This window comes from Chlamydia felis Fe/C-56, assembly GCF_000009945.1.
Taxonomy (GTDB): domain Bacteria; phylum Chlamydiota; class Chlamydiia; order Chlamydiales; family Chlamydiaceae; genus Chlamydia; species Chlamydia felis.
In genome coordinates, this window is the sequence record NC_007899.1 from 288,358 (window position 1) to 345,750 (window position 57,393).

A 57,393-nucleotide genomic window follows, 5' to 3' on the forward strand; every position below is an offset into this window, starting at 1 on the left:
AAGAACACGCCTCCGTATAGCTAAATTTCTTCACTAGCCTTGTTGCCTCGGCTATCAAAATAGCTGCGTTTATATGTTGACCGTGGAAGTGTTCAAATAGCGCTAAACGCAAAACATTTTTTTCCATCAAAGTCAATTTTTCAAAGGAGGTATTTTTCACTGTTTGAGCAATTAATAAATCCAACTCGGGAGACTTTGCAAGAATTTCTTTCGAAAAATTTAAAGCAGAAAATGCGTGTTTTTGAGTCACCGCAGTCTCAGCCATTAAAAGAGGAACAAGACTCTCTTCAGACATGGGATCCATATCCAAAGCGTAAAGCATTTGTAGTACGATCTCCCGCATTTTCTGTTTGGGGAGGGCGCTAGGAAGCTTAACGTAAGACCCTAAGGCACTTTTAGGGGTCAGCGTAGACATTGTAACACCAAAAAACAACTATATTAATTATAAAAATATACTTTCAGTTCACTAAATTAAGAACTTAGTATAGTAAAGATACGAAGTGAGAAAACATTAAGGTTATATTTTATAAAGTTTTAAATGCAACAAAAAATCCTAATCTTCCCAGAGTCTCTGTCTGAAGCGTTTTTTTGTTAAAAAGCTTTGTAAAAATAAAATTTGAAAAGATTTGGATTTTCTAAATGACGAGGTAAAAAGTTGGCTACTAAACCAACAGACAATGGGATTTCAATTGCTTTTCTTTTGAGGATGCTCTAAGATCTTAGCTTTCTTGTCTAGGTGAGGGGAAGATTATTTCCATAGATTTTGCCCGAGGCAAGATACTAGCCTCTGATCATTTAAAGAATCGTGTTAACGAGCAATCGGGATAGAGTGTGGCATTAAATTTAAAAATTAACAGGCAGATACGAGCTCCTAAAGTCCGTCTTATAGGTTCTTCTGGCGAACAATTGGGCATACTGAATACAAAAGATGCTCTAGATTTAGCCAGAGAATCCGATTTAGATCTTGTGGAAGTTGCTTCTAACAGCGAGCCACCTGTATGTAAAATTATGGATTATGGCAAATACCGCTATAATTTAACGAAAAAAGAAAAAGATTCTAAGAAAGCCCAGCATCAGGTTCGTATTAAAGAAGTTAAGTTAAAGCCCAACATTGATGAGAATGACTTCTCCACAAAGCTAAAGCAGGCGCGATCTTTTATTGAGAAAGGTAATAAAGTAAAAATTACGTGTATGTTCCGAGGTCGTGAACTTGCTTACCCAGAACATGGGCACAAAGTTGTGCAAAAAATGAGTCAAGGTCTCGAAGACGTGGGATTCGTAGAATCCGAGCCAAAATTAAATGGCCGTTCCTTAATTTGCGTAGTGGCTCCGGGGACGGTAAAAACCAAGAAAAAGCAGGACAAGTTCAATGCCCAAGATGAAAAGCAATAAGTCCGTTGCGGCGCGTTTTAAGTTGACAGGTTCTGGTCAATTAAAAAGAACTCGCCCAGGGAAGAGGCATAAATTATCAAAAAAATCTTCGCAGGAAAAACGTAACCTATCTAAGCAGCCTTTGGTAGATAAGGGACAGGTGGGGATGTATAAGCGAATGATGCTTGTTTAAGGATAAAGGGATTTTTTATTATGGTGAGAGCAACAGGTTCAGTAGCTTCCAGACGCCGTCGTAAGCGTATATTGAAACAAGCTAAAGGTTTTTGGGGAGATAGAAAAGGCCACATTCGTCAAAGCCGATCTTCCGTAATGAGAGCCATGGCTTTCAATTATATGCACAGAAAAGATCGTAAAGGTGATTTTCGTAGTCTTTGGATAGCACGTCTTAACGTAGCTTCTAGAATAAATGGTTTATCTTATAGTCGTTTAATTAACGGGCTGAAGTGTGCTGGTATCGAGTTAAATAGAAAAATGTTATCAGAAATGGCTATCCACAACCCACAAGGTTTTGCAGAAGTAGCCAATCAGGCTAAAAAAGCTCTAGAGGCAACTGTTTAGGGAATAAATCGCATGACGATTCAAGAGGAACTTGAAGCTACAAAGCAACAATTTTGTATCGAACTAAATCAAGTTAACTCTTCAAAGGATCTTTTTGACCTAAAGGTTCGTTATTTAGGAAAGAAGGGTCTTTTTCGTTGTTTTGCTGATAAGTTAAGGGAGTGTCCTTTAGACCAAAAGGCTCTAATGGGTGCTTCCATAAATGAATGCAAAACATATATCGAGGAGCAAATCCGAGAAAAAAATGATTCTATTCTTCTAGCAGAAGAGTCCGCAGAATTTCTCAAAGAAAAAATCGATATTACATTACCAGGAGAATCTCATTGTCCTGGAGGAAAGCATATCGTTAAAAAAGTTTTAGACGATGTTGTGGATATCTTTATTTGTTTGGGATTTTGTGTTCGCGAAGCCCCGAATATTGAAAGTGAAGAGAATAATTTTTCTCTTCTGAACTTTGAAGAAGATCATCCTGCTAGACAAATGCATGATACTTTTTATCTAGACGGTAAAACAGTATTACGCACCCATACGTCTAATGTTCAAGTTAGAGAACTTAGCAAAGGGCAACCTCCCATAAAGGTTGTTGCCCCCGGCCTCTGTTTCCGCAATGAAGATATTTCAGCGCGCTCGCATGTGATTTTTCATCAGGTAGAGGCTTTCTATCTTGATCGCGATGTAACACTTTCTGACTTGACAGAGATGTTAACAGAGTTTTACCATACGTTCTTTAAAAGGAAAATAGAACTGCGTTTACGACATAGTTACTTTCCTTTCGTTGAGCCGGGAATAGAAGTAGACGTTTCTTGTGAATGTCGAGGATCTGGATGTTCCTTGTGTAAACATACTGGTTGGTTGGAAGTTGCTGGAGCTGGTATGATACACCCTCAAGTTTTGCGCAACAGCGGTATTGATCCTGAAATCTATACAGGCTATGCTGTTGGCATGGGTATTGAAAGGTTAGCCATGTTGAAACATGGAATCTCTGATATCCGTCTTTTCTGTGAAAACGATCTAAGGTTTTTACAGCAATTTTCTTAAGGAAGAATGGCAGAGCGGTTTAATGCACCTGTCTTGAAAACAGGAGACCTGAAAGGGTCCGGGGGTTCGAATCCCTCTTCTTCCGTTTCTTTATGACTATCAATTTCTTAGCTTCTTCTAGCTTTTTTATCTCCGTTTTTTATCCTATTCTTTTTTTTGTTTGTTTTAATTTCTTTGTATCAACGTTTTATTAATTATAGTTCTAATTCTATTTCAAAATTAATTGATGGTTAAATGATTTTTGTAATAAAGTAATATAACGATCGCAAAATAATAATCTAATTTTTTGATTCCTTTATGGGGAAATATGAGAAAAGCTTGTTATAATTTTGAAAAGGCTCTGGAGCATTTAGAGAAATTAAAAAAGATTTCTTATGGCTCTCCGGCATCTTTTATAAATAGCGCCAAAATTAATGAATTGTTTTCAAACGATCATTACGTTGGTGAAATGAAACAAGCTCTTAAGAATATAGAAGATTATCTTAAGAAGGCTGGTTCCTTACCTAAGAGCGAAGCTAATAAGGCTTTGCAAGAATCAAATTTTCTAATCGCTGGAGTGCAGAATGTATTTTCTTTTCTAGAAAGTAGGGAGAGAGAATTATACCAGAGCTTAGCTAACGATTATTCTGAAATAAGTAAGGTTTACAATAAGACGCAGGCAAATCTTAGTCGAAAGATTATTAAGGAGGAAGAAGAAGAGGAGCTAGTAGAACGAGAATTAGAAGAAATGTGCGAAGAAGAGCGTTTCTTAAATAACCTCGTAGAAGTCAAACGTGACCGTTCTTATGAGCTTTTCTATATGTCTGATGAGGAAAATAAGCGTTTTTATACAGACACGCTTATTCAGATTATTTGCAAACAAGGAAAGGTTCATGAGACAGCTCATGAAGGCGATCCCTTAACAAAAACAATTGTGTGGAATAGCGAAGAACTTCATAACATAGCATCTTCGTTAGTATTTGCTAACGACATGCCGATACGTCTATTTTATCAGAAAGCTTTGAGCGATTTGGAAACAGAGTCCACAAAAAAGATCCACAATGCTGTTATGGGGTTATTTTTTTCTAGATATGATGCAACGGTCGTCTCTAATAACCCTAAGAAAGATAATCTTCGTTATTTTAATGATTTTCTTTATTTCCTTAGGGATGCTTGGAAAACCTTGAGCGATCATACTCATGATCAGACGCATTACCGGCATTCCTTCACACTCATATCTGCTTTAAGTTCGGGAATTTTTGAAAGCAAACTCGCATTTACAGAGGCAGCTCGGTATCTGTATTTTCATATACATACGAAATTACATCCTGAAGGAGAGAAAAAACCTTTGTCTTCAGGACACTATGTTTCTGAGATTTATGAGGAGCTATATCGGTTTCTTTCTAAATATCCCAACGGGCCACTGTTTAAAGCTATAGATAGAATGCTAGATCCTCATTCTTCAGTATTTGACCCTATTATTCTAGGAATGTTTCCTGGATTAGAAGGTACTTTGAAGCTAGGAGATAAATCAATAAATGTAATAAGATCCCCGAGCCCTATAACGCAAAGTTCTATACTGTATGCTAATTGTAATGAGGAATTTATAGGCTTTCTTAATGCTAAAGCAAATCTCGGAGATACGACTCTAGTTTTAAACATACAAAATCGTTTATCGAGGAAAGATCGAGCAAGAAGTCGTGTTTTAGAAGAGATCCTGGACGGTATTGATAGGGCACATGTATTTTCATTCCCAGAGCCAGAAGATTTGCTGAACGGCATAGAAAAGATGCATGGTGAGCAGGAAACCTTTTTGGGATTCTTTTCTGTATTCAAAGAAGAATTTAATAAATCAGGATCTTCATCTCTATTTTCAGTTCCCGATGTGTCGATAGGGAAAATTCATGCATTTATAGATGATAGTCTTTCAGTTTTGAAAGAAACATTTTTTTCTAAGAAAAAGATCCTATTTAAAAACGATAAACTATTGCTTCTACACATTATTTCTTATTTAATCGTATTTAAGCTTATAGAAATTATAGACCCAAATAATCTCATAGTTATGTCCAAAGATGGCTTGGACTATGCATCGGTATTCATTTCAGGGTTTTCGTTCTTTGCTGACGATGAGTTTTGGGATGAGCATAGATTAAAGTTGCTTATGGTGAAAGTTTTGGCTCCAACCTTAGTGGCTAGAGACAGGTTAGTATTTGCAAATTACATTGAATTGATGAGTAAGTTTCTAAATTGTCTGAGAAAAAATAGACAAAATCTATCTAACCTTAAACCTATCTTTAATTACGATTTAGAAAAGTGGAATTTCTCGGGTTATCTAAATGAAATTACTGAAGCTTAGCATAAGCATAGTTTGTAAATATTGCTAAGGCAATTAACGGAAATAGCATTACAGGCAGAGTTGGCAAAACACTGCTATTAGATAGAACTATTCCGGCTTTTAAAAAGACAAAAAAGGTATTTATCGTGCCCAGAGGAACAAGATAAGCAAGAGTGACTGTTGGAACGCGACTAAATCTTAAACAAAGATAGGCGGAGAGAATCATAGCTGATATGCAAGCTAGGGGGGAAATCAGCATATAATAAAACGTGGATAATAAAGATAAGATACGCTGAGGGACGGTTGTTGATAATCCTAAGCCCGTAGCGTTCCAAGGAATGGCGCGGAAAGATTCTGAAAGACGATTCTTCCCTCCTGCTGTGAAAATCTTAGAAAAAGGATTGTCATAGAATCCGAACTCAATTTCAGGAAATTCTTTCATGTCTGAGAATTCGCTGAGTTCCATATTTCCAGACTCTGTGCCTGAAAAACGTATGACATCAAGACCTATAGGAAGAGATGGTGTTGTAAATGCAAGCTTTTCCATTGTGTAGATCGTCTTGGGATTTTTAATCCAAAACACCTTATTAAGAGTTAGAGTTTTCTGCTCGATGGAAGAATAGAGAAGAACTGTTTGATCCTTGAGATACAAAACAGGAACTTTATCCTGAGCTTTATCTAAGGTGCCTCTATCTATATGTTCTTTCGTTGTGGATATTTTTTCACATATAGGATGTAGCCATTGAAAATTAGCGTATAAGAGTAATGTGATAATGAAACTTGAAACAATTAAAGGGGCTGTTAGAGACTTTAACGAAAGCCCAGAAGCCTGAAGGAGAAGAACTTCGCGCTTATTTTGCATTGAAAATAGCGTCAGGGTTGTTGCTACAGCAACAAGCTGCGGAATCAGAAATTCTGCTTTAAGAGCTATCTGCGATAGATAATACAGGATCGAAAGTTTTAAAGATGCCCCAGAAGCTAGTGGGGTAGCATTTCCTTTAATAGCATGGAGGGAATGGTGAATGGAAGCATAAAAAATAAAGGCGAGTACGATTAAAAATACTAAAGACAACCAAAACTTGGTTAATACGTAACGTTTCCAAATATACATTTATGCATAACCTCTGTTTTCTCGATATGCGCGGATAGCAAAAACAATCCAAGAAATGACTTGCGGCACAATAAATAGCATGAGCGCAGGGAAAAGAGAGTTCGTGTTTTTGCCAACTATTAATAAAATCAAATCCATAACAGGGAAAACACAATAGAGAATTATAGGTTTGCGAAATCTCGGTTTGTATGTCCCTAATACCATACCGGAATAAGTCAGAGTGATACAGAGTAAACCTATACCGATTCTTCTTAAGGTTTCAGGTAAGTGCGCATGACTAAAAGATTGTTTAACAAGCTGCTTCCAGGGTAGATAATCTGTTCGTGTTTTCATATAAGATTTTCCCGCGAATAACGTTGAAGTTATTTTAGGAATCAGCATTTCATTTAAGGATTCTATGTAATACTCTTGGGAGTTTGAAGAGTGTTGATCTGTTAGGGTCGAAGGAAGTTTTGAAATCATCACCACGTTCTTTGCCTGTACGGTATCATTGGCAACATCTGGGATGATAGTTTTAATAATCCCTACGTTGGCAATTTCCTGATCCCTTTTTAAAGCAATGATCACGTTATCAAATTTACTTTTCGCACAGTGGTCAACAGTAATGAAAATACGGTTATTTTCTTTTTTTTGTAGCGTCTGAAGTAAAAGTGTTGGGGAAGTCATAGCCATATTGGCAATTTCTTTACAGGTCTGAAATCGACAAATGGAAGCCAATTCAGAACACGTATAAAAATTTATACAACAAATGGCACAGGAAACCATGAGAGCAGGGAAGATAATAATTCCATGGGAAGCTCCAGAGGCTTTAAGAAAAGTAATTTGATTATTATCAGAAAGACCACGAAAAAGTGTAAATGCAGAAATAAAGCAAGAAATTGGAAGAATAAAAGGTAATAAGTAGGGAATCTGGTAGGCTGTTAATCGTAAAACTGTTGGGTAGGGAACATCTTTTGCGATGTAACTAACGATTTCTTGCAGAGAACTAATAATAGAAATACAGATAAGGCTAAGCGTACAAAACGTAATTGTTTTTAAATAACGGAAAATTAAGACTTTCCATAGAATAGGCATAGCATACCTGATGACAGGAGTTCTTCAAGGTTAAGGATAAAGAGAAAATATTTTTTCAAGTCAATAAGCCTTAACGCATTTGTAATGAATTTATACGGACATGTATTTAGATTATGTTATCTTGTCTACTCAGAAATGATAAGCGATTAGAAGTTTTTTTTTCTTCCTTAGATATGAAAAAAAGCTACCTACTTGCTTTATCTGGAGGGAGTGATTCATTATTCCTTTTATATCTTCTTAAATCTCGAGGAGTCTCTTTTATCGCTGTTCACGTAGATTATGGATGGAGGGAGTCATCATATCGTGAAGCTGAGGAACTTGAACTTAGGTGTCAAGCAGAAGGCGTGCCTATTATTGTAGATCATGTTCCCCCTGAATATAGGACTTCAAGAGATCAAGAAAATGCTGCACGGCGTTACCGCTATGCGTTATTTCATAAAGTGTGTCAGAAAAAAAATCTTTCGGGGATATTTTTAGCTCATCATGCTAATGACCAGGCAGAGACTGTTTTAAAGCGTGTGTTAGAAGGAGCTCATTTAAGTAATTTGAAGGGAATGAGGGGTGAAGTATATTACGAAGGTATCCCTATTTTACGACCCCTATTGCATATTCCTAAGATAGTTTTATCCCGTACTTTAGATGCTGCAAATATTCACTATGTTCATGATATAACAAATACCGATGAACGGTATTTACGTGCTAGAATGCGCAATAAGATATTTCCTTGGTTGGAAGAGATTTTTGGTAAGAATATCACGCAACCTTTACTGACTTTAGCTCAAGATTCTGAGGAGTTGTCTTGTTATATGAAACAACAAGCACAACCATTTCTTGAAAAAATACGGAAAGAAAATACAACCTTGTCGCTTGAAATTCCTAAAACATTAATAGAACAAGTTTTTCTTACCAAATGGGTGTGTAAGGAGTTCTTTTATAGTGCTGGGATTGTTGCTTCAAGGCATTTCTTGCAAACAGTTTATGATCATCTAAACCGTGGTTTGCCGGCACAAATGCGACTTCGAAATAAAAGAGTCATCGTAAAAGCTGGAGTAGTAATGATAGAATAGAAAGTATATAATGACGATTCTCATCGTTTGTTTGAAGATGATGAGTAGAAGTTCTTTGTATATGCAGAGAGTCATATTTTTTTTATTTTATAACAGGGTTTTATAAACAAAATAATAAAAAATATGATATATTAAATAATTACTTGTCTGATTGATTAGCTTAGTTGTGTAGTTTATGTCTAAAGATAAAAAAATGAAGCCCGAATCGAAAAAAAGTTTCCCTACGGTGTTTTTTTTCCTTCTGTTTGGTGTGATTTTCGGTGTAATTGCTGTTCAAAATTTTCTAGTCGCCAAGAAAGCCCGGGTCAGTTTTAGCCATCAGCTAGAGCATTTAGTAAATTTAAAATTGATTTATCCCGAAGATAGCCGAAAGATTGCTCTGAATGATAATTTAGTATCATTTAGTGGTCGTTTTCGAGAGTCGCCCACAACTGAAAGTCAGTTGCGCTATCATTACTTAGAGTTGATAGATCAAAGACATCAATTAGAGTTTGATCTTCAAGAAATAAATAAGAGTTTAGATGTTCTTTCAAAAGAGGTAGAGAGCTCTGTTTTATGGTTTTCTGCTATTTCTGGATCTCCTATCCCTGAAACGGGTTATCTAATTTCTCCTAGTATAGACTTAGGAAAATCTTCTTTAGGGGCCCTTGTCATTTATGGTTCAAATAATTTCCAAATTATTAATTTGCGTTCTTTAGAGCAGCGCTATCAAACGCTTCCTCGGCTTAGTGAGAATTTACGTACCTTTGGTTCTGATTTATATGAACTTATAGGAAAATATCTATCTCCAGCTTTAGGCATAGGTTCTGAGAGCTTAAAACGAGAACTAAAAGATCTTTATCAGCAAGTTGAGCTTTCTTTGACACAGTCCACGGATGCAGAGCAGTTAGACATTCTTTATCAGAAGGTTTTAGGTGCTCTACAGAAGATTTCTTCATCTTTGGCTTTGTCTGATAACGGAGAACGTTTTGGACAATTACGTTCAGTACGTTTGTATCGCGAAGAACGTAGCAAATATGAAAAACTTGTCGAAGATAGTCAAATAAATCAGGCACAGTTAGATAAGCTTCGGGGAGAACTTAGCCAGGTCGTTTGGTTTTTCAATAACCAAGAGTTATCTTCTCGAGCGTTGGAAAAACAAGATCCTGAAGTATTTGCACATTGGTTTTCTGTAGCTAAGCAAGAGTGGGAAAACTTCTCTCATAACCGTACTTTAACTTTCAAGGCTCCGGATCAGCCGCGTAATTTAGTTCTTGAGAAAACTTTTAAGAGTGAGGAACCAGCACCCCATTACATAGGCTATTTATTTACATTTTTGCCTATTATACTCGTTCTTGTTTTTGTCTATTTTGTGTTTTCCAGACAAGTACGCGGTATGAACGGTTCTGCAATGTCTTTCGGAAAGTCTCCAGCTCGTTTGTTAATGAAAGGGCAGAATAAGGTGACTTTTTCTGATGTTGCTGGTATCGAGGAGGCTAAAGAAGAATTAGTAGAGATCGTAGACTTTCTAAAGAATCCTACGAAGTTTACAAGTTTAGGCGGGAGGATTCCTAAAGGAGTATTGCTAATCGGGCCTCCAGGAACAGGAAAAACCTTAATAGCCAAAGCTGTTTCTGGGGAGGCTGACCGGCCATTTTTCTCCATAGCAGGTTCGGATTTCGTAGAGATGTTTGTTGGGGTTGGAGCTAGTCGTATTCGCGATATGTTTGAACAAGCTAAGAGAAATGCTCCTTGTATTATTTTCATTGATGAAATTGATGCTGTAGGTCGTCATCGAGGTGCTGGTATTGGCGGTGGTCATGATGAACGAGAGCAAACCTTAAACCAATTACTTGTAGAGATGGATGGTTTCGGCACCAACGAAGGTGTTATCCTTATGGCTGCGACTAACCGCCCTGATGTATTAGATAAGGCCTTATTACGTCCTGGACGCTTTGATCGTCGTGTGATCATGAATTTACCTGATATTAAGGGTAGATTTGAAATTCTTTCTGTACATGCTAAAAGAATCAAATTAGATCCTACAGTAGATCTTATGGCTGTGGCTAGAAGCACTCCTGGAGCCTCAGGAGCCGATTTAGAGAATCTATTGAATGAAGCCGCTCTTCTTGCTGCCCGCAGGGATCGTACAGCGGTGACTGCTGTAGATGTTGCTGAAGCTCGTGATAAAGTCCTTTATGGTAAAGAGCGGCGTAGTTTAGAAATGGATGCTGAAGAAAGAAAAACGACAGCATATCATGAATCAGGACATGCCGTTGTGGGGCTTTGTGTTCAACATGCGGATCCCGTAGATAAGGTTACTATTATTCCTAGAGGTTTATCTTTAGGAGCCACTCATTTTCTTCCTGAGAAGAATAAGCTTAGTTACTGGAAAAAAGAACTTTTTGATCAGTTAGCTGTTCTTATGGGTGGCCGTGCTGCTGAGGATATCTTTTTAGGAGACATTTCTAGTGGAGCTCAGCAAGATATTTCTCAGGCAACGAAATTAGTACGTAGTATGGTCTGCGAATGGGGAATGAGTGAGCAGTTGGGTACTGTAACTTATGATGAGCGTTCAGATTCCACTACAGGTTATGGATCTTATCATGAGAAAAACTACTCCGAAGAAACCGCAAAAACTATAGACTGTGAGCTAAGATCTTTATTAGATGCTGCTTATCAGCGTGCATTAACGATTATCAGAGAACATCGCGATGAAGTTGAACTCATGACTCAAATGTTAATTGAGTTTGAAACTTTAGATGCTAAAGATGTCAAAGAGATCATGGATCATACTTGGGATCCAGAAAAGAAAAGAGCGCGTCTAAAAGAAGAGGGTATGTTATTCAAGAAAGTGTCGGATGATTTGCCTCCTCCGCCTCCTCAAGAAGATACTATGAAAGAAGGTGAGTTAAAACTTAACAACACCACAACCTAAGCGATTTTTGATCTAGAGTTGATACTAAAAAAGCCACAAATACTGTGGCTTTTTTTATCTTATTACAAAAAATCTACAGGAACACTGTGAAGATAAGAAGTAAACTACTCGCTTAGAGTGGCTTTATGGCTGAGTTTATATTGACCTTTTTCGTTAATACTTAGCAGCTTAACGGGAAGAATGTCTCCTTGCTTAACAAAATCGCCAACGTTTTCTATACGTTGTTTAGAGAACTCAGAAATATGGCAAAGACCTTCCTTGCCGGGGAGGATCTCAACGAAAGCTCCGAAAGGAACAATAGAGGTCACACGACCCTCATAGATTTTACCAACTTCAACTTCGCCAACTAAACCTTCGATAATAGACTTAGCTTTTTCTATTGCTTGTGGAGAAGATGCGGAAATACTGACAAGACCTGAGTCATTAATATCAATTTGCACTCCGGCTTCTTCAATAATTTGACGAATCTGTTTGCCTCCAGGCCCAATAACAGTAGCAATCTTATTTGGCTTGATTTGCATTGTTTCAATGCGAGGAGCGTACTGTGATAAATCTGTTTTTGGAGAGGCGAGGGTTGCCTTCATTGTTTCAAGGATATTTTGACGCCCGCTTTTAGCCTGAGCTAAAGCTGCTTGCATAATCTCTGGGGTAATACCTTCAACTTTAATATCCATTTGAAATGCTGTGATTCCTTCAGCATTTCCAGCGACCTTGAAGTCCATATCCCCTAAATGATCTTCTAATCCAGAAATATCGGAAAGAATAGTTACGTGATCATCGTCAAGAATTAACCCCATAGCAATACCTGCTATCGGAGTTTTTATAGGAACTCCAGCATCCATTAAAGCTAAACAGCCTCCACAAACAGATGCCATGGATGAAGAACCATTAGATTCCGTAATATTGGATTCTATACGGATAGTGTAAGGAAATTTTGCAGGATCGGGAAGAGCGTGGCTTAGAGCTTTTTCTGCCAGTTTTCCATGACCAATTTCCCTTCTTCCCGGGGATCCTATTCTTCCTACCTCTCCAACAGAGAAAGGAGGGAAGAAGTATTGTAAATAAAATTTAGCTAATCCTTCGCCGTTCAAGTCTTCATAACGCTGTGCCATAGCTTCGCTGCCTAAAGTACAAACAGCTACAGTTTGAGTTTCACCGCGAGTGAACAAACAGCTTCCATGAGTCCTTGGAAGGAATGATGTATCAATAGAAATAGGACGGATTGTTGTTACAGAACGTCCATCAGAACGCAGACCTTGCTTGCGTATCAAAGAACGCATATAATCCGACTTCGCTTGTTTAAAAGCAGTCTTGATATTCAAGGGCGTAAAGATTTCATTTTCTTCCTGAAGTTTCTCTACGATATCATTTTCTAGTTGCTTTGAAGCTGCTTCGAAAGCTTTTTTCTCTTTAATTTGTAAGAGATCAGAGAATTTGCCTTCGACTAATGTATTTACAGCAGTCTGCACTTGTTCAGGGAGAGGAACAACAGCACTAGTATTTTTCTCTTTGCCTATTTGTTTTTGCCAATCCTCAATTGCCTTGCAGATTGTGACAATATGCTTATGTCCGAATTCGATAGCCTCGATTACTTGCTCTTCTGTGAAAAAGTCGCAATGACCTTCAATCATTAGAATAGCTTTTTCTGTTCCCGCTAAAACCAGTTCCATCCTGGAAACATCCATTTCAGCTTTTGTCGGGTTAACGACCCAAGTGTTGTTGATAAAACCAACACGGACACCTGCTACAATATTAATTTGAGGAATGTCGGAAATAGCCAGAGCTGCTGAAACACCGCAAATTGCTATAGGATCGGGTAGGGTTACCCCGTCATATGACCACACATAAGATAAAATTTGTACGTCCTGCATTAACCGGTTGGGCAAAGAAGGACGCATGGACCGATCTATTAGGCGAGAAGTTAAAATTTCCCTTTCTGTTGGGCGACCCTCTCTTTTAATGAATCCACCTAAAGTTTTTCCTATAGAAGAGAACTTTTCTTGGTAGTCAACTCTTAGGGGCAGGAAGTCTACGGGCTCCTCAAGAGTGGCCGCACAAACAGATGAAAAGACCCAAGTTTCTTGCATGCGAGCAAGAACAGCTCCGTTAGCTTGTCGAGCAATTTTCCCCGTTTCAAATACTAGTGTTTTGCCTTCTTCAAGGGTAACGGAAATAGTTTCAAAAGTCATGAAGGTCTCCTAATTAAATCTTTTTTCGGGGAAAATAAATAAAAGATTATTTTCTTAGATTTAATCTTGTAATTAAATTTTTATATCTTTCGGTGTCTGTAGAATTAAGATATTCTAAGAGTTTTCTTCTTTGCCCAACAAGTTTAAGTAGGGCTAGTCGAGAATTTTGGTCTTTAGGAGATCTCTTGAGGTGTTGTTTTAGTTCTGTAATGTGTTCTGTTAATATAGCGATTTGCACATCTGCTGAACCGGTATCTTTTTCGTGAAGTTGAAACTTTTTTGTAATTTCTTCTTTTGTTCCCTTATCCAAAGACATTGGATGTCTCCTTAAAATAAAATAATTGCCGCAAAAGCCAATTATACTTGAGAGGATTGTTAATGTACACCTTTTGGTATGGTAAGACGGGTTTTTTTGATTTGCAAATAAAAATTCTATGTTTTTGATCTGATTCGAAAATGGTCGTTAAACTAATATGAGATGTTTTTACTATTTCTTAATAGGTGGATTTTTTTTATAATCCAATTCAAAAAGTAGTTGAGAGTTATTTAACATAAATCTGATGAATATAGAAAAAGATATATTTTTTATGAAACAAGCTTTGAGGGAAGCTCGCCAAGCTTATGATGAGGATGAGGTCCCAGTGGGCTGTGTTATAGTTAAAGATAATAAAATAATTGCTCGTGGTCATAATACTATAGAAAAGCTGCAAGATCCAACAGCTCATGCTGAAATTCTATGTATAGGAGCTGCGGCACAATATTTAGAAAACTGGCGTCTGGTTGATACTGTGCTCTATTGTACTCTCGAACCCTGTTTGATGTGTGCTGGAGCTATTCAACAGGCTCGCGTCCGTAGAATTGTCTGGGCAGCTCCAGATTTGCGTTTAGGTGCAGGAGGGAGTTGGATAAATGTTTTTACAGAAAAACACCCTTTTCATCGGGTAGAATGTTTCTCTGGGATATGTCGTGAAGAATCTGAACAATTGATGAAACAATTTTTTATAGAGAAGAGAAAAGAGAAAAGAGAAAAATGAAAAATAAAATACACGAATTGTTAAATCAGCTTTATGAAAATCAAAAATCTCGTTTACAGGCTGTGGGAGAACAGATTGTTCCCAACTTAACATCTGATGATGTGTTACAGCCCATGGATTTTTCTATATTGGAAGAAAATCCTTGCTTTCGTTTTGAAGAGGGAGTTCTTTCTGGGTTGGGAGAGGCTAGGGCTGCAATTTTAGCTTTATTCTCTGATGAGGGTTAAAACATTCGAGATATTCTATAGGGATTAGGAATTTTTTCTTTATAGCAAAAGAGGACTCCAAAAATTATGGATAGCAGTGATCCAAAAAATATAGCAAAAGCTCCTAGGAATAATAGGATGAAAAAATAGATAGCAGCTAGGATGACAAATCCCCATTTACGTGATAGGGTAACAGGGAGGGGGGTAAGAGTAAGACGTTGTTCTGGGTCAAGGAAAACCCAAATTAACATTAGCATGCTAATTAAACATTCTGGACCAAACAGGACTTGTGAGCTGTGAAGTAGTTTTAGGCATGCCCAAATGACTACTCCTGTAAGTAAAGTTTGGGTGACAATAAGGATTAGGAAAGTTATTGATCCTAACTTTCGGATAATGTGGTTAGTTGCTTTATAAAAGAAGATAAAGCCGAGTACATTTCTAATAAGTAGACGTTGTGTAATGTCCATACATCCTTCTTTATGGATGCATAGAGAGTCTGCTGTAACGAGAGGGTAGGTGATAAACTGCCAAAATTTATGTTTATGAATTCCTGCAGTAGATAGGGCTAAAACTTCAATAATCCCCGGAAGACCAAACATCTTTTTCATAAGATATGAAATCATAGGGGATATACATGAGGTTATTAAAATAAACGAAGGAAGCTGTTTAAGTAGCTGAGTGAGAAGCGGGCTTTTATTATGTTTATCTGGGAAGATAACCCTCATGGAGGTTTTACCTGATTCTTTTCTGTTCAGTACTGTTTCATATTAGATCATGGATTGTTTTATTAGAAGTCCTTATCTAAATAATTAATCAGATGGAGAAGTCGTTAAATTTGCTTTAATAGTGTATTCTTGTAATGAAGATAGGAGAGCATTAGTTGCTTGCAATAACTTCATAGATTCTGTAGAGGTGGCGTTTACGGCTTTTTGATTAGCTTGCGCTCTTTGTTGTGCTGCGGACAGTTCTTGTTGGATAAGCTGTCGGTTAGCGGTAATTTGTTGGTTAGATGTTTGGTAAGCTTGAATTTCTGTTTGGTTTTTATAAGAAGGTTTATTTTCATCGAAGTTATCAACTTTTTGAAGATCGGGGACTTTCAATAGAGGCAAGTTGATGAGTTCTTTAGTTTTCTTTTGTTGAGCTACTGTGTTGTCTTGTAGCACAGCCATAATTGCTTTGCCGAATTCTGTAGTTGATGTTGATAATTGCAACATTACAGAAATGCAGAAGTAAATAGCTGAGGGTTTATTAATTACAATGCTGTCTGATACAACTTTTGTACATGGAGGAACAACTGCTGGGATTTTATCAGTATCTAATGTTTTGGGTTGTATGCTCATTGTAATAGCTTCCTTATAATTAAATGTTTGCTATCAAGCTCACGATTTGTGAGAATGTTTGAATTAAAGCCTGACCAACTTGTAGCGACTGTTGGATAATATTATTGTTAGTGTTCAAGTTACTCGAAATCACCTGAGAACCATTTCCCAATCCAGAAATTTGGTTTTGTAATGCTTGTCTGGAAGCTCCTACGGCTTGGTTTGTTGCTTGAACATCTTGTAAGAATGCCGATGAGTTGTCGTTTAATTTGTTTTTAGGAATAGTTAAGTATTGATACAAAGCTTCTTGGTTGTTTAAAAAAGTTTGAGCAGAAGCATTAGCCTGAAGTTCTTGAGCAATAATAGATAAGTTGTCCTGAGCGACCAATACAGACTGGTATACATAGTATACGGTAATAATCAGTGGATTGGAATCTTTCGCAAATTTTGCAATAATCTCATCGGCTGTTGCTGTATTGGGTCCACCTGTGATAGATGTCCCGGGAACGTCAATAGCGGCTCTGGGACTGGTTTGGACTGCTGAAGAAGAGAACCACATAATTTCCTACCTATTTTCTTCAATTAACTTTAAGTTGTTTCCCTATTTGCTTATGAGGGGGGTTTATTCAGTTGGTTTACTGTGCTCCCGATGGAACTTGTTGTTTTTAAGAAGGAGGAGTCTTGAGAGGCTAATTGTTGGATGATATTAATGTTCGTAGAGGCGTGTGAGAGAATAATTTGTCCGTTTTGTCTCGCAGTAACCAATTCATCTTGGATGTTTGATCTTTGAGCAGAGTAGTTTTGGTTTTGGTTTTGTACACGAGTAATATCGTCTTCTTTAGCTCCAGCGTTTACCACAGCAAATTTGATTTGATTAGTTTCTTGGTTTAATTGTTGTTGAATATTAGTATTGTCATTTAATTGTTGTGATTGAGTCAGAACTGTTTGTTGACGAATTTCAATCGCTTGTAAAAGAAGCTCGTAAATGCTAAAAAGCAATGCACCAATAGGAGGTGTGTTTAACGGATCAAGGGGGGGGAGTGGAGCAGCCTGCGTCGCTTCTCTAGATGCTATCGAATCTACAGATGTGGTGCTTATAGGTTGTACTGTCATAATGGAAAAATTTTTAGTTTTATTTAGTTTTATTTTACCAATAAACAAAGTGTTTTATTAAATAATAAATTCGATTAACGGTGTTTTTGTTTAATAAGTTGTTTTATTTTAACGGCGAATAGAATTAAAAATTTTGTAAGGAAAATAAAAAAGTTTTGGTCTCTAAAATTTAGAGTTTCTAAAGAAAATAAAGGACTTGTTATCAATCGGTCAAAGTGAAGTCGCTTGATTGGAAATAAGGTGCCTTTAGCTAGAGAGGAGAAGGAAGTGTCTGGAAACGAATGTGATGACAGTACAGGAACTTTCAGTGAGGATGTTAGTGCTTATGTACTGGTAGCTTGCGGGCATGCGTCTTCAGATGGCAAGATAACAGTAGAGATGACCTATGAGGGGGATCCTGCTGTAATTAGCTATTTATTAACTAAAGCTCAAGACTCTCTGGGAGGGTCCTAGGGGTATTCTTGTATGGGATTTTAGGCCATGCACGTTTTTAATAAGCATCGTTATCAAAAACTATATCAAGGGTTTGGATGGGAAGCTCTAGTGGGTAGGTGTAGATCTTTCTCAATAGAATGGGTATTTCTATCATCTATGCTTTTGATTTTCGGTGGGTTGGGTTGTGCTTCTGTTGTTAACATAACTTTGCTTCCATTGATAATGTGTTTTTCCGCTTTATCATTAGTTGCCTCCGTGTATTTTCATTTTTGGGGATATGGAGTAGTTTCTTGTTTATTTCTTTCAGTGTATTACTATAAGCATATTTCTACTTGTTCTTCATTGTTTTGGGCTTTAGGACTGTCCACAGCCCTTTTATTATCTTGGGGGATTTTTGCTTTTGGCATTTCTCTTATTGATGAAGAAAACGATCAACAACAACAAAAATACGATCAGCTATCAAATGAATACGCTGATCTTCAAGTGTCTTACGGTAAATCGGTTCAAGATAAGGCTATGGCATGTGAATTTTTAGAGAATCGTGCGCATGCTTTAGAATCTGAGCTTAATGAGTGTCGAGCCTTATTACAAGATTCTTGTAAGAAGCAAGAACACATGGCTTTAGATTTACAAATTCTTGCTGATCAGAAAAACAGTTGGCTAGAAGATTATGCGATTTTACATAATGAATACGTTCGTCTTGTAGCCGGAGATGAAACAACTTCTGTGTTTTCTTGGGTATCAGGAAAAGAAACAACTTCGTCTAGTGATAGGAAGCATGGAGATTCGGAGTTGTGGCTTCGTACTTTACAAGAAAAAGATGAACAAGTGACATCTTTAGAAAATGAACTTATTGAAGAACAGCTACTAAGAAAAAGCCTAGAAGACATGTGTAATAGTCTTCAATCTCGTGTTCAGGAAGTGGAAGAATTGCGCTTGCGGTTGGAAGAGTTTCAGGATCTTTTGTATAAGAAAGATAAGGAACTTGCACAGCTACATAGTCTCATAAGTGAGCTAGAGGCTGGTGTTAAAACGACCGTTGATAAAGAATCTAAGTTATACAAAGACAAATATCTTCAGTTAAAGGAACAGTTTGCTGAAAAGACAGAAGCTTTAGCGGCTGTGCGTAAGGAACTCTTCTTGGTTCGTGAGGAATATCTTGCCTTGCAAAAGCAAGAGGAGAATTCCTCTAACTTTGCAGACATGAAGGACATTGAGATTATTCAGAATCTTTTAGTGCATATAGAGTGCCTAGAAGATGAAGTTACTTCTCTAGAAGAGTTAGTATCTCATAACCTGTCTCAGTAATAAGCAGGGTATGCTCCCATTGCGCACTGGGTTTGTTGTCACAAGTCCGTGCTTCCCAGTGGTTTTCTGGGTCAAGAATTCCGTCTTTTTCCCCAACATTGATCATGGGCTCAATGGTAAATATCATTCCAGGAGCTAGGGGAATAGCGCTACGGTTTCTGTAATGGGGAACATAAGGGTTTTCATGGAATTTTATTCCTACCCCGTGACCTACAAACTGATCAACAACAGAAAACCCGTAATCATCGGCACAAGTCTCTATAGCTTCGCCGATTTCGTATAGGGGTAGATTAGGTTTTAACACAGCAATAGCTGCATTTAAACAATCTAAAGACGCTTGACATACGCGTTTTTTTATGTCTGAGACTTCTCCGATCATGACCATGCGGCTACAGTCTCCATAATACCCATCGACAATACAGGAAACGTCGATGTTCATAATATCCCCGTTCTTCAAAGGAATATTATTGGGAATCCCGTGACAGATTACTTCATTAAGAGAGGTGCAAATAGTCTTGGGGAAGGGAGGGGAGCCGTAATTTAGAGGCGCCGGAATAGCGTCATATTCTTTATGTAATTTACGGGAGAGCTGGTCTAGCTCTTCTGTAGTCACACCTTCTTTAGAGGCTTCACAGAGCGCATCCAGAATACGAGCTGTCACTTGACAGGCATAACGGATTTTTTCGATTTGTTCAGGGGTCTTTAAAATAATATCGTATTGCGATGCATAGTATTGTTTTTGTTGTTCCCAAGATAGTTTAGGGTACTGAGGATAGTGGCAATGTTTCCACTTGCGCTTGCTTCCACACCAGCAGGGATCATTTCTTTTCATTTAGCTACACTACTTAATATAATAACCAATGTTAAATGCTATTGAAATACCTTTAAGCATGAGGTTTGCAGACATTAATAATAAAGCAATACTGAATAATCTTTCCAAAGCGACTAGGCCAGAAGGTCCTAGGACACGATTAAAAAAGCTCGAACTTAATAAAGTGAATACGGAAAGTACCCACGCTATGATCATAGCACTTAGAATAAGCTCTTTAGAAAACAGCCCTTCTTCCATATAGCTAAGTAAAGAGGTAATGACTGCAGGACCAGTAATTATAGGAAAGGCCAGAGGAAAGAAAATCGGTTCTGAGCAAGGTTCAGAAGAATCAGATTCTACAGGGGGAGGAACAAGCATCATTTTCAATGATACTGAAAATAATAGTACGCCCCCGATAAATTGAAATGCGTATAGGGAGATATCCAGAAAATGGAAGAATTTTCTCCCGAAAGTGACGAACAGCAACAATGTGGCAAGAGCAAAAACACACTCTCTAAGAATAATGCGCTGTTGTCTTTTCGCAGAAAAGTGCTTCAATAAGGATACGAAAACAGGAACAGATCCCGGAGCATCAAAGAGAACGTAGAATAATAAACTAAGATTAATCAGAGTTAATAGCATAATACGTCTCTTTTATAAGAAAGCTAGTTGTAATCCAGACATAAGCAGCTGTGTGCCTACAATCGTTGCGAAAAGACCAAGCACTGTTTGGGTGGCAAGGAGAACTTTCGTCTTTTCTTTTCCTACACCGATAAAAACTTGTAAAATGATAGTTGTTAAGGAAATCAGTGCCCAAGAAAGAAAGAGAATAAGCGAGATAGAGGTAAAGCTGTAGCGCTTGCCTATTAAAATGCAGCAGGCTGCTAGCCAAGAAGGCCCGATCATAAGAGGTAGAGCAATAGGCGTAACTAGGGATAAGGAGGAGGTAGAGGCAAAGCCTTGCCAGGTATTTTCTCGATTTAGATTTAAAATAGCTCGCATTCCTGCCAAAGTGACCGCAATCCCTCCGACAACTTGTATTGCACATGGAGGTGTTTTTAATACATATAGGGTTCCTAGAGCTGCAGCATAAAGGGCAAACATGCTAACAAGAGCAAACAAGCTTTCCCTGATTAATAGAGACAATCGTTTCTTTCTAGAATAATTAGAAAGTACACAGTTTAATGCTAAAACATTAGTTAGAGCATCCGCCGCTAATAATAATATGCAGGCCTGGGGGAATAAAAGATACATAGTGTCCATGGGGAGAATTTTTATATGCTAGGGCTATTATTTTTCAAGGTAATCGACTAAAGTGCGGGGAAACATACAAACTGGGGTAGCGCTAGCTAAAATTATTTTATGATCGATGAATCGATAGCTGATAGCTTAAAGCTGTATACTAAACCTTTTTCTTCTATTCTTTTATTCGGTCCTCCAGGAGCTGGTAAAGATTTATTAGGAGACTTTATAGCTCATGGTGGTAGCCAAGTTTATGTTTCTTTAGGAGACATTTTCCGTTGTTATCCTATAGGGTCTCCTATCCGACAGCTTTTTCATAAATATGCAGTTTCTGGATCTTTGATACCGGACGAAGATGTCGTTGCTGTATGGAATTATTATGTTCAAGGATTAATTGCTACAGGGAAGTTTCTTCCTGATCGTCAAGATCTTCTCATTAGCGGTCTTCCAAGAACAGTAGGCCAGGCGAAACTTCTTGATGCGTATATCACGGTACGTCATGTAATTATTTTAGAAGTACATGAAGAAGCTAAACTACTCGAGCGTACACAACATTCTCTCTATAGCAAGGGAAGAGTTAATGAGGTAGGCATTGAGGTATTGCAGAAACGTTTGCAATCGTATCAAAAAGATATTGATGCCATTATTCAGCTCTACCCTTTGCATAAAATTTCGCGCATTAGTGCTGAGCAGAAGCCGATGGAAGTCCTTCGAGATGTGCTATCTCGACTTGCTCATGTCTTTTCTCATCCTGGCAAACCTGTGAATTAGATGGGTATATCTGAGCTAGAGAGAATTCAGAGGTTTTATCTGCAAGGTTTGGATAGCGCTGTGCTATAGACTTTAGTAAAGTCTTTGTTAGATCTTCACTTAGTTGCTCTTGAGATTTAGCGAGTAGAGGAAGAGTTGCCTTCCATTGCAGGAGCTCATCTTTAACGATTTTCGGGGTATCGGCCGTGGCTTTAAGATATGTCTGAAAAGCCTTTTTGGGATGCTTTTTACAGAAGTCAATACTTTGTTGAAGGGCGATTTGGAGGGCTTTAACGATTTCTGGAGATGTAGCTTTTGTATCTTTTTTCCCGCATAGGAGAAGCTGAGGGCCTGTGGGGAGCCCATAGGAGTCAGAAAGGAAGAATCCCACTGGCATTCCTAGTGTTTCTAACTTTACGCCTTCGATATTATAAAAAGCTCCGTATAGGAAATCGATTTTCTTCAATAACATCGGTGAGATCAAGTCAGAGCTTACATTTCTCACTTCTGAGGGCACAACACCATGTAGGCGTAGTGTTTCTAATAAACAGGATAGATTCTTGGAGTTGTTTAAACAAAAACCCAGAACCTTATTGTTCAAGTCTTCTATTTTTGTGATGTTATCTTCTTTTCTATAGATAAATCCTTGTAGAGTGGATCCAATTAAGGATCCTACGATTTGTACAGGGGCCCCTTGTAAAGAAGTTTTTACTACTCCAAGGGCGTGATAGAGGGTCAGATCTACTTTTTCGAACAAAACATGAGGAATCACAGCGCCCGTATCAGTGCTTTTTTGAATATGTAAATCTATACCCTGATTTCGGAAAAATCCTTTGGAAACTCCTACGTATAAAGGGATATGGTTAGGATTGGGGGTCCAATCTAAAAGCAATGTTATAGGAGTAAGATTACTCTGCGTCTCTTGCTTGGTTTTAAGTTTCCATATAGGCAGGATGAGCAAAGGAAGAAGTAGGAAAGCCAGTTTTTTACTAGGAAGTCTAAATTTTTTTTTCGTTTTTTTTATGCGAAATAGAGCAAATGTGAGTTTTTCGCTTAATAAAACACCTTGAAATAGGATAAATGTCAGGGTTGTTAAAGCAAACAATCCTGCAAAGGTCATTTCCATATCATAGTTTCTTCGGCTTTCTAGAATAAGAATTCCTAGACCGGATTGTGAAGCGACCCATTCTCCAGCTATAGCTGCAAATCCTGCAGACCCCATAGCAATTTTTAATCCCGAAAATATATGAGGAAGAGCGTGCGGAAGACGTAGCTTGATAAAGGTTTGTCTTTTTGTGGCTTGATGTAAAATAAATTGTTCGAGAAATTCTTCGGGAGTAGATGTAATCCCCTGATAAATAGTGATGGTCAGAGGGAAAAAAACTGTGAGTGCTGTAGGAACGATGACAGCACTTAAGCCCCAGCCAAACCATAGAACGATTAAAGGAGCTAGGGTAAACATAGGGGTACATTGTACTAAGATGAAGAGAGGATTCAGGAGATCTTTCGCAGGCTTGTAGGCAAGCATAAGAATGACCAACCCTATCGATAACAATAACGCTAAAAAGAATCCCCCTAAAATACCTCGAAGAGTATGCCAGGAATAAGAAAGAATAAGATCAAATGAGTCGGAGAAGTGGGAGGCTATTTTTGAGGGAGGTGGGCACAGGAAAGAAAAAGATGCATTGTTTTTAGCAAAAAGCTCCCATGACAAAAGGAAAAATGAAATTGTTAGAAAATAACACGCGAATTTTTTTTTCATTTTGTAACTGTGGTAGTAGAAACAATAAAAAATCATAAGGGAAATAGAATATATGCGGCAAGAAAATGATAGTTTGGGAGTTATAGAAGTCCCTGAAGATAAGTTGTATGGTGCGCAAACCGCGCGTTCTCAAAAGTATTTTTCTTGGGCTCCTGAGGTTATGCCTCGAGAAGTTATCCAAGCTTTAGTATGGATTAAAAAATGTTCTGCTAAGGCCAATCGTGATCTAGGATTCTTAGATTCAAAATATTGTGATATGATTGTCTCTGCTGCTGACGAGATTTTAGAAGGTAATTTTGATGAACATTTTCCTTTAAGGGTGTGGCAAACGGGAAGCGGGACGCAATCTAATATGAATGTGAATGAAGTGATCGCGAATCTAGCCATTCAACGTCACGGAGGAGTCGTTGGCAGTAAAACACCGATACATCCTAATGATCATGTGAATAAATCTCAGTCTTCTAATGATGTGTTTCCAACAGCTATGCATATGGCGGCTGTGATTAGCATTAAGAAGAAATTGATTCCTTCTATGGATCATTTACAACGGGCTTTGGATGCTAAGGTTGCTGAATTTCGAGACTGCGTTAAGATAGGAAGAACCCATTTAATGGATGCTGTTCCTATGACATTAGGTCAGGAATTTTCTGGTTACAGTAGTCAGATTCGTCAGTGTTTAGAAAGAGTCGCCTTTTCTCTTACACATATGTATGAGTTAGCTATAGGGGGAACCGCTGTAGGTACAGGATTAAATGTTCCTGATGGATTTATAGATAAAGTGATTCACTATTTGCGTCAGGAAGTAGGAGAGCCTTTTATTGCAGCGTCGAATTATTTTTCAGCACTGTCTAATCACGATACCCTAGTGAATGCGCACGGAACTCTGGCTACTTTAGCTTGTGCTTTAACAAAGATGGCTACGGATTTAAGTTTTTTGGGATCTGGTCCTCGCTGTGGTTTAGGGGAGTTATTATTTCCTGAGAATGAACCTGGATCGTCGATAATGCCAGGGAAGATAAACCCTACGCAATGCGAAGCTTTGCAAATGGTTTGTGCTCAGGTTATCGGAAATAACCAGGCGGTAGTTATTGGTGGGAGTCGAGGAAACTTCGAACTCAATGTTATGAAACCTGTAATAATATATAATTTTTTACAGTCAGTGGATATCCTTTCAGGAGGAATGCGAGCTTTTGCTGATTACTTTGTATCGGGTTTACGTGTGAATAAGCTTCGTCTTAAAGAATACTTAGACAATTCTTTAATGCTCGTTACAGCTTTAACCCCTGTCTTAGGATACGATAAGTGTTCTAAAATGGCGTTAAAAGCTTTTCACGATAATATAAGCTTAAAAGAAGCTTGTATACAGATGGGGTACCTATCTGAAGAAGAGTTTGACCGACTTGTTGTCCCAGAATCTATGGTAGGAAAACATTAGTGAGACGATTTGCTCTCTAGATTAATCAGTGCTTGAGCAAATAAGAGAGCACTCTTCGTAGTTGAAAAGATATGATCAACACCGATAAGTTCATCTAAATGATAGCGTTTAAGATCGCTTAGCGGTGTTTTTTTAACTCCGGCTAGAAGTAAAAGAGTTCCCTGACGATCACATTCGAGGAAGAATTCTTCCAGAGCGTGCATGGCTGATGCATCAATCGTAGGAACACGACTCATACATAATATGAAGATCTTTGGTGGTTTCTCTATCTCATTTAGAAGATTTTTCAATCTATCAGCAATTCCAAAGAAGAAAGGACCATTGATTTCATAAATTTCTGTATGAGCAGGAACTTCAGACTTTGAAAAGAGATCGTCATCTTTTGCTTGTTTAGTCTCGTCAAAATATTTTGCAGTAGATATCACGTCAGAGAGGTCGCTCATTTGTTTCATAAATAGAAATGCAGCCAACATCATTCCTACTTGTACTGCGGAGGTGATGGTTGTCATCACGGTAAGAATAAAGACGGTAAGAAGAACAACAACATCTTTCTTTGGAGCTGTGAATAAGTGAATAAAGTGGTGAATTTCGCTCATGTTCCAAGCCATAAGGATCAGAACAGCTGCTAAACAGGTAAGAGGAATTTTTATTGTTAGCGGAGCTAAGGCTAAAAGAATAACACAAATAAATGCGGAGTGAATTATCCCAGCTATTGGGGTTGCTGCTCCAGACTTAATACTAGCTGCTGTTCTTGATAAAGAGCCTGTTACGGGCATGCCGGCAAAAAAAGACGTCCCAATATTTGCAATGCCTTGAGCAACCAGCTGACAGTTAGATTGGTGTCTCCACCCAGTCATACCATCGGCAACCACAGCTGACAGTAGGGTTTCTATTCCGGAAAGAACGGCGATAGTCAGAGCATCTGGCATGAGTTGTAAAATCTTTGTCAGACTAAGATTTGGAAATGAGGGGAGAGGAATCGATTGTGGCAGGGTTCCATAGCGACTGCCAATTGTCGGGATATCAATTCTTAATAACCATACCAGTGTTGAGGCTACTATAATCGCAATCATTACTCCGGGATAACGTGGTTTGTAATTGCGAAAGTAAATCATGATCAGTAGAGTGAATAACCCTACGGCAAAAGCTTTACTGTCCCATGTCCATAAATAATCCCAATAAGCGATCCATTTAGCAATAAAGTCGGTAGGAATGCTATCTCCCATTTGAAGACCTAAAAAGTCTCTAATTTGAGAGGAGAAAATGATAACGGCTAAACCCGTTGTTAGTCCTGTAACCACGGGGTAGGGCATATATTTAATGAAAGTTCCGAGACCAGTAAGCCCAAAGGCCACTAGGAATACTCCTCCCATTAGGGTGATTGTAAATAACCCTTCCACCCCGTATTTTGCGGAAATACAATAAAGTATAGAGATAAATGCGCTTGTTGGTCCTGATATAAGGACTCTGCTACCACCTAAAGCTGAGGCTAGGAAACCTCCAACAATAGACGCTAATAAACCTTGTATAGGAGATACGCCTACACCAATGGCGATGGCGATAGCGAATGGAAACGCCAAGACTCCCACAGTTAGACCTGCTATGAAGTCTTTTTTAAATGTATTAAAAGTATAACCGTCCTTAATACAGGTATAGAGCTTAGGAACAAGATGTTTAAACGATAACGCGACTTTCACTAGACTCCTAACATGGATTCAGAACTAGAGAACTTTACCATTGTTCTGTTCTTCAGTATCTTTGTCAAATGGTTCGTTGTGTTTGCAAACGTTTTGTCTATTCAAATCTAAGCTTCAAGAATGTAGTATGGCTGTGTAAAACGGTATTAAATAACAAATTTTTGATTTTAGTGTATAAAAAAAGGATGTTTTCCCTAAAGATAGAAGGATTTTTCCTACTTTACCTAACCAGAAAATAGGAGTACACTAGTTCGTAGAATTATTGTTTGAGGTCATTATGTTGAAATTCCAATTGTGCGCTCTGTTTTTATTTGGATACATCGCGATTGTTTTCGAGCATATTGTGCGAGTGAATAAATCTGCTGTAGCGCTTGCTATGGGAGGTTTGATGTGGCTAGTTTGTTTTTCTCATGTTCAACATGCTGATCATATGATTCTAGCCGAAGAAATTGCTGATATGGCTCAAGTCATTTTTTTCTTGTTCTCAGCAATGGCCATTGTTGAACTTATAGATGCTCATAAAGGGTTTTCTCTTATAGTACGGTGTTGTCAGATACAGTCTAGGACTTTACTACTTTGGGTGCTTATAGGACTTTCCTTTTTCTTGTCTGCAGCCCTAGATAACCTAACATCTATTATTATCATCATATCCATTTTGAAGCGTTTGGTTAAATCAAGAGAAGATCGTCTACTTTTAGGCGCTGTTTGTGTGATTAGTGTAAATGCTGGAGGAGCTTGGACGCCTTTAGGGGATGTTACAACGACCATGTTATGGATTAATAATAAAGTAACTTCTTGGGGAATTATTCGTGCTTTATTTATTCCCAGTTTGGTGTGCGTTTTAATTGCTGGAATCTGTGCTCACTTCATGCTTAAAAAAAGAGCCTCAGGCGCGATTGCTAAGGAACTTGAGATAGAATGTTCTCCTAAAAAAAGCGGTTTAATCATTTGCATTGGTTTAGGTTCTTTATTAATGGTCCCTGTGTGGAAAGCATGTTTAGGAGTTCCTCCCTTTATGGGGGCTTTATTAGGTCTTGGACTTGTCTGGTTAGCCAGTGACTGGGTTCATTCTCCTCATGGTGAGGATCGCTATCACTTACGTGTTCCTCATATTTTAACAAAGATCGATATATCCTCGATCACCTTCTTTATAGGCATTTTACTGGCTGTTAATGCTTTAACTTTTTCTAATGTTCTCTCTGAACTTTCCATGAGTATGGATAGAATATTTTCCAGAAACGTTGTGGCTATTTTTATTGGTCTTATTTCTAGCGTATTGGATAATGTTCCCCTTGTTGCAGCGACTATGGGCATGTATCAAGTCCCTACGGATGATACTTTGTGGAAATTAATTGCTTATGCTGCGGGCACGGGAGGAAGTATTTTAATCATTGGGTCAGCTGCGGGAGTTGCCTTCATGGGTATCGAAAAGGTTGATTTCTTATGGTATTTTAAAAGGATTTCTTGGATTGCCTTGGCCAGCTATTTTGGGGGTCTTATTTCATATTTTATGCTCGAACGCATCGCCCTATTTTTTTGAGTTGGTTTTTTTGGTTAAAAAAATTTTTTAAAAACTTTGTTTTAATAAAATCTTTGTACCTCTATCATACCACCTCCTTGTAAACGTTCTCTATTTGGAAGAGAGGTAAATATGAAAGTAAAACGACTTACAGCTCTGATTTGCTCCCTAATAATGGGTTTTCAAATTTCGGTTTCTGCTAAGACCTTAGTTCAAAAAAATGCATGTTCTGATTTAGATTTTTTGGAACACTTGCTAGATGTTAAGTACGCTCCCAAAGAATGGAAGCGTAAACTGTTTCATTGGAACCTTAGGGATGCAACGGATCAAGCTCGTTTAAGATTGAACATAGAGGAAGATCCCACAACAAGGTATTGTCAGGGAGTTCTTGCTCAGTATATTTCTGATTTAAATGACTTTCATGCTGGGATTACCTTCTACGCTACTGAGAACTCTCACTTACCCTATACTATCAAGTTAAGTAACACTCATAAGTGTTATGTTGTCGAGGTTCATACCTACAGTTCTGAGATTTCTGTGGGTGATGAAATTTTAGAGATGGACGGCATGCCAATCATGGAAATGATTGAAAGTGTACGCACCGGTAGGGGAACTCTGGCTGATTATGCCGCAGCTACACGAACTCTCTTTTCACGCTCTGCTGCTCTAGGTCATCAGATTCCTATAGGAATAGCTACATTAAAAATTCGTCGTCCCAGCGGTTTAACGCGTACTGTAAAAGTTAAGTGGCGTCATACTCCTGAACATATTCAGGATTTAGCTTTGATCGCTCCTTTAGTAAAGGAACCGGTAATAGATATGAAAGCTGGACGTGCCTTACCTTTATTATCTAGTAATTCTAATAAGTGTTTATTCTCTAACGAAATGGTCCCTTATTTCTGGAAAGAACTCCGGGAGCAATATAAGCGTGGTTTAAATAGTGATTACAATATTGGAAGTAAAAAAGGTTTCTTACCGGATTTCGGAATGGTAACATGGAAAGCAAAAAGTGGCCCTTACCATGCTTATATATTCACATGTACGGATTCTCATGGAAGATCTCATGATATTGGATTTGTAAGGATTTCTACATATTCTTGGACAGACATGGAAGATCTTAGTATTGAGAATATGGAGACCCCGTGGAATGATTTTGATAAGATCATTAGTGTTCTTGAGGAAAAAACAGAAGCTTTGATTGTTGATCAGACAAATAACCCCGGTGGTAGCGTATTCTATCTTTATGCTTTAATTTCTAGATTAACAGACAGGCCTTTACCTACACCTACACATAGAATGATTCTAACTCAAAATGAAGTTCAATCTGCAATAAAATGGTTAGAGCTTTTAGAAGGTGTTGAAACTGATGAGCAAGCAAGACAGGCTCTTGGAGAGGATATGGAAGGTTATCCTATTGATATGAGTGCTGTGGGATATTTGCAAACATTCTCTGAATCTGTTTTAAAATGCTGGTCAAATGGAGATATCAATCTCTCTACACCTATGCCTTTGTTAGGATTTGCTCATGTTCATCCACATCCAGAGTATCGTTACACGCGTCCTGTCTGTATATTGATTAATGAAGAAGATTTCTCTTGTGGTGACTTATTCCCAGCAATTATGAAAGATAGTGGCCGAGCTCTCATTGTGGGAACTCCTACAGCAGGGGCTGGGGGATTTGTTTTCAACGTAGAATTTCCTAATAGAACAGGCATTAAAAGTTGTTCTTTAACAGGATCTTTAGCAGTGCGACAAGACGGTTCTTACATAGAGAATCTAGGAGTTGCTCCTCACGTATCTCTAAGTTTTACTGATAGGGACGTGCAATCAGGAAAATATCCGGATTACATTAGTAATGTAAAATCTCTAGTTCTTGATCTTATTGATAAACAAGCGGATATGGATGCTTCTCGTACGGAATAGAGTGGATATATAAGAACCCCCTAATAATAAATATAACAAGATAAAAGTCTTCTGTTATATTAATAACCCTTAGAAAAAGTAAAAAATCTTTTTCTAAGGGTTTTTTTAAGCATCACGCTCAATTCTGGAGGTGAGATGTATGCGCAGGGTTATATTAAGTAATCCCAGAGGTTTTTGCGCCGGGGTAGTTCGCGCTATCCAAGTAGTAGAGGCTGCTTTAGAGAAGTGGGGAGCGCCCATTTATGTGAAACATGAAATTGTTCATAACCGTCATGTGGTAGATGATCTCAGAAGACGCGGGGCTATTTTTATCGAAAACCTGAGTGATATTCCTTGTGGGGGAAAGGTTATCTATTCTGCACACGGCATTCCTCCTGAGGTTCGTGAAGAGGCAAAAAATCGAAATCTTTTTGATATTGATGCAACCTGTGTGTTGGTAACTAAAATTCATTCTGCGGTTAAGCTTTATGCAAGTAAGGGTTATCAAATTATTTTGATTGGAAAGAAAAAACATGTGGAAGTTATTGGGATTTATGGAGAAGCTCCCGATAGTGTTACAGTAGTAGAGAAGGTAGAAGATGTTGAAAATCTACCCTTTGGTATTGATACACCTTTATTTTTTGTCACCCAAACTACATTGAGTCTGGATGATGTTGCAGAAATTACCCAAGCCTTAAAGGTTCGTTATCCTAATGTTATTACGTTACCTAGTTCCTCTGTATGTTATGCTACGCAGAATCGTCAGGAGGCACTACGTTCGGTATTGCCTAGAGTGAATTTTGTTTATGTTGTTGGAGATGTTCAAAGTTCCAACTCTAACCGTTTACGCGAGGTCGCAGAAAGGAGAAATATACCCGCAAGGCTAGTGAATAGTCCGGATCATATTTCTGACGAGATTTTAAATTATTCTGGTGATATTGCAATAACAGCAGGAGCATCTACTCCCGAGAATATAGTTCAACTTTGTATTTCTAGGTTGAAAGAATTAATTCCCGATTTACAAGTTGAAGAAGATATATTTGCTATAGAAGATGTCGTATTCCAACCGCCTAAAGAGCTTCGCAACTAAAAAGTCCTCTTTCCTATATATATTGCGAGTAGTGATTCACAGAATGTGGTTCTCTGTTAGGGAATATGTTTATCTATCCTGCTCGCTTTATGTTAAGTACCCAAAATTAGTTATATATGATCTAGCGAAGTTCTTGTATTCTTTATTGAGAAGTCCCTACAGAAAATTGCGCCGTTCTTCTCAATCCTCGTTATTAAAAGAAGGAAATGTATACGGAGAGTCCCCCTGGTCGGTTTTAAATAAAGTAAGCAAGGAATTCGGAGTGACTTCTCAAGATGTTGTTTATGACTTAGGATGTGGATTAGGGAAGGTTTGCTTTTGGTTTTCTCACGTTTTGAGATGTCAGGTTGTTGGTATAGATAATCAGTCTGATTTTATTCGTTTTTCCTCTCGTATACACCGCTTGTTGTCTTTACAGACGGCAGTTTTTTTTAAAGAATATTTTTATGAAACACAATTGTCACAAGCTTCTTGTGTCTATTTTTATGGTTCCTCGTATTCTTTAAAGGTGTTAAAAAGTGTTTTAACAGTTTTAAAAGAACTAAAACCAGGAAATATGGTTATTAGTATTTCCTTTCCTTTAGATTCTCTGCCTGGAGGTGATTTGCTATTTTTCACGGAAAAAAGTTGCGATGTTACCTTCCCTTGGGGAAAGACAAAAGCGTATAAAAATATACGAAAATAGATGTGCCCTATTGATAAAGACTGCGAACGGCATCATGTTCTGTTTGTAATACTTGCAGAAGGAAATTGTCCATGTTTTTCCAATGGTCTTTCACTTCCTCTATGGATCGAGTGATTTCATCATGTTCCATTCGGAATATCTCTTTATAGTTTTCTGAAAACGTTCGTGATGCCGTCTCTTTTAACTCATAAATTTTTGACGATGCTTCTGTGAGTTGGGATAAGGAAGTACAGATTTTTCCAGCACCTCTAAAGAAGGTTCGGGCTGTTGCTTGTTTCCATAATCCTGTATGCTTTTGGATGAATCCGAGAATCCGTTTTCCTGAGATTTCACCAATTATAGGGGTAGCCGCTCCTATAATCCCTAATGTTGCTGTGGCAACTCCTAACCATTGTGAAATCTTGGCCTGATTTTCGTAGCTTTCAATAAGTTCCTTGGCCTTTTCTAACAGATGTTTTCTAGCCTCTAAACGCGAGAGATTATCCTGTTCTCTACTGTTTAACATGAGCTTCATAATTTCTGCACAGATTCTAAGAATATCTAAGTTCGAGACGCGCATGCGCATCAAAGAACTTAGCTGCGCTTCGGTAAGAGCGAATTCAATAATTTCATCAGGTAAGCAATGAGATTGCGTATAATGCGCAGACACTTGATTGGAAAGTTCTTCAATAGCAAAGTCTTTTTTCTGTTTATGATGACGTTGCTCTTGATCTTGATGTTCTTGCTTCCCATGTTCTCCTTTTCCTTCTTCTTTTTCTTGTGATTTTGTATCGACACGTGTAGCTGCGGCCTCTTTTTGCGCATGACTGAATAGCGCCATGGGACTGAGAGAGGATGTGGAAGACTTTGGAGAAGATAACAAAGATTTTGTAGATTCGGAATGTCTAGCAGAATCTTTAGAACAGTGTTCTTTTATTGTCTGTTTATCATAGATTTCAACATCAACTTTTGTTGCATGCAAAGTAAGAGATGAATTTCCTTCCTGATCACCATCTTTAGGTTCTGGTAAATTCAGTACAATTGTTGTTGTTTTCGCTATGAGATTTTCATCTTTAGGAGCAAGAACAGAAGAAAATGCTGCGCTAGATTGTGTTTTTTGTTCTTTCAGAGGGGTAAAAGTTGATTTTAGGTTTGCTTGTTGTGAATCTGGATTTTTATTGGACGAGGAAAGTGTATCCAGGGATTTATGTAATGACAGATTAGGTAGAGATGAAGATTTCATCAACATACCGTTTTTTGCCATTAAAGTTTCTGAAGGTGCGGGTTTGTTTTGAAGAGGAAGTTGTGAAAATACAGAACTCGATTGATTTAATAAACTCAAACAGAGATCTGACATTGAACGCAGGATAGCCATGTGGGCACAATCAGGAACACTTACTTCAGCATCTATTACCGAAGAGGTTTCAGTTCCTGATTCTGTAATGAGTAAGTCAAGTTCTGCTCCCTCTGAAGATGTACTCGTTGTCGGTGAACAAGATACTGTCATAACATTCCTTTAAAAAGAATTTACCTTAGAGCTTCCAGAAACGTTCTGTCGATTTCTCGGCATAACTGTAACACGCGCGCGAGATTTTCGAAAGAATCATGAATACTTTCTATGAGTTCTTGAGCACGTAAGAGATTGTCATCTCTTTCCATACTTAGTAGTTCTATTTTTGTTTCAAGAGATGTGTAATGTGATTTAATTTTGAATAGGCTGGAGCGAATCCAAAGCATAGATCCTCGTAACAGACCTAAAGCACTTTCTAAAGCAGGGCCTATTCCGCGCATAGCTCCCTCAACAAAAGGAGAGAGTCCAAGGTTTTCTATATTTATAGAAGCAAACGATAATAAAGCGGCTATAGCGTAAAGAGCTATTTGTACAATTTTCAGTATCTTTTGTTTTAATTGCTTATTTTTCCCAGGAAGTATCTTTTCAATAGCTTCCCAACCATTTAAAGTATCTAATAAAGTAAGCGTTAAGGCAATAAGGCCAGCAAGTAAACTTACCCAAGAGAAAATACCCCCACCCATAACTACGGCAACAGAAGCAAGTCCTATAGAGATCCATGGAGTGATCCATTCTACGATGGACATTAATGAACCCCAACGTTGTGCCTGACGTTCTTTGTCTATAGATTTTTGGATTTGTACTATGCGTTCTTGGTGTGTTGCGTCTAGTTCTCTTTGGGTAGTCTCTATACAATCTTTATAAGAGGCGTAAGCAGAAAAATCTGAGAGAATACCTTGTTTTGTCAGTAAGTAACTTAAGGTAAATACACCAACAGAAGGAGGGCTAATAATAGGAATAACAGAAGCTGCTCGCATTTTTTTATTTTTGGAAGCTTTTTTAGAGAAACATTCTTGATGCTGTTGTTTTTTCGGGTGCCCATCTTGTGATAGTCCTTTACTATATTTTGCTTGTGGCGATCTTAGAATTAGTTGGTCTTCTTCTTTTCTGTGTAAATCAGCATCCCGAGAAGCAGATGAGCGCTTCTCGGATAGTGCGGTTTGTTCTATATTTTCTATAAGATCACGAGAGATCCCAGTTTTTTCTAAACGAGGTTGGGTTTTTGGCTGTTCTTCAGATTCTTTCTGTGTTTGAGTATGTGGAGAAACTTCAAAAGAGGTTTTCTCTTCGGTATGTTTCTCCCCGGATTTTGGCATAATTAGATCTTGAAGAAGAGATTTCATCGATTCTTTAGAACTCTTTTGTGAAAAGAGATTCCACGGAGAAGACGATGATGTCTGTTCTTTTTTTGGTAATTGTGATGCTAGAGAACTTCCAAATTGTAAGATTTTTTCTCTGGGACTAGCTGCAGTAAGTTGCTTATTTGAAAAAGTCTGTTCCACAGTTTTTGTGGAATAATGCTTACTTTGCTTATCGGTAAAGAATTTCGGCAAAACCTTCTCTGAGGATTCTGAAGATAAGGTAATCGAATACTTTATATTCAGAGTGCTTTCAGATTGTTTAGAACCTTCTGAAATATAAGGCTGTTGATTTAAAAGAATTTCTGTGGATTGTGCAAGCCAGGAAGACATGATCAATTCCCCATGGTTATGGGATTATGTATGGTTTTTGATATCCAAGATTTCAGCTTTTAGGTCTTGATAAGCGCTATGATTTTTTGCACGCTCCCAGGCAAGTTCTAAAGCCTTACTTGCTTCCTCTTGTTTATCCATAAGAGTGTAACAAATATAGGCATAATAATGGGGGTAGGGATCCTTATCTCGTAATAACGCAGTTACCGCATAAGCATGTAGGGCTTGAGGATAGAGTTTACTCATATGAAGAGAAGCCCCTAGAGAAAACCAAAATTTAGAGACAAAAGGATTAAAAAACACTAACCAACGGAAAGTTTCGCTACTGGTTTGATACTCTCTATTTAGGTAAGCATTGTAACCTTCTTTATAAACACGCTCTAACTCTTCAGAAGAAATTCTGAATAGTTTTTGATAGGTGTCTAATGGAAGATCTTTATTTGGAAAGTAGCCCGAGAGATAACTTTCCAAATCATCCGGAAAGGGATAGTCTTCTTTGCTAGAGGAAGCTATTTTTTCTAATAAATAAGCTAAGTATGACATTACGGACGCAAATTGTAAATAAAGGTATCCATGAGTTCTTTAAGAAGCTTCAATACATTGGAACGAGCCTGATGGCATTGAGAGACTTCTTGAAGATGCCTTTGCATGTCTGTTCTTTCAAGTTGAGTAATTTTCTCCATATTTTCTTTGCGCATCTGAACATTTTCTTTTAGAAGTCTTTTTTCTTCTTCAGACCATTGCAACGTATCTGTTATGGTTACGCCAAGTTTTCTAGCTTGATCAACAAGAGCTTTCATTTCTGAATTCTCTCTCCAGTCAATAGCACCTTTTTCAGAGTTAATTTTAGAAATGAGTAACGTAAGTGTGTCCACGTTATCTGTACGTTCTTTGACACGAAGATATAGTTCTTGGGCTTCAGCTTCAGCTTGTCCAAGAATTCTCTCCATAAGTTTCATAAAGCGGATGAATACATTTTCAATTTTTGGAGTAGGAATAGGGGAAAATCCTTGCACAGGAGTTGTTGCGGTGAAAAGCGACATAGGAGATTGCGCTTTTCTCTTAAAGGTCTGTTCTTCTTTAACGTTAATTTCTCTAGACTGTCGTACGTCATCAAGATAACGTAGGTGTGCGATGGATAATTGAGAAGAAGCTTCTTCTATTTCTTCAACGGTAACCTTTGCCCTGTATTTTTTCTTCTTGTCCTTTTTTTGACTATCCTCTTCTTGATGCTGTCCATCGCGTTGTTGATCCTGTTTGTGATCTCGGTTTTCTCGATCTTGTTTGGATTCTTGAGATTTCGTTGTAAAGATCTGCTGTTCTTTTTTCTCTGTAGCATGAGCAGCATATGCTTGGTAGGAAATATGTTCTCCGTCTTTTTCTATTCGGGGCTGCTGAGAGGATGCAGAAGAGTGAGAAGCTCGTGGTGCAAATTGTTCCGAAGTATGTTTAGATAAAGAAGAACTAGTCAAAGGTCTTGGTATATTAGGGATTTTCTCAGGAGAAGACCTCATAGAAGATTTTAACATTTGTTGCGTATCTTTTGATGCAACAAACACGTCTTGGTTTGATCTTGGCGCCACATCTTGAGGCTTGTATCCTTCTTGAGGAGATTGTTTCTCTTGTTTTCCTAGACTCGATTTTCCTTCTGTTGTCTTTGTAGAATCTATGGTTTCTAAAGTTTGAAGGAGATCTGATATAAGTATCTCTACTTCGACCGTTTCCGGAGATAGAAATACAAGGTTGTGAGAACAGTCTTGAGGTAAAGGAGTACTTTCTCCAGAAGTTACAAAAATTTGAGCAAAAGCTAGCGTAGAAAGAGCACTTAATGAAGTCGATGCTGACCCCTCGGAAGTAAAGACAGAAAGCGCAACGTCTCCGGCTGCAGTTTTTAAGATGCTGGAAGATGTAGAAGCTGAGGATGCAGAGAGAGAATCTTCCTTTAAAGCCATGTTGTTAGATGGAACTGCTGAGGGCAGAGGCGTATTCATACTAATTTTCGCACGAGTAAATTATGAGGACACAGAGCGATGAAAATTATATAAAACCCAATTTTCCTGCAAGTTTGATTATAAAAGGGTTAGACGGACAGAGAGAAAGCTAGAGAATGCGGGGATTTTCTATTTACAAAAACAGGAATAGACATCAAAATGAGTCTGCTAACCACTATAGAGAGTTTTTCTGCCCAGGTGGTGAAATTGGTAGACACGCTGGATTTAGGATCCAGTGCTTCGCGGCATGTAGGTTCAAGTCCTATCCTGGGCATTCTCAACCTCTATTCTCTTGGAAAAATCATTAAATTCCTATTCGTAGTAAAATAAAATCTAGAGTTTTAGATTTTTTTTGAGGAATTTTATGAAGACAAAGCTTTTGGTTTCTGCTTTTTTTCTAAGTTCTTGTTTTTCTTTAGCTTTTGGAGAAAATTCCTGCGTCTCAGAGTCAGTGTCTTTAGTAAAAGCTGTTCCTGCTTCAGGGTTGCAGTTTCAAGAGCAGAATGGCTATGTACCATACAGTTTCTATTATCCGTATGAGTATGGGTACTATTATCCAGAGACTTATGGGGGATATGCTGGTACAGCTCAAGATAACGATGATTGCCTCACGCGTTTCGAAGATGGAATCTTTTTCTACCACTGTGATTAGGGATTTCTCGGGTGATGAGAAAGGAAGTTTTCTATTAGGGTGTCTGAAGCTACATGAGTGTAAATTTCTGTAGAGGCAATGCGAGCATGTCCGAGCATTTCCTGGATCACTCTGAGATCAGCCTTATTGTCCAATAGGTGTGTGGCAAAGGCGTGTCTTAGGGAGTGTGGTGAGACTTGTTTATGGGTGATTTGCTTTGCGTAGTGATGGATTCTTCTCCACACACAGGAGCGTTCTAGCTTATGCCCGCGTACGGAGAGAAACAAGTGGTGTTCTTCAGGGCGTTGTTTTTGAAAGGTTTCTCGGAAAGGGCACAGATAGGCATCGATAGTCTTACAGGCTCGTTCCCCTAGGGGAACGAGCCGTGTTTTAGATCCTTTCCCCGTGACACGAAGGAAATCATCGCTAACATCACCAATGCATAGACCACAGAGCTCCGATACTCGTATACCTGTAGAATATAGGGTATGGAGAATCGCAGAATCTCTAGCAGAGATCATAGGCGAAGTTTCAGATGTTTTAGGAATAGCTAACAGAGCATCGACTTCTTTTGGTGTTAATACAGAGGGCAGCCGTTTCCAAATTTTAGGATGTTCGATAAGTGGAGGATGATCAAGAAGTTCCGTTTCTTTGAGAAATCGGAAAAATACTTTTAAGGCAATCAAGCGACGCGCTAAAGTAGACTCGGATTCTTGACGTTTATGCAACTGTTGAACAAATAGATACACGCTATCTTGAGAAATTTCCTCAATTGATGTAATGGCGCTTATTTTCAGGAAGAGAGTGATATCTTGAGAATATGCGGAAATAGAATTGCGGCTAAGGCCGCGATCTACTGAAAGAAAAAGAGTAAATTGTTCGAGGATGTTATCGCAAAACTGGGCTGAGGTCATAAAATGTAACTTCGGCTGGTATGGTTTCAGTATAGGTACATAGGTAGTTTTTAAGCTAGGACGAGGTAGATAATGAATGGAAAAAGCTTTTTAGATAGCTCATCAACGAAGATTTTACAAGATTTAGCAGTTGCTCCTATAGACCTAACATCTCCTGGAATAATTTCTAAAGAACGAATAGAAAGGTTTTCCTTGTTCGTGGAAGGCTTTACGTTTAGCTATGCTATGGAACGTGTTGATGATGGAATTCTATCTGCATTAACAGGCTTAGCTTCTGAACGTGGCCTTCTTGCTTCTATGAAAGCTATGCAAAATGGGGAAGTCGTAAATTATATTGATAATTTTCCTAGTGAATCACGACCCGCCCTACACACAGCTACGCGTGCTTGGGTTAGGGGAATTTCCTTGACAGGCAATGCTGAAGATATTTCATTGAGATCGAAAATTGAAGTGCAACGTTTAAGAGATTTCCTAAACAAGTATAGGGATGCTTTTACCACTATTGTACAAATTGGTATTGGGGGATCGGAACTCGGACCCAAAGCTCTACATTGTGCTTTAAAAGGTTGTTGCCCATCGGATAAGAAAGTGTATTTTGTTTCTAATGTGGACCCCGATAATGCTGCAGAGGTTTTGCAAGAGATCGATTGCTCTAAAACACTAGTGGTTACTGTATCGAAGTCGGGAACAACATTGGAGACAGCGGTTAACGAAGAATTATTCGCAGATCATTTCTTAAAACAGGGGTTAAGTTTTCGCGACCATTTTATTGCTGTTACCTGTGAGGGTAGCCCCATGGATGATACAACTAGGTATCTCGAAGTTTTCCATATTTGGGACAGTATTGGTGGCCGGTTTTCTTCTACATCTATGGTAGGGGGAGTCGTTTTAGGATTTGCTTATGGGTTTGATGCTTTCATTCAGCTTCTTGAAGGAGCTGCAGCTATGGACTTAGTGGCTTTAGAACCCCATATGAGCGAAAACCTCCCCATGTTATCTGCAATGCTCGGAATCTGGAATCGCAATTTCTTGCGCTATCCTACTACCGCGGTCATTCCCTACTCTATGGGATTGGAATACTTTCCCGCGCATTTGCAGCAATGTGGTATGGAATCTAATGGAAAGAGCGTGGCTCAAACCGGAGAGTTGATTGGTTTTTCCACGAGTCCTATTCTTTGGGGTGAGTTAGGAACAAATAGTCAGCATTCCTTTTTCCAGGCCTTGCATCAAGGTAGCGATATTGTGCCTGTAGAATTTATTGGTTTTCTTAGGAATCAACGAGGAAGGGATATTGAGATTTCCGGGTCTAGTTCCTCTCAGAAGCTTTTTGCTAATATGATAGCGCAATCGATAGCTTTAGCAAAGGGAAGAGAAAATGTGAATCCTAATAAGAATTTCAAGGGAAATCGTCCGTCCTCTCTTCTGGTATCTGAAAGACTCACTCCCTACACCATGGGAGCTCTCTTGGCTTTCTATGAACATAAGATAGTCTTTCAAGGCTTTTGCTGGGGTATCAATTCCTTTGACCAGGAAGGAGTCACTCTAGGAAAAGACCTAGCTAATCAGGTTTTGCGCATTATGCAGGGACAACAGGGAGGGGATAATGTTGTTATTGAAGCAGAGGCATTGTTAGGACTTTTTGACAAAAATAAAAAACTTAAAGAGTTTGGGGAGGCGTAACACCTTTTCATACAGTATTTTAATGGTTTTTGTGGTATAATAAGGGCCTTCATAGTTTAAGCGATGGATGAAAAGCTATGTTTTTTATTCGTGTGCGTTCTGTAGGGTTTCTAGATATTCACGGTATTCTACCCACCCGTAAAGGGGGACGGGTGATCAAATCCGGCACAGGGGTTTTGGGTGGGAGCTCGAGGAGCCATTTTCTATCGTATAGCCTCTTAGGCTTTCCTAAATCATTTTTTGATTTACAGATTTTCCCAAGAAACCACGTGGTTTCTTTTGTCTTTTTTTTCTGTGAGCATTGTTTTGAAGTTGTCTCTCTATTTTACTCGGATATTTTGTCTTCGACAAGTGGGTAAGAAGGGAACTAGAATTTGACAGAAACGTTAGTAAAGCATAAGTCTTGGTATAGAATTCGAATTCGGAGTATTGTGGATAAGACATAGCGACTTTGTCTATTTCGCCTCTTAACATGGCTGTGCCTGAGGAGTTTTCTTTCTTTAGTTATCGAAAATTAGACGCGCTTGATTTTGTTTTTATTTAAAAATTATACTGATTTTTTGAGAGAGGCGTGATTATGAAACTAGCACGTACGGTTAGCGTTGCTGTGACGGGGGGAACAGGGCAAATTGCCTACAGTTTTTTGTTCGCTCTAGCTCATGGGGATGTTTTTGGTAGTGATTGTGGAATAGATTTACGTGTGTACGATCTCCCGGGCCTAGAAAGGGTGCTTTCCGGGATTCGTATGGAGCTTGATGATTGCGCTTATCCTCTTTTACAATCCCTGCGTGTTACCACCTCCTTAGAAGATGCTTTTGATGGTATTGATGCTGCCTTTCTTATAGGGGCGGCTCCTCGAGGTCCTGGAATGGAACGCTCTGATCTTTTAAAGCGTAATGGTGAGATTTTTTCTCTTCAGGGATCTGTTTTAAATACTTCTGCAAAGCGTGATGCTAAAATTTTTGTTGTTGGTAATCCTGTAAATACCAACTGTTGGATAGCAATGAGTCGGGCTCCGAAATTAAATAGAAGAAACTTTCACTCCATGCTGCGTTTAGATCAGAACCGCATGCAGGCAATGTTAGCACACCGAGCGCAAGTGCCTTTGGACGAAGTTACCAATGTGGTTATTTGGGGCAATCATTCTGCAAAGCAAGTTCCTGATTTTACTCAGTCATTAATTTCTGGAAAACCTGCCGTGGAAGTTATTAGTGATCGAGACTGGTTGGAAAACATTATGCTACCTTCTATTCAAAATCGAGGAAGTGCTGTTATTGAAGCTCGTGGAAAATCTTCGGCAGGATCTGCTGCTCGTGCTTTAGCAGAGGCCGCACGTTCTATTTTTGTCCCTAAAGAGGGTGAGTGGTTCTCTACTGGAGTATGTTCCGACTACAATCCCTATGGTATTCCTGAAGATCTAATTTTTGGTTTCCCATGTCGTATGTTGCCATCTGGGGATTACGAAATTATTCCTGGATTGTCTTGGGATGTCTTTATAAAAAATAAGATTCAAATATCCTTAGATGAAATTTCTCAGGAAAAAGCCAATGTCTCTTTGTTATAGCGCCAGTTAGTGGGGTAATTTATGACTCAATCTTTTGATGTATTAAGTCAAAATGCTTTTAAAAAGATTTTTAATAAACAGCGGTTTCTTTTTATTTTTTCTAGTTTGTGCTGTTTTGGTTTTGTTTTTGCCATATTTTTAAAATTATGCGATCAATTTGTTCTTAATTTTTCGCTATCAACATTAGGTTTGGGGGCTTTTTTCTCTTCTTTCAGTATTATTTGTGCTTCTGCTGTGATTGTCCAAGCACTTTTAAAAAAAGAAGCTGCTGGGAGTATAGATAAAATGGCCACAGTATTTCATAAGAATTGGAAGTCCTTATGGCTATCCTTATTAGTTTCCATGCCGTTTTTTATTGCAATGGTTGTTGTTAGCACAGTAATTTTATTATCGATGTTTTTAAGTTCCTTACCTTGGGTGGGTAAGTTCTTTCATACATTATTAATTTTTGTTCCCTATCTTTCGGCAACGGTTTTAATAGTGTTATTTCTAGGGGCTTTTGTATCTCTATTTTTCTGCATACCAGCTCTCAGCAATCATGAAAATATCGACTATATGCAATTACTTCGTTGTTTTCGGGGAAATGTCCTGAGTCAGTCTATCGGATTTATCATTGCAGCCACACCTTTAGCTTTGTGTAGTTGGCTAGCATTGGATTCATTTTATTTAATGTCACATCTCGTTAGTTTATCAGACATGAATACAGGAGCGTTTTTAATAGAAGCTTTGGTATTAGTGATGCCAATAGCTCTCATTCTTACACCTGCCTTGTCTTTTTTCTTTAACTTCTCTTTTGATTTTTACTTAGCAAAGCAAACCTCAAAAGAAAATCTAATTAAAGAGTAAATAGGAACTCTTTAGCTATGTAAGCCGTAGATTGTTTTAAAACAGCTTTAGAGAGCATATCTCCGGTAAGACCGTGATAAAGTAGACCTTTGGATCCTAGGCCTCCTAGGAACCAGAGGTTTTCTTTTATTCTGCTAATCACGGGCAGACGCGTGGAGCTTGATGAACGCATCCCCGCGTAATAATTTAGAATAGTTGCATCTTTAAGCGCAGGGAATAACGAGAGAATAGGAGGCATGATCTCGTTGTAGGCAACATCTTCATTAGTAACGGCCTCCGGTTGATTATGTTCAAAAGTCGATCCTAAAATACAAGTACGATTTTCTGTGTTTGCTACCATGTACTTATGCGCATTGATACTAAATTGAGGCATGGCGAGATCCTGAGGCCAGGAAATTTCTACAAGCTGACCTTTTACAGTAGAGAGGGGAAGTTTTTGTAATTCGGGAAGGAGATGGGCATTAGCCCCTGGAGTTACAATAATATGATCATAGAACTCTGCAATATCCTCAATATTTTCTATAAGCTCATCGTAAAACTGTGTGCCGAGATTAGCACAGGCATCCCAGAGGCCGTTGATATAGGCATTATTATTGATGGTTACGCCGTTTTTTATGAACAAGGCTCCAAGGTTGGAAACAATGCCAGGAATAGTTGTTTCGCAACGAGCTTTCTCCCACCACTCCAATTCACTAGGAAATTCTTCCACACGCTTCCTAAAGATCTCAGCTTGCTCATTATCTACCGCAGGCCGGAGAATTCCTCGAGAAAGAACAATGGGGATATTTAATGCTTTACTAGCTTCTGTGATTAAGCCGTGAGTAGAGATAATCCCCAAGTCAGCAAGCGGTGGTTTGCTTGCTTTTCTCCCGGTAAAGCCGTGGAGAAGACCCGAAGACAAACCTGATGCGCCCTGGCCTAATGGAACAGGGTCAAAAAGATCTATAGTTGTTGTTCCCTGAGAGTGTAGTAACAAATGCCAAGTTACCGAAAGCCCGGCATATCCTGCTCCTAAAACTGCTACACGCATAAGTTTACCTTAAAATCTAGGATCTGAGAGTTTTTTCCCTTATCTCTCCTGAGAATAAGCAAATAACGCATTAAATAACAGAGGGGAATATGAGAGAAATGAAATGAAAATTAAAGAAAAAAGAGAGAGACCTAGAGGTCTCTCTCCAAGGGTGATTAGGGGGCTATAAACGGATTCTTTCCGTTGAAAATAAGAAAATCGCTAATAAGGCTAAAAAAGCAATTATTGTAATTTTTGTAACTTCTTTTTTTGCAAAAAAAGTTTTGGCATTCTTGCCTTTCTTACCGGCTTCTATATAGAAGGGAATACCCAAGGCCAAGAGAACGATAGCCATAAATAAGTATTTTATGCCTCCAGCATAGATCAGCCAGATAGAATAAATAACAGCAAGAATTCCTGTATATTTTGCAGTAAAGGATTTGATGGGGCCTTTATTTGGATATTTTTTGTCTTTGCTGAACTTAACAAGAAACGCTGCACTGGCAAGATAGGCTGGTAAAACCATCACCCCGGTGATGCTTAACATCGTACTCCATGCATTTGTTGAAAAGTACACAAGAAGCATAGCAACTTGCATGAGAGCGCTCGTAATGTATAACGAGACTTTAGGAGAATGCGCAGCATTTTCTATGGTGAAAATTTCTGGAAACGTACCATTTTTTGCTGCGGAATAGGGAATCTCAGCAACAATGACGGTCCAAGATAACCAACTAGACAGTATGGCAATAAGTAGACCAATGTTCATTAAAATTTCTCCCCACCTTCCTACAAGAATGTCTAGTACTCCTGCGGTGGAGGGGTTAGCAATACCTGCAAGTTGATGTTGGAATAGAGATCCAAAAGGTAGGAGAGATAAAAGAACGTAAACAATTAAGCAGCCTGAAAAACCTAAGATGGTTGCTTTTCCCACAGCATTAGGACTTTTTGCCCGTGCCGACATAACCACGGCACCTTCGATTCCAATGAAGGCCCATAGAGTGACTAACATCGTGCTTTTTAATTGGCTCGTTACTGACCCTAATAACGGTTGTGTTTTTGTAGCTGTATGTCCCCAAAAATCCGTTTTGAAAATCGCCAGTTTGAAAAAGAATGCTGTAATAATGATGAATATAAGAAGAGGTATCAGCTTACATATCGTTCCGATGACGTTGATGAAAGAAGCCTGACGGATTCCTTTAAGAACTATGAAATTGAAAACCCATATAAGGATAGAGCCTCCAATAATCGCAGGTATGGTATTCCCTCCTTTAAAATAGGGGGGGAAGAAATAGTTTAATGCATCCATGGTCATTACGGCATAACCGACATTACCAAAGATTTGGCATAACCAATATCCCCAACCAATAGTAAAACCTACATAAGGTCCGAATCCCTCTCGGCTGTACATGTAGATCCCTGTTGTTAAGTCAGGACGTACTAATGAAAGAATTTTAAAAGTATTGGCAATGAAAAACATGCCTATGCCTGTCAGGATCCATGCTAAGATAATAGCTCCTGCTCCTGCAGATGCTGCCATATTTTGGGGGAGACTGAAAATCCCTCCCCCAATCATGGAGCTAATTACCATACCCGCTAGAGCTATGGCTCCAAGATTTTTCCTGGTTTTACTCCCATTAGAAATCATGAATTCTCCTTACTTAATTGTTACCGGATCAGCATTTTCAAAGTTGAGAAACCCTAATGCAGTTAGCGAGAAACCATATTTTTTCTTAATATTGATGTAATTATGGAAGTATTGAAATTCGCTATGCTTGACAATGGATCGAAGATCAAGTTCATGCTGAAGAGATTTTTTTAACCACATTTTAGCATGGGATTCTGCAATTTCATCGTTAATCCATGTTGGGAAAAACTCTACATATTCTGCAGCCCATCCACCGATAAGCTCTCCATTTTTATCTTGTCCCCAGCAAATACCTACACCGGTAGCAATTGCATGGGTGCCATCTACTGTAGCAGCTCCGCGGCCAGCCATGATTACCTCCAAAACAGCACCATGTTTGAAGGATTTAACACACTGATCCACAGGAACGATATTTCCAAATAGCTCTTTAGGTAAGACAGATGTATAGGGAACGATATTGAAATTTTCGATTTTTGCTTGTAATAAAGCAGAATCGTAGCAGAAAGTTTCAAAAGGCTGCGGAGGCATCCCGTCATCGGATTCTCCTATTCCTCCTGTATGAAAGGCTAGTGTTGGGTATCGGGTTCCGTAAGTCATGTGTGAACTCCTGAGGATATGAAGTTTAGGGTATTAGGCAGAAAAATTGGCTCGGACACCATAAACTTTAGCAGAACGTTTATCGGGTCTTAGCGCAGGATGAATGTAAATTTGTAGATCTGGAGTTAGGGATATGTGGGGGCCAAATCCAATAGTAGCAAATGTTTCTATTACAGTTTCGTATTTACGGATTCTTTTTTCTGTGACAACTTTAGGATTGACCTTGCTTATCGAACAAGCGGCTCCCAAGAGATCTTGAGAGTTGCGATTAATGGGGTTTGCAGACGCCAATCCAAGAACATAAGAACGATTGAGATTTATCGCTGTTCCTGTAGCTCCATTCCATCTGCCGAATACATAAAGTTTTTCCCCAAGATGCTGACCAAAATTTAACGACCATCCTGTAGTCTGCGTAGGCTGTTGAGGAACTTTTCTTGTAGAATAGATTAATGCTGAATATTGCCCATTGCCAAGCTTACATTGCGGTGCCCAAGAGAAATAACCATAGAAATTGTATTTATTTTTTGTGAGGTTATAAACATCAAAAGACGTACCTACAATATTATAGGCATCTTGGAAACCTGCTTGAATATTTATAGAAGGTGTGGGTGTGAATTGTACGTAGGCACCAACACTTCCTAACGAATATGTAGCACTGGCATTTTGTGATAGGGCGTAGCTTATGAATCCTGATTGTTGGTCGTTATCGTATAAAGTTCCATCTATAGAATATAAGCTGTATTGACCCATCGCAACGGTAAGTATATCCCCGGGGAATGTTTGAGAAAACGTGAGCTGAGATAGTGTATTAGTTCGAGAACTATAATCATTGATTCCACCGGCAATTCCTGCAGCATTATTGGCATTTTGTGCGCTGTTTCTCCAATAACGTATTAGTGTATAGGAGAAGTCAATACTTCCCACTCCTGCTGTAGGACTATTGTATAGTTGCCAGGAGACATTGGGACTTATGTAAAATTGCCAAGTAGGCTGCTTTTCATCAACAGTTGCTAGGGCAGCTTTTTTAGGATAAAACCATTGAGGGAGAATAGTAAAATCCACAGATATTTGAGAGTTGGTCTCTTTTTCTATCGAGTGCAACAATTTTGAGATCGACAACCCCTCGTCGCAAGGGCGATCTTTTAGGACGTTGTGTACCGGGGTAAGTACATGACGACGAGGTTCTTGGCGTGGGTGGGGAGAGGATTCTGATGGGGAAGAATCAGAATCCTGCGTGCTATTTTTTTTTAATCTTTCAATGAGTCTATGATGATGCTCGGGATAATTAGAAGGAATTCCATAAGCAGAGGAGGCCAAGATTCCGCCAGTATATAGGGCCGTTAATAGATAAAAGCGGGAAAATGCCATGGACTACCAAAAGAAAGCCTGTTCTTTGTCGTGACTCTAAAAAAAAGAAGTTTTTTTATGCCATCATTTTTGGTGGTGAAAGGAGAATTAAGATCGGGCCACTATTCTATCATTTGGTGTCTTAGGAGCAAAGCAGCAGCTTCGTTACTAAGAAGCTTTTGGGAGTATGTGTATTGAACCTTAGAGATTTCGGGGGTGTATACCGGAGGTAAGAATTTTTGTGCGGTGTAAGTGATACCAAGATAAGAAATTTTTTTTAATTTACATAACTCTCCAATACGCAAGACGTTTTCTTTGAGATTGTCAATGTAAATGATCTTTTCAGGATGAGCTTGTATTGCATCTAGGAAAAGCTGGAGACCCGGTCCCTTGTGGAGCTCTTCCCCAAATACTACTCCCGAGGCAAAGAGAAGGCTTTTGGGAAGGGGGGTAGTTACAACAGGTGCTGTGCTATCTAAAGATAGACCTAAGCTTTTTAGCTGCTGCAATGTAACGTTCTTTGATGAATGTTTACGTTCCGTATATGCAAATAGTGTTTTCTTTTTCTCTTGTACTCTTGTGATGAGGAGTTGCATGGCGTTTTCTATAAGCTTTACAGATCCTTTTTCTTGAAATCCTTCCCAATAGGGGTAGATACTTTCCCAAGCTTCTCTTTCAGCAAGTCCTAGTTCTTGAAATCCTTCTATGGTTTTTTGTAACCATAACGAGTGTGTTAGAGCTTGAGCACCTTCTAATAAGGTGTCGTCAAGATCAAGTATTAACCAAAAGTCACTGCTATCATAGAGAATATCTCCTGCAATCTCATGAATCGATTTTATCTCTACGTATCGCACAGTTTCGGTGCAATTGCTAGTTAGAGGAAAGAGAAGGAAGAAAAATAGCCAATACTTTTGCATGTACTTTCGTATAAAAATTTTCAACGAGCATAAAAAAACAAGAAATTTTTTATACAGCATTAACAATACTTTCTACATTACTGCGGAATCTCTCACAATCGTATTCAGAGAGTTGTTTAGGAAACCACAAAGAAAATTGTAATAATGCTTGCTCTGCAAACATTTCGTATCCGTAGAGGACACGACTCCCGTGATTTTTAGCTTTTTGGATATAGAGAGATTCTTTGGGTAGCGCATTAATATCGATAATTACAGGAGGAAAGATTTCCGGAATTTCTACATGTGGAGGAAGACATAATACTAACATATCTATGTTGTGATTTTCTGATAGTGAACTCAGGGGAAAAGCTTGGCCATTACATAATCTAGCAAGTTTTTCGGCATGGGCTTGTGTGCGGTTAAAAATGCTAATCCGTGTTTCCTCACGGGCTAATGTTGTTGCTATTGCTTTTGCTGCTCCTCCAGATCCCACAATAGCTATATGTTGATTTTGTAAGGAGATGTGCTTGCGTTTTAACAGGTTGAATAATCCTAAGCCATCTGTATTGTATCCGGTGATCTTATGGTTATTGAATACTAGGGTATTGCAAGATTGGCAATGTTGCGCAGAGTGATCAAGAATATCAATGTAATCAAGAACCTTTGTTTTAAAGGGCATAGTTACGCTAAGCCCTTGAAATGGAAGATCGCGAGTTAAAGAGAAAAAATCCTTAAGTTCATGAGAATCTAGAAGGATTTTTATGTAGCTTGCGTGAATCTGTAGTTCTGAAAATAATTTGTTATGGGAAAGATGACTGATACTACGATTTACAGGATTACCAATAAGGCCATAGATACTCGATTCTGCGGAGAGATTAGTATAATTATAGGCTAAAAGATCTGCTATCGAGAGTTGGCCCGGAGCGACATTAGGTGCATTTATTCCCGCAGCATAATTAATGGCATTTTTCATTAATGGCGAGAGAATTCTTGAGGCTATTCCTGCGTTGCCCATGCAGAGTAAAGTAGTGTTTTCGGGAAGATTTTTTTTTATCTGTATGCAGCGGAGAGTGTCTATGGATCTTGTTGATGTAATGGCAATTTTGTAATGATGCGCTTGTCGCTTTAGCATTTCCTCATGGAGATTCGGAGCATATTCAGAAGTTTCACTATGATAGGAAAGAATGATTTTTATATTAGGGTATTGCTTTTGAATACTGGTTAAGGCTTCTTTAGGAAAGTCTTTATCGATATCAAGGTACTCAGGTTGCAGTTTTGCAAGTTCCATAGTACGTTCTATCCACGCTATTTCAGAAAGGCTAGCGTGTTTTTTTAACGTAAGAATAGGCTTCTTCGCTAAAGAAATCAAATGTTTGAGTTGATTAGAAGACAGGGATAAAAGACAGTCGACACGCAGCTCTATACTATCTACTAAGGGTAACGATTGCAATAGTTGTTGTTTTGCTTCAGCAAAAGTAGGACCACTAATTGTTGCGCACAGCATCGCATTCACTTTTTAGAACTTCATACAGAATTCCCATTTTAGGGGTGGCGCAGTAGGAACCGCTACATGGAGCGACTCTTCCTAAATGCTCTATCATGACCATCCTTAAAGCTTTGTTCGACAGATTTTTTTTGTCATAACCAAGAGTGGTGATAATATTCTCTGGGTGATAAAATCTGTGGAGAAAATGTTGAGGAATAAGATCTCGTAGCTCTTCAAGAGTGGTCGGTAGGTTGAAGTTATTGGATAGATTGTATAACTGCTCGACAAGAGAAGGATTTTTCATAATTCCTGATTCTAGAGAGATTTTGATTTCTATCATCATGCCTACACTAACAGCTAATCCATGTGGGATATGTCCTTCGGATAAAGTTTCTAAGGCATGGGCAATTGTGTGGCCAAAATTTAATATTTTTCTCAGGTTTTTATCTTTAGGATCTTTGGCAGCAATGACTGCTTTGATCTGGCAGTTTCTTTTGATAAACTCATTAAGGATTGTCCGTGAAGAAAAGAGCGTGTCTCCATAACTGTGAAGAAATTCCCAGATATAAGCATCGGCAACACATCCATGTTTTATAGATTCAGAAATTCCATAACACCATTCTTGTTTTGATAACGTTGTCAAGAACTCGGGACATACCCACACATCTTTTGGAGGATAGAAGGTTCCTAAACGGTTTTTTAATCCACGTAGATTAATGCCGTTTTTCCCTCCTATACTCGCATCAATCATTGCTGTCATTGTTGTGGGGATTAAAAATAACTGAATTCCTCGACAATACGTAGAAGCCAAGAATCCCGCCATGTCCAGAACTATACCTCCACCAATACCCATGATTGTAGCTCCTAAAGAGACTCCGTGATCTACAAGCTGATTTTGTAAAGAAATGAAAATTTCCCATGTTTTATTTTTTTCTCCAGGAGGGAATGTCAGTAGGATTACCCTATAACCTAGAGAATCTATAAAACCTAAAACTGGAGGAAGGATTTTTTCTGCTACGTGGCTGTCGCTAATAATAACCAGAGGGTAATCTGTAGATATTGAAGAAAATAACTTTTTATTAAAGATACTCTCTACGAATTTAACGTTGTGTGGATCGGAGATAAAATGTTCTATCATAGCCTAGAGCACCGTTGTTGTAGTAATAAATCGGCTAAAACAAGATTCACCATGGCTTCTACAACTCCCACAGCTCTTATAGCAACGCAAGGATCATGACGACCTTCTTTCGGAGTGGAGTATACGGTAGGTTCTCCTGTTTTCATTACTGTAAGACGGGGTTGTTTTATGGAAGATGTTGGTTTAAACGCCACGCGTCCATTGAGAGGCATTCCCATGGTAATCCCTCCTAAAGAGCCGCCACAGTTATTCGAACTCATGGAGATTTTCCCTTCCTCAAAGATAAAGGGATCAATGTATTCCGATCCGTATTTATCCGCAGAGGCAAATCCTAGTCCTATTTCAAATCCTTTGGCTGCAGGAATGCTCATAAGTGCTGAGGCTAGAACTGCCTGAACTTTATAAAATATTGGTTCTCCAAGACTTTCATGAATTGGGGAGGTAATAAAAGATACCACACCCCCTAAAGAGTCTTTTTCTTTTTGTAGATCCATGAGTTGTTTAGTGATCGTATCACTGGCTAGTGGAGACAGGAAGGGAGAGCTGTAAACACTTTGTGCAAATTCGTGAGTGAATTGCGGATACTCTTTGATGGATTCTTTTCCCAGTTTAGATAAGAAGGCTAAACAATAAATATCGTAATGAGCAAGGAGCTTGGCAGCGACAACACCGGCAGCTACGCGACATGCAGTCTCTCTAGCGGAAGATCTTCCTCCGCCTAGGGGATCCACAATGCCGTATTTTTTCTCGTAAGCAAATTGCCCATGTCCAGGACGGTAACGATCATCTTGCTTACGGTATGTCTCGCTATCAATATCCGTATTAAAAATTTGAAGAGCAATGGGTGTCCCTGTTGTCTTTCCTTGATAGACTCCCGAAAGAATGTGAACAATATCAGCTTCTTTACGTTGTGAAGTTCCTAGTCTTCCCGGGGACCTTCGCAACATAACTGGAACAAAGTCTTCGAGAGAGAGTGGCAAACCTGCAGGACACCCGTCGATAACTAACCCAATAGATGGCCCGTGAGATTCTCCCCACGTGGTTAGAGAAAACAAACAACCGAAGCGATTTCTCATAAATTTAGTAAAGTATTAAGAGATTCACAAGCGGATGATAATGAATGCTCGTCTAAGAGATTCACATGATTCAAGGGAAAATGATAATCGGCTATACACTGCATACGATTTATACGTTGTTGTAAAACTTCTTTCACGCTTGCTGCTTTCTCAAATCTTGCGGGAAGACCTCGTTGTAGGAGCCTCTTGTAAATGTCCGTAATAGGAAGAGATAAGTAGACCAACGTTCCTTTGTTTTTAATTATATCAAAAGCTTCTTGATGCATAATTGTGCCCCCTCCCAAAGCTATAATACTGTGATTTGGGGGTAAAGCGAGCAGAGCTTGTACTTCTAAGGATGCAAACTCTTTTTCTCCAACAGCTTGAAATACTTCGCGTGCTGAGGAATATAGCTTGTTGCTATAGTTACTTACAATTAAATCATCGATATCGAAGAAAGAAATTGATAGATATTTAGCAAAAGCCTTGCCGAACAAGGTCTTGCCTACTGTTGGCAGCCCGCATAGAAATATGTTCATGATGCTCCTGGACGTTTGCGTGCAAAGAATTTAGGGCCTGGATAAAGTTCGGGAAGGTTTTTTTCACACACTCAGTATCGTGGATGATGCTATCTCCCGAGGCATTCATTGCAGCTACAGATAGGGCCATAGCTATTCTATGGTCGTTATGAGAGTGCATGGAAGCCCCATATAGAGGACTTGGATTAATCAGCAAACCATTATGACAGGGTTGAATACATGCTCCCATTTTCTGTAGCTCTTCGGTAATAGCGATAATGCGATCGCTTTCTTTATCTTTAGCTCCCCGAGCATTATACAAGTGCGAGGGAGAGGTGGCAAAGCAACAGAGAACAGCAAGGATGGGGAGGGCATCAATAAACGGATCCATATCTATATTTCCTCCGGAGAATGTTGAGGAGAAAACAATAACTGAATCATTTTCAAACGTAATATCCGCTCCAAGTTTTTGCAGGAGATAGAATAATTCTTTATCCCCTTGGGCATCATTCGAATTTAGATCATTTAAGTATGTGGGATGGGGTGATTTAGAAAGTAGCGCAGCCGCAGCAAGAAATGCTGCGCTACTAAAGTCTCCTCCAACGGTATAGGAAAATGTTCTGGGTCGGGATTTTCCTAAAAAAGAGTAAGTGTCTCCTGATTGTGAATAGGGCATAGCGAGTTGTTCTAGCCACCACAATGTCAGGTCAAACCATGGGCGTTCTTTTGGATTGACGATGGTAAAAGAAAAAGGTCCTTCAGCTAAGGAGCATGCCATAGCAAGAGCCGAGGCGTACTGGGAGTCGTCTCCTGAAACTTCAGTATATCCTGAAGAAATAGGTCCAGAAACAGTGAAGGATAGAGTATAAGGTGCTCCCTCATAGGAAAAAGTTGCTCCGAAATTTTCCAAAGCGTGAATTAAAGGGGCTATGGGGCGCCGTTGTAGCTGGGAAGATCCAGTGATTGTTACTTTTTCAGAGAATATGGCAGCAAGTGCTGTAAAGAAACGAAAGACAATACCAGAACTTCCCGCATTGATTATTGTGTTTGGGGGAAGCGAAAGATGAGGGGTTCCCGTAATTTCTAGGAAAGAGGACTTTTTTTGAATTTTGGCTCCCAGCTGCTCACAAGCTTGAATCATAGCTTCTGAATCAGGAGAAGTAAGGGCATTGTATATTGTTGAAGTGCCTTGTGCTATTGATGCCAAAAAAATTGCTCGTAGCGTGTGAGATTTCGATGGGGGGACACAAACACTTCCAGAGATCGAAGAAGGAGAAATCTTATAAGCAAGCATATCGGCTAACTTACTTTGGTTTTCCAAGAAGCTTGCCTGAATCCTTATTTATCGTCTAAGAAAATGTAAACTGCCCTCTCTTGTTAGGCTGGGCAGGGTTTTTCTATGACTTTTTCTAAGTGGCTTAGGAAATTTAGGCACAACGCACTTTCGAACTCACAGGCATAAGATAAAAGTTCTTTAGCATGAGGTATTGTGGCTAATTCCGATTCCATTTCTGCTAGGTGCTCTTGTTCTTCTAAGATTATTGATTTTATCGTAATTGCACTTCCCGATTTTTTTAAAATATTATGATAAATAGGGTAGAGTTCAGCAGCACGCATTTCTATAGCAGAAGTCACAAGAACATAGGCTGTAGTTTTTAATGTTTGCCCAGAAAGATGGTATTGGTTTTGCAGTACTTTACATGTTCGCAAATCTAAAAGATGAAGATAATACTTTATTCCATAAGAGCCAAGCATTCTGTTTAAAGAATAATCAAGAAATGGTTGGTCTGAAATTCTTGAGATTTGTGTTTTTAGATAAAACGCATGGCGAAATTCTTCAGCAGCATGTTTTAATACCTCTCTTTTTACTTGTGTAGGATGCTCGCTCGCAGAAATTTTTTTTGCCCCGCAGTTTTCTAAAAACGATAGCGTATTGATCCATTTACTATGTAGATCATCACGCAAAACGATATGTTTAAGGATAGATTGCCAACGCGATGCACAGGATACAAAGGTTTTTATTGTAGTCGTAAGCATAAAGACTCCTGAAGATAATGATAAATTCTAGAAAGATCTTCCTCGCGAATACAATAGGGGGGAAGAACATAAAGTGTATTTCCTAGAGGTCTTAAAATTATGCGGTTGTCTATAAAAAAGTTATAGAGAGTATCACGTAGATTAGAGAAGTATCCAAGCGAAGATGAGGGATAGTCTATAGATAGCACTGTTCCTAAAACCTCACAGCGTTGCCATAGAGAACCGTACTGTGATTGAAATTGTCTATGACAATTCTCAATCATTTCTCGTTGTTGTTGACATTGAGAGGATAGCGTAAGATCCAACGAGGCTAAAGCTGCTGCACAACCTAGAGGGTTTCCTGTATAGGTATGTCCGTGTAGAAAAGCATGTCTTCTATCTTTAGATACGAAAGCTTGATAAATCTCTTCTCTCACAACAGTAACTGCAAGGGGGAGAAAGCCTCCTGTTAATCCCTTGGATAGGCAAATAATGTCGGGGGAGGTTGGCATATATTCTGAAGCAAACAGCGGCCCTGTACGTCCGAATCCTGTTAGGATCTCATCGGCTATGCAGAGGACACCATAGTGTTTGGCAAGTTCTAAAATAGCATTTAATCCTTCAGGATTATGCACGCGCATGCCGGCAACACCTTGTAAGACAGGCTCATAAATAAATCCGGCGATCTCTCCCGAGGAAAATAGGGCTTTTGCTTGTTGTATAGCAATATCTTCTTTTCCATAGTAGGGAGGATCTATGATGTCTGCGGAGAAGAACAAAGCTTGGAAAGGTTTGTTAATATCTGTTGGCCCTACAACAGACATAGCTCCAAAAGTATCTCCGTGATAGCCATGTTTTAAAGATACAAAACGTGTTTTCTGTATTCCTTGATTATAGAAGTATTGCAGGGTAATTTTGATGGCAATTTCTATAGCGCAGGACCCATTATCAGAAAAGAAACAGCATTCTAAACCTTCGGGGAGAACCTTTATAAGCCTTTGAGAGAGTTCTTCCGCTGGGGAATGAGTAATATCGGAAAAAATTACATGCTCAAGTTGATACGCTTGTTCAGAGATTCTCTTTGCAATATGGGGATGAGAATGCCCGTGAAGATTACACCACCAAGAGGATATAGCATCAATATAGGGGGTTCCCGACTTTGTATAGAGGTAGGCGCCCTTTCCACGTGTAATATGAATGGGATCGAAACCTAACCCTGGCTGAGAAAAAGGATGCCATATCTTGGAACTTTTTTTATTATCTTTTATATCTATGAGCATAGCTTTGCTTCTCTATCTTCCCAGGTTTCTTTCCAAAGATTGGCGTAGTTTTTTACAGTTTCTTTGGAAATGATGTTTTCATAATTTAAACGTCCCAAGTAGGGAATTCCTGTCATATTAAGCAACCAATCTTCTTCCTCTTTAGGATACTGATTGAGAACCATCCCTAAAATATTCAGGTTTCTTGTTCGCATTGCTTCTACTGTTAAACATGTATGATTGATACTTCCTAAATAGGCTTTGCTGACAAGCACCCACTGGCACGGCCATTTAGAGAATACATCTCCTTGTAAGGAATCTTGAGAACAGGGGGAGAGAAATCCACCAGAAGTTTCAATAATGAGAGGAGCTTCTGTTACAGGAAGAGAGAAGTTCTCTGCGTGAATCGGAATATTGTCCACTCGCGCAGCTTGGTGGGCTGCTAGAGGATGAGTAAGTCGGTAGGTCTCACGATGGCATACGGCTCCTGAGAGTTCGCGAACTATAGTACTATCAGATCGATCTAGAGATCCTGATTGTATAGGCTTCCAATATTCTGCTTGAAATAGAGTGGCTAAGATTGCGCTAACAAATGTCTTTCCTACTTCTGTATCAATTCCTGCTATGATAATGTGCATAGGCTTTCTTGGATTTCGCATAACTTATTCAAAAATGCTGAGATTTCTTTTTTGGTGTTAAATGCATGAAGACAGATACGTAATAACTCTTTTTTTTGCTTTACCGTAGGGCTAACAATGGCACGTACATCAAAGCCAGAGCATTGTAGTTTATCTGCTGCTGAGCGCACCTGCTCGCTTCCCGGTATACATAAGGGTTGAATTGGGGTGTGTATATTGTCTTGAAGAATAGGCAATTGCATGTTCTTCGCGTTTTCTCGAAAATAAGCTATTAGCTCTTGGAGATTTTGTCTAAGAGCGGTTGCTTTCTTGTTATGTTGATAAGCAAGATGAATTAGGCTAAAAGCATGGGGAGGCAGTGCGGTAGTATAGATAAAAGGACGAGAGAAATTAATAAGATAATCTTTAAGAATAGTACTGCCCATAACTGCTGCACCATGAATACCTAAAGCTTTTCCAAAAGTGTATACGGTAGCGGCAACATCTTTTTGAAGTCCTAAAGAAGATACTAATCCCTCTCCCTGATTGCCAAAGACACCTACAGAATGAGCTTCGTCAACAATAAGATAAGCAGAATACCTTTTGCATAGGTCGCATATGTCTTTTAAAGGAGATACAGAGCCATGCAGGGAGTATACAGATTCGACGTAGACAAAGGTTAGACCATTGTAAGGTTGTGATAAACGTTTCTCTAGGTGCTCTATATCATTATGCCGAAAAGGAATTCCTTGAGCTCTAGAAAGGCGGATCCCATCATAAATAGAAGCATGAGCATACACATCGTGAATCACACGGTCGTGTGGAGAAGCAAGGGCTGAAATTAACCCTAGATTGGCCGTATAACCAGAATTAAATATCAAGGCACTGCCCATATTATGATAGGCTGCAATGTAGAGTTCAACATGATCTGCTAGGGAAGATTGTCCCGTAAGAAGACGCGATCCTGTAGAACCTAGGGAATGGGCGTAATCAAATGTGTTAGACAGCGCTAGTTTCAATTCTAAAGATCTAGAAAAACCTAGATAGTCATTAGACGTGAAATCCACAGAAGCAGAGACTGTTCTTAAAGTGCGGTAAATTTTTCTATATTTTTGTTTCTCTAGCTTTTCTGTTAACAGGTCGCAGATTGGCATGGCTGTTCTTGTTTCCTTGAGAAGGCTGGACGATGACGCAT

Annotated in this window: 54 protein-coding genes, 2 tRNA genes and 2 pseudogenes (2 of these 58 cut by a window edge); 24 read left to right on the forward strand and 34 right to left on the reverse strand. The window is 38.8% G+C overall.

Annotation, left to right across the window (positions count from 1 at the left end; genetic code table 11):
- Positions 1-415 (reverse strand): annotated as a pseudogene (gene nusB, locus CF_RS01210) (transcription antitermination factor NusB) (it extends 82 nt beyond the left edge of the window).
- 416 nt (positions 416-831) lie between these two features.
- Between nusB and infC the strand changes: the two are divergent.
- The 6 genes from infC (at position 832) to CF_RS01240 (ending at position 5,323) form a co-directional block, all read left to right on the forward strand.
- On the forward strand, positions 832-1,392 hold the full coding sequence (gene infC, locus CF_RS01215; RefSeq protein ID WP_011457797.1) for a translation initiation factor IF-3: 561 nt from the start codon (positions 832-834) through the stop codon (positions 1,390-1,392).
- Positions 1,370-1,564 (forward strand): 50S ribosomal protein L35, encoded by a 195-nt coding sequence (rpmI, locus tag CF_RS01220; protein WP_011006725.1) that lies wholly within the window; start codon positions 1,370-1,372, stop codon positions 1,562-1,564. The genes infC and rpmI overlap by 23 nt, the downstream gene beginning before the upstream one ends.
- A gap of 20 nt (positions 1,565-1,584) precedes the next feature.
- On the forward strand, positions 1,585-1,950 hold the full coding sequence (gene rplT / locus CF_RS01225; protein ID WP_011457798.1) for a 50S ribosomal protein L20: 366 nt from the start codon (positions 1,585-1,587) through the stop codon (positions 1,948-1,950).
- A 12-nt stretch (positions 1,951-1,962) separates the two neighbouring features.
- The gene (gene pheS, locus CF_RS01230; protein WP_011457799.1) at positions 1,963-2,988 is read left to right on the forward strand and encodes a phenylalanine--tRNA ligase subunit alpha; all 1,026 of its coding nucleotides are present in this window, start codon (positions 1,963-1,965) and stop codon (positions 2,986-2,988) included.
- A tRNA-Ser gene (locus CF_RS01235) sits at positions 2,989-3,073 on the forward strand. It abuts the gene before it with no gap.
- Positions 3,074-3,295: 222 nt separating this feature from the next.
- On the forward strand, positions 3,296-5,323 hold the full coding sequence (locus tag CF_RS01240) for a hypothetical protein (RefSeq protein ID WP_011457800.1): 2,028 nt from the start codon (positions 3,296-3,298) through the stop codon (positions 5,321-5,323).
- Here CF_RS01240 and CF_RS01245 read toward each other — a convergent pair.
- Both CF_RS01245 and CF_RS01250 read right to left on the reverse strand, forming a co-directional pair.
- Entirely contained in the window at positions 5,310-6,413 is a 1,104-nt protein-coding gene (locus tag CF_RS01245) for an LptF/LptG family permease (protein WP_011457801.1), read from the reverse strand. The genes CF_RS01240 and CF_RS01245 overlap by 14 nt on opposite strands.
- A complete protein-coding gene (locus tag CF_RS01250; protein WP_011457802.1) occupies positions 6,414-7,487 on the reverse strand; it encodes an LptF/LptG family permease in 1,074 nt (357 codons plus the stop codon).
- Between the two features lie 113 nt (positions 7,488-7,600).
- Between CF_RS01250 and tilS the strand changes: the two genes are divergently transcribed.
- Both tilS and ftsH read left to right on the forward strand, forming a co-directional pair.
- Entirely contained in the window at positions 7,601-8,554 is a 954-nt protein-coding gene (tilS, locus tag CF_RS01255; RefSeq protein WP_011457803.1) for a tRNA lysidine(34) synthetase TilS, read from the forward strand.
- Positions 8,555-8,729: 175 nt separating this feature from the next.
- Complete coding sequence (ftsH, locus tag CF_RS01260) at positions 8,730-11,471, forward strand: ATP-dependent zinc metalloprotease FtsH (RefSeq protein WP_011457804.1); 2,742 nt, start codon at positions 8,730-8,732, stop codon at positions 11,469-11,471.
- A gap of 104 nt (positions 11,472-11,575) precedes the next feature.
- Here the strand turns inward: ftsH and pnp are convergent, their stop codons facing one another.
- Positions 11,576-13,660, reverse strand: a complete 2,085-nt coding sequence (gene pnp, locus CF_RS01265; RefSeq protein WP_011457805.1) for a polyribonucleotide nucleotidyltransferase — start codon at positions 13,658-13,660, stop codon at positions 11,576-11,578.
- Positions 13,661-13,706: 46 nt separating this feature from the next.
- A complete protein-coding gene (gene rpsO / locus CF_RS01270) occupies positions 13,707-13,976 on the reverse strand; it encodes a 30S ribosomal protein S15 (RefSeq protein WP_011457806.1) in 270 nt (89 codons plus the stop codon).
- 244 nt (positions 13,977-14,220) lie between these two features.
- On the opposite strand from rpsO, the gene tadA reads away from it, so the two are divergent.
- Positions 14,221-14,694 carry a tRNA adenosine(34) deaminase TadA gene (gene tadA / locus CF_RS01275; RefSeq protein ID WP_011457807.1) on the forward strand — a complete coding sequence of 158 codons (474 nt, stop codon included), beginning with the start codon at positions 14,221-14,223 and terminating at the stop codon, positions 14,692-14,694.
- The gene (locus tag CF_RS01280) at positions 14,691-14,921 is read left to right on the forward strand and encodes a hypothetical protein (protein WP_011457808.1); all 231 of its coding nucleotides are present in this window, start codon (positions 14,691-14,693) and stop codon (positions 14,919-14,921) included. The genes tadA and CF_RS01280 overlap by 4 nt, the downstream gene beginning before the upstream one ends.
- Here CF_RS01280 and CF_RS01285 read toward each other — a convergent pair.
- From CF_RS01285 to CF_RS01300, 4 genes are all read right to left on the reverse strand, one after another.
- Positions 14,918-15,625 carry a hypothetical protein gene (locus CF_RS01285; protein WP_011457809.1) on the reverse strand — a complete coding sequence of 236 codons (708 nt, stop codon included), beginning with the start codon at positions 15,623-15,625 and terminating at the stop codon, positions 14,918-14,920. The two genes, CF_RS01280 and CF_RS01285, sit on opposite strands and share 4 nt — an antisense overlap.
- A gap of 84 nt (positions 15,626-15,709) precedes the next feature.
- Entirely contained in the window at positions 15,710-16,240 is a 531-nt protein-coding gene (locus CF_RS01290) for a CT847 family type III secretion system effector (protein ID WP_011457810.1), read from the reverse strand.
- 19 nt (positions 16,241-16,259) lie between these two features.
- Complete coding sequence (locus tag CF_RS01295) at positions 16,260-16,778, reverse strand: DUF720 domain-containing protein (protein WP_011457811.1); 519 nt, start codon at positions 16,776-16,778, stop codon at positions 16,260-16,262.
- Between the two features lie 50 nt (positions 16,779-16,828).
- Positions 16,829-17,332, reverse strand: coding sequence for a DUF720 domain-containing protein (locus CF_RS01300; protein ID WP_011457812.1), 504 nt, complete (start codon positions 17,330-17,332; stop codon positions 16,829-16,831).
- 267 nt (positions 17,333-17,599) lie between these two features.
- Here CF_RS01300 and CF_RS01305 point away from each other — a divergent pair, with 267 nt between their 5' ends.
- A complete protein-coding gene (locus CF_RS01305; RefSeq protein WP_041468063.1) occupies positions 17,600-17,785 on the forward strand; it encodes a hypothetical protein in 186 nt (61 codons plus the stop codon).
- Between the two features lie 138 nt (positions 17,786-17,923).
- A complete protein-coding gene (locus tag CF_RS01310) occupies positions 17,924-19,075 on the forward strand; it encodes a hypothetical protein (protein ID WP_148174344.1) in 1,152 nt (383 codons plus the stop codon).
- Here CF_RS01310 and CF_RS01315 read toward each other — a convergent pair.
- The 3 genes from CF_RS01315 to CF_RS01325 are packed head-to-tail and all read right to left on the reverse strand — an operon-like array spanning position 19,032 to position 21,149.
- Complete coding sequence (locus tag CF_RS01315) at positions 19,032-19,907, reverse strand: methionyl aminopeptidase (protein ID WP_011457815.1); 876 nt, start codon at positions 19,905-19,907, stop codon at positions 19,032-19,034. The genes CF_RS01310 and CF_RS01315 overlap by 44 nt on opposite strands.
- Positions 19,908-19,916: 9 nt before the next feature.
- Entirely contained in the window at positions 19,917-20,528 is a 612-nt protein-coding gene (locus tag CF_RS01320; protein WP_011457816.1) for a MarC family protein, read from the reverse strand.
- A 12-nt stretch (positions 20,529-20,540) separates the two neighbouring features.
- Complete coding sequence (locus tag CF_RS01325; RefSeq protein ID WP_011457817.1) at positions 20,541-21,149, reverse strand: MarC family protein; 609 nt, start codon at positions 21,147-21,149, stop codon at positions 20,541-20,543.
- Positions 21,150-21,248: 99 nt separating this feature from the next.
- On the opposite strand from CF_RS01325, the gene CF_RS01330 reads away from it, so the two are divergent.
- Positions 21,249-21,899 carry an adenylate kinase family protein gene (locus CF_RS01330; protein ID WP_011457818.1) on the forward strand — a complete coding sequence of 217 codons (651 nt, stop codon included), beginning with the start codon at positions 21,249-21,251 and terminating at the stop codon, positions 21,897-21,899.
- On the opposite strand, the gene CF_RS01335 is transcribed toward CF_RS01330, so the two are convergent.
- Complete coding sequence (locus tag CF_RS01335; protein ID WP_041467933.1) at positions 21,808-23,640, reverse strand: ABC transporter substrate-binding protein; 1,833 nt, start codon at positions 23,638-23,640, stop codon at positions 21,808-21,810. The two genes, CF_RS01330 and CF_RS01335, sit on opposite strands and share 92 nt — an antisense overlap.
- Before the next feature lie 52 nt (positions 23,641-23,692).
- Between CF_RS01335 and fumC the strand changes: the two genes are divergently transcribed.
- The gene (gene fumC / locus CF_RS01340) at positions 23,693-25,075 is read left to right on the forward strand and encodes a class II fumarate hydratase (RefSeq protein ID WP_011457820.1); all 1,383 of its coding nucleotides are present in this window, start codon (positions 23,693-23,695) and stop codon (positions 25,073-25,075) included.
- On the opposite strand, the gene CF_RS01345 is transcribed toward fumC, so the two are convergent.
- Positions 25,072-26,772: a solute carrier family 26 protein gene (locus CF_RS01345; protein ID WP_011457821.1), complete on the reverse strand. Its 1,701-nt coding sequence runs from the start codon at positions 26,770-26,772 to the stop codon at positions 25,072-25,074. The two genes, fumC and CF_RS01345, sit on opposite strands and share 4 nt — an antisense overlap.
- A 277-nt stretch (positions 26,773-27,049) precedes the next feature.
- On the opposite strand from CF_RS01345, the gene CF_RS01350 reads away from it, so the two are divergent.
- The 4 genes from CF_RS01350 to CF_RS01365 all read left to right on the forward strand — a co-directional run bounded on the left by CF_RS01350 (position 27,050) and on the right by CF_RS01365 (position 31,968).
- The gene (locus CF_RS01350) at positions 27,050-28,312 is read left to right on the forward strand and encodes an NhaD family Na+:H+ antiporter (RefSeq protein WP_011457823.1); all 1,263 of its coding nucleotides are present in this window, start codon (positions 27,050-27,052) and stop codon (positions 28,310-28,312) included.
- Positions 28,313-28,423: 111 nt separating this feature from the next.
- Positions 28,424-30,214 (forward strand): protease-like activity factor CPAF, encoded by a 1,791-nt coding sequence (locus tag CF_RS01355; protein WP_011457824.1) that lies wholly within the window; start codon positions 28,424-28,426, stop codon positions 30,212-30,214.
- Positions 30,215-30,353: 139 nt separating this feature from the next.
- Positions 30,354-31,283: a 4-hydroxy-3-methylbut-2-enyl diphosphate reductase gene (gene ispH / locus CF_RS01360; RefSeq protein WP_011457825.1), complete on the forward strand. Its 930-nt coding sequence runs from the start codon at positions 30,354-30,356 to the stop codon at positions 31,281-31,283.
- Positions 31,246-31,968, forward strand: a complete 723-nt coding sequence (locus CF_RS01365; RefSeq protein ID WP_011457826.1) for a class I SAM-dependent methyltransferase — start codon at positions 31,246-31,248, stop codon at positions 31,966-31,968. The genes ispH and CF_RS01365 overlap by 38 nt, the downstream gene beginning before the upstream one ends.
- A gap of 7 nt (positions 31,969-31,975) precedes the next feature.
- Here CF_RS01365 and CF_RS01370 read toward each other — a convergent pair whose 3' ends face one another.
- The 4 genes from CF_RS01370 to CF_RS01385 are packed head-to-tail and all read right to left on the reverse strand — an operon-like array spanning position 31,976 to position 36,980.
- Positions 31,976-33,454 (reverse strand): hypothetical protein, encoded by a 1,479-nt coding sequence (locus CF_RS01370; RefSeq protein ID WP_011457827.1) that lies wholly within the window; start codon positions 33,452-33,454, stop codon positions 31,976-31,978.
- A gap of 20 nt (positions 33,455-33,474) precedes the next feature.
- Positions 33,475-34,989, reverse strand: coding sequence for a hypothetical protein (locus CF_RS01375; RefSeq protein ID WP_011457828.1), 1,515 nt, complete (start codon positions 34,987-34,989; stop codon positions 33,475-33,477).
- A 24-nt stretch (positions 34,990-35,013) separates the two neighbouring features.
- The gene (locus CF_RS01380; RefSeq protein WP_011457829.1) at positions 35,014-35,532 is read right to left on the reverse strand and encodes a SycD/LcrH family type III secretion system chaperone; all 519 of its coding nucleotides are present in this window, start codon (positions 35,530-35,532) and stop codon (positions 35,014-35,016) included.
- Positions 35,532-36,980, reverse strand: coding sequence for a hypothetical protein (locus CF_RS01385; protein ID WP_011457830.1), 1,449 nt, complete (start codon positions 36,978-36,980; stop codon positions 35,532-35,534). Before CF_RS01385 ends, CF_RS01380 begins: the two co-directional genes overlap by 1 nt.
- Positions 36,981-37,172: 192 nt before the next feature.
- On the opposite strand from CF_RS01385, the gene CF_RS01390 reads away from it, so the two are divergent.
- Both CF_RS01390 and CF_RS01395 read left to right on the forward strand, forming a co-directional pair.
- Positions 37,173-37,254 (forward strand) — tRNA-Leu (locus tag CF_RS01390).
- A gap of 90 nt (positions 37,255-37,344) precedes the next feature.
- Entirely contained in the window at positions 37,345-37,632 is a 288-nt protein-coding gene (locus CF_RS01395) for a hypothetical protein (protein ID WP_011457831.1), read from the forward strand.
- Here CF_RS01395 and CF_RS01400 read toward each other — a convergent pair.
- Positions 37,629-38,525: a site-specific tyrosine recombinase XerD gene (locus tag CF_RS01400; protein ID WP_011457832.1), complete on the reverse strand. Its 897-nt coding sequence runs from the start codon at positions 38,523-38,525 to the stop codon at positions 37,629-37,631. The genes CF_RS01395 and CF_RS01400 overlap by 4 nt on opposite strands.
- 72 nt (positions 38,526-38,597) lie before the next feature.
- Here CF_RS01400 and CF_RS01405 point away from each other — a divergent pair, with 72 nt between their 5' ends.
- The 4 genes and pseudogenes from CF_RS01405 (at position 38,598) to CF_RS01425 (ending at position 42,615) form a co-directional block, all read left to right on the forward strand.
- The gene (locus CF_RS01405) at positions 38,598-40,205 is read left to right on the forward strand and encodes a glucose-6-phosphate isomerase (protein WP_011457833.1); all 1,608 of its coding nucleotides are present in this window, start codon (positions 38,598-38,600) and stop codon (positions 40,203-40,205) included.
- A gap of 77 nt (positions 40,206-40,282) precedes the next feature.
- Positions 40,283-40,427, forward strand: a pseudogene (ltuA, locus tag CF_RS05325) (protein LtuA).
- Positions 40,428-40,782: 355 nt separating this feature from the next.
- Positions 40,783-41,769 (forward strand): malate dehydrogenase, encoded by a 987-nt coding sequence (locus tag CF_RS01420; RefSeq protein WP_011457835.1) that lies wholly within the window; start codon positions 40,783-40,785, stop codon positions 41,767-41,769.
- Positions 41,770-41,790: 21 nt separating this feature from the next.
- The gene (locus CF_RS01425) at positions 41,791-42,615 is read left to right on the forward strand and encodes a hypothetical protein (protein ID WP_011457836.1); all 825 of its coding nucleotides are present in this window, start codon (positions 41,791-41,793) and stop codon (positions 42,613-42,615) included.
- On the opposite strand, the gene CF_RS01430 is transcribed toward CF_RS01425, so the two are convergent.
- The 15 genes from CF_RS01430 to bioB all read right to left on the reverse strand — a co-directional run.
- Positions 42,605-43,645: an FAD-dependent oxidoreductase gene (locus CF_RS01430; RefSeq protein ID WP_011457837.1), complete on the reverse strand. Its 1,041-nt coding sequence runs from the start codon at positions 43,643-43,645 to the stop codon at positions 42,605-42,607. The two genes, CF_RS01425 and CF_RS01430, sit on opposite strands and share 11 nt — an antisense overlap.
- Positions 43,646-43,808: 163 nt before the next feature.
- Positions 43,809-45,269, reverse strand: a complete 1,461-nt coding sequence (locus tag CF_RS01435; RefSeq protein ID WP_011457838.1) for an amino acid permease — start codon at positions 45,267-45,269, stop codon at positions 43,809-43,811.
- Between the two features lie 9 nt (positions 45,270-45,278).
- Positions 45,279-45,866 carry a pyruvoyl-dependent arginine decarboxylase gene (locus CF_RS01440; protein WP_011457839.1) on the reverse strand — a complete coding sequence of 196 codons (588 nt, stop codon included), beginning with the start codon at positions 45,864-45,866 and terminating at the stop codon, positions 45,279-45,281.
- 33 nt (positions 45,867-45,899) lie between these two features.
- Positions 45,900-47,234 carry a carbohydrate porin gene (locus CF_RS01445; protein ID WP_011457840.1) on the reverse strand — a complete coding sequence of 445 codons (1,335 nt, stop codon included), beginning with the start codon at positions 47,232-47,234 and terminating at the stop codon, positions 45,900-45,902.
- 101 nt (positions 47,235-47,335) lie between these two features.
- Positions 47,336-48,130 (reverse strand): DUF2608 domain-containing protein, encoded by a 795-nt coding sequence (locus tag CF_RS01450; protein WP_041468065.1) that lies wholly within the window; start codon positions 48,128-48,130, stop codon positions 47,336-47,338.
- A 49-nt stretch (positions 48,131-48,179) separates the two neighbouring features.
- Positions 48,180-49,613 carry a bifunctional 3-dehydroquinate dehydratase/shikimate dehydrogenase gene (locus CF_RS01455; protein ID WP_011457842.1) on the reverse strand — a complete coding sequence of 478 codons (1,434 nt, stop codon included), beginning with the start codon at positions 49,611-49,613 and terminating at the stop codon, positions 48,180-48,182.
- On the reverse strand, positions 49,594-50,733 hold the full coding sequence (gene aroB, locus CF_RS01460) for a 3-dehydroquinate synthase (RefSeq protein WP_011457843.1): 1,140 nt from the start codon (positions 50,731-50,733) through the stop codon (positions 49,594-49,596). The genes CF_RS01455 and aroB overlap by 20 nt, the downstream gene beginning before the upstream one ends.
- Positions 50,730-51,809, reverse strand: coding sequence for a chorismate synthase (gene aroC / locus CF_RS01465; RefSeq protein WP_011457844.1), 1,080 nt, complete (start codon positions 51,807-51,809; stop codon positions 50,730-50,732). Before aroC ends, aroB begins: the two co-directional genes overlap by 4 nt.
- Positions 51,806-52,327: a shikimate kinase gene (locus tag CF_RS01470; RefSeq protein WP_011457845.1), complete on the reverse strand. Its 522-nt coding sequence runs from the start codon at positions 52,325-52,327 to the stop codon at positions 51,806-51,808. Before CF_RS01470 ends, aroC begins: the two co-directional genes overlap by 4 nt.
- A complete protein-coding gene (aroA, locus tag CF_RS01475; RefSeq protein WP_011457846.1) occupies positions 52,263-53,600 on the reverse strand; it encodes a 3-phosphoshikimate 1-carboxyvinyltransferase in 1,338 nt (445 codons plus the stop codon). Before aroA ends, CF_RS01470 begins: the two co-directional genes overlap by 65 nt.
- Positions 53,601-53,683: 83 nt before the next feature.
- Positions 53,684-54,343 carry a hypothetical protein gene (locus CF_RS01480; RefSeq protein ID WP_011457847.1) on the reverse strand — a complete coding sequence of 220 codons (660 nt, stop codon included), beginning with the start codon at positions 54,341-54,343 and terminating at the stop codon, positions 53,684-53,686.
- On the reverse strand, positions 54,325-55,602 hold the full coding sequence (gene bioA / locus CF_RS01485; RefSeq protein ID WP_011457848.1) for an adenosylmethionine--8-amino-7-oxononanoate transaminase: 1,278 nt from the start codon (positions 55,600-55,602) through the stop codon (positions 54,325-54,327). The genes CF_RS01480 and bioA overlap by 19 nt, the downstream gene beginning before the upstream one ends.
- A complete protein-coding gene (gene bioD / locus CF_RS01490; protein WP_011457849.1) occupies positions 55,593-56,219 on the reverse strand; it encodes a dethiobiotin synthase in 627 nt (208 codons plus the stop codon). Before bioD ends, bioA begins: the two co-directional genes overlap by 10 nt.
- Positions 56,204-57,352, reverse strand: a complete 1,149-nt coding sequence (locus CF_RS01495) for an aminotransferase class I/II-fold pyridoxal phosphate-dependent enzyme (protein WP_011457850.1) — start codon at positions 57,350-57,352, stop codon at positions 56,204-56,206. Before CF_RS01495 ends, bioD begins: the two co-directional genes overlap by 16 nt.
- Positions 57,331-57,393: the end of a biotin synthase BioB gene (gene bioB, locus CF_RS01500; protein ID WP_011457851.1), read on the reverse strand. 933 nt of this gene lie beyond the right edge of the window; 63 of the gene's 996 nt are visible here — the last part of the coding sequence; its start codon lies off the right edge, out of view; its stop codon occupies positions 57,331-57,333. The genes CF_RS01495 and bioB overlap by 22 nt, the downstream gene beginning before the upstream one ends.

What these genes read in the sequence shown, in the direction of transcription:
- rpmI (WP_011006725.1), top strand. Translation starts at nt 1,370, where the DNA reads ATGCCCAAGATGAAAAGCAATAAGTCCGTTGCGGCGCGTTTTAAGTTG.
- rplT (WP_011457798.1), top strand. Translation starts at nt 1,585, where the DNA reads ATGGTGAGAGCAACAGGTTCAGTAGCTTCCAGACGCCGTCGTAAGCGT.
- pheS (WP_011457799.1), top strand. Translation starts at nt 1,963, where the DNA reads ATGACGATTCAAGAGGAACTTGAAGCTACAAAGCAACAATTTTGTATC.
- CF_RS01240 (WP_011457800.1), top strand. Translation starts at nt 3,296, where the DNA reads ATGAGAAAAGCTTGTTATAATTTTGAAAAGGCTCTGGAGCATTTAGAG.
- CF_RS01245 (WP_011457801.1), bottom strand. Translation starts at nt 6,413, where the DNA reads ATGTATATTTGGAAACGTTACGTATTAACCAAGTTTTGGTTGTCTTTA.
- CF_RS01250 (WP_011457802.1), bottom strand. Translation starts at nt 7,487, where the DNA reads ATGCCTATTCTATGGAAAGTCTTAATTTTCCGTTATTTAAAAACAATT.
- tilS (WP_011457803.1), top strand. Translation starts at nt 7,601, where the DNA reads ATGTTATCTTGTCTACTCAGAAATGATAAGCGATTAGAAGTTTTTTTT.
- ftsH (WP_011457804.1), top strand. Translation starts at nt 8,730, where the DNA reads ATGTCTAAAGATAAAAAAATGAAGCCCGAATCGAAAAAAAGTTTCCCT.
- pnp (WP_011457805.1), bottom strand. Translation starts at nt 13,660, where the DNA reads ATGACTTTTGAAACTATTTCCGTTACCCTTGAAGAAGGCAAAACACTA.
- rpsO (WP_011457806.1), bottom strand. Translation starts at nt 13,976, where the DNA reads ATGTCTTTGGATAAGGGAACAAAAGAAGAAATTACAAAAAAGTTTCAA.
- tadA (WP_011457807.1), top strand. Translation starts at nt 14,221, where the DNA reads ATGAATATAGAAAAAGATATATTTTTTATGAAACAAGCTTTGAGGGAA.
- CF_RS01280 (WP_011457808.1), top strand. Translation starts at nt 14,691, where the DNA reads ATGAAAAATAAAATACACGAATTGTTAAATCAGCTTTATGAAAATCAA.
- CF_RS01285 (WP_011457809.1), bottom strand. Translation starts at nt 15,625, where the DNA reads ATGAGGGTTATCTTCCCAGATAAACATAATAAAAGCCCGCTTCTCACT.
- CF_RS01290 (WP_011457810.1), bottom strand. Translation starts at nt 16,240, where the DNA reads ATGAGCATACAACCCAAAACATTAGATACTGATAAAATCCCAGCAGTT.
- CF_RS01295 (WP_011457811.1), bottom strand. Translation starts at nt 16,778, where the DNA reads ATGTGGTTCTCTTCTTCAGCAGTCCAAACCAGTCCCAGAGCCGCTATT.
- CF_RS01300 (WP_011457812.1), bottom strand. Translation starts at nt 17,332, where the DNA reads ATGACAGTACAACCTATAAGCACCACATCTGTAGATTCGATAGCATCT.
- CF_RS01310 (WP_148174344.1), top strand. Translation starts at nt 17,924, where the DNA reads ATGCTTTTGATTTTCGGTGGGTTGGGTTGTGCTTCTGTTGTTAACATA.
- CF_RS01315 (WP_011457815.1), bottom strand. Translation starts at nt 19,907, where the DNA reads ATGAAAAGAAATGATCCCTGCTGGTGTGGAAGCAAGCGCAAGTGGAAA.
- CF_RS01320 (WP_011457816.1), bottom strand. Translation starts at nt 20,528, where the DNA reads ATGCTATTAACTCTGATTAATCTTAGTTTATTATTCTACGTTCTCTTT.
- CF_RS01325 (WP_011457817.1), bottom strand. Translation starts at nt 21,149, where the DNA reads ATGGACACTATGTATCTTTTATTCCCCCAGGCCTGCATATTATTATTA.
- CF_RS01330 (WP_011457818.1), top strand. Translation starts at nt 21,249, where the DNA reads ATGATCGATGAATCGATAGCTGATAGCTTAAAGCTGTATACTAAACCT.
- CF_RS01335 (WP_041467933.1), bottom strand. Translation starts at nt 23,640, where the DNA reads ATGAAAAAAAAATTCGCGTGTTATTTTCTAACAATTTCATTTTTCCTT.
- fumC (WP_011457820.1), top strand. Translation starts at nt 23,693, where the DNA reads ATGCGGCAAGAAAATGATAGTTTGGGAGTTATAGAAGTCCCTGAAGAT.
- CF_RS01350 (WP_011457823.1), top strand. Translation starts at nt 27,050, where the DNA reads ATGTTGAAATTCCAATTGTGCGCTCTGTTTTTATTTGGATACATCGCG.
- CF_RS01355 (WP_011457824.1), top strand. Translation starts at nt 28,424, where the DNA reads ATGAAAGTAAAACGACTTACAGCTCTGATTTGCTCCCTAATAATGGGT.
- ispH (WP_011457825.1), top strand. Translation starts at nt 30,354, where the DNA reads ATGCGCAGGGTTATATTAAGTAATCCCAGAGGTTTTTGCGCCGGGGTA.
- CF_RS01365 (WP_011457826.1), top strand. Translation starts at nt 31,246, where the DNA reads ATGTCGTATTCCAACCGCCTAAAGAGCTTCGCAACTAAAAAGTCCTCT.
- CF_RS01370 (WP_011457827.1), bottom strand. Translation starts at nt 33,454, where the DNA reads ATGACAGTATCTTGTTCACCGACAACGAGTACATCTTCAGAGGGAGCA.
- CF_RS01375 (WP_011457828.1), bottom strand. Translation starts at nt 34,989, where the DNA reads ATGTCTTCCTGGCTTGCACAATCCACAGAAATTCTTTTAAATCAACAG.
- CF_RS01380 (WP_011457829.1), bottom strand. Translation starts at nt 35,532, where the DNA reads ATGTCATACTTAGCTTATTTATTAGAAAAAATAGCTTCCTCTAGCAAA.
- CF_RS01385 (WP_011457830.1), bottom strand. Translation starts at nt 36,980, where the DNA reads ATGAATACGCCTCTGCCCTCAGCAGTTCCATCTAACAACATGGCTTTA.
- CF_RS01395 (WP_011457831.1), top strand. Translation starts at nt 37,345, where the DNA reads ATGAAGACAAAGCTTTTGGTTTCTGCTTTTTTTCTAAGTTCTTGTTTT.
- CF_RS01400 (WP_011457832.1), bottom strand. Translation starts at nt 38,525, where the DNA reads ATGACCTCAGCCCAGTTTTGCGATAACATCCTCGAACAATTTACTCTT.
- CF_RS01405 (WP_011457833.1), top strand. Translation starts at nt 38,598, where the DNA reads ATGAATGGAAAAAGCTTTTTAGATAGCTCATCAACGAAGATTTTACAA.
- CF_RS01420 (WP_011457835.1), top strand. Translation starts at nt 40,783, where the DNA reads ATGAAACTAGCACGTACGGTTAGCGTTGCTGTGACGGGGGGAACAGGG.
- CF_RS01425 (WP_011457836.1), top strand. Translation starts at nt 41,791, where the DNA reads ATGACTCAATCTTTTGATGTATTAAGTCAAAATGCTTTTAAAAAGATT.
- CF_RS01430 (WP_011457837.1), bottom strand. Translation starts at nt 43,645, where the DNA reads ATGCGTGTAGCAGTTTTAGGAGCAGGATATGCCGGGCTTTCGGTAACT.
- CF_RS01435 (WP_011457838.1), bottom strand. Translation starts at nt 45,269, where the DNA reads ATGATTTCTAATGGGAGTAAAACCAGGAAAAATCTTGGAGCCATAGCT.
- CF_RS01440 (WP_011457839.1), bottom strand. Translation starts at nt 45,866, where the DNA reads ATGACTTACGGAACCCGATACCCAACACTAGCCTTTCATACAGGAGGA.
- CF_RS01445 (WP_011457840.1), bottom strand. Translation starts at nt 47,234, where the DNA reads ATGGCATTTTCCCGCTTTTATCTATTAACGGCCCTATATACTGGCGGA.
- CF_RS01450 (WP_041468065.1), bottom strand. Translation starts at nt 48,130, where the DNA reads ATGCAAAAGTATTGGCTATTTTTCTTCCTTCTCTTTCCTCTAACTAGC.
- CF_RS01455 (WP_011457842.1), bottom strand. Translation starts at nt 49,613, where the DNA reads ATGCTGTGCGCAACAATTAGTGGTCCTACTTTTGCTGAAGCAAAACAA.
- aroB (WP_011457843.1), bottom strand. Translation starts at nt 50,733, where the DNA reads ATGATAGAACATTTTATCTCCGATCCACACAACGTTAAATTCGTAGAG.
- aroC (WP_011457844.1), bottom strand. Translation starts at nt 51,809, where the DNA reads ATGAGAAATCGCTTCGGTTGTTTGTTTTCTCTAACCACGTGGGGAGAA.
- CF_RS01470 (WP_011457845.1), bottom strand. Translation starts at nt 52,327, where the DNA reads ATGAACATATTTCTATGCGGGCTGCCAACAGTAGGCAAGACCTTGTTC.
- aroA (WP_011457846.1), bottom strand. Translation starts at nt 53,600, where the DNA reads ATGCTTGCTTATAAGATTTCTCCTTCTTCGATCTCTGGAAGTGTTTGT.
- CF_RS01480 (WP_011457847.1), bottom strand. Translation starts at nt 54,343, where the DNA reads ATGCTTACGACTACAATAAAAACCTTTGTATCCTGTGCATCGCGTTGG.
- bioA (WP_011457848.1), bottom strand. Translation starts at nt 55,602, where the DNA reads ATGCTCATAGATATAAAAGATAATAAAAAAAGTTCCAAGATATGGCAT.
- bioD (WP_011457849.1), bottom strand. Translation starts at nt 56,219, where the DNA reads ATGCACATTATCATAGCAGGAATTGATACAGAAGTAGGAAAGACATTT.
- CF_RS01495 (WP_011457850.1), bottom strand. Translation starts at nt 57,352, where the DNA reads ATGCCAATCTGCGACCTGTTAACAGAAAAGCTAGAGAAACAAAAATAT.